The following is a 57,671-nucleotide window of genomic DNA, read 5'->3' on the forward strand; positions in this document are numbered from 1 at the left end:
TGCTCGCGCACGTTGATCACAACGTAGAGGTCACCCGTAGGCCCACCCTGAACACCCGCCTCGCCTTCGCCCGACAGACGAATACGGTCGCCAGTATCGACGCCTGCTGGCACCTTGACCGACAGCGTCTTGTACTCTTCGACACGGCCTTCGCCGTGGCAGGAGTCGCAAGGGTCGGAGATGATCTTGCCGTTGCCGTGGCAACGCGGGCAGGTCTGTTGAACAGAGAAGAAGCCCTGCTGCATACGCACCTGGCCGATGCCGCCGCAAGTTGGACACGTGACAGGCGAGGAGCCTTTCTTCGCACCGCTGCCATCACACGGTTTGCAATTGACCAAAGTCGGCACGCGAATGCTGACGGTGGTGCCACGCACGGCTTCTTCGAGATTCAGTTCGAGGGTGTAACGCAGGTCACTGCCACGCTGGGCACCGCCACGGCCACCGCCCGCACGACCGCCACCGAAGAAGTCGCTGAACACATCGCCGAAAATGTCGGAGAAGTTCGCGCCGCCGCCGCCGAAACCGCCGCCACCCATGCCCTGATCGACACCGGCATGACCGTACTGGTCATAGGCCGCGCGCTTGCTGGCATCGGACAGCACTTCGTAAGCCTCGTTGGCTTCCTTGAAAGAATCTTCCGAGGCCTTGTCGCCCGGATTGCGGTCAGGGTGATATTTCATCGCGAGACGACGGTACGCCTTTTTCAGGTCCGCCTCGCTGGAGCCGCGCTCCACCCCCAATACTTCGTAATAGTCACGCTTTGACATAAGTTTTCTGCACTCTTGAGGACGTCCGACATAACCCTCCTGAGTTTGCCGAACTCGTTGAGCCCCTTTCAGGCCCGGACCCAACTCACGTCAATTCAACGATCCTGGTCTTGGTTCAACGGCCTTCGATCGACCGGGTAAAGCGGCAGAACAAGCCGGTTTGCAGGAGCATCCGGCTTTGCCACGGGGCCCGCGAATCGAAGTGCGCGAGCCCTGAAATTTCGGGTGTTCCAGACACGCCAACGCGGGAGCAAGCTCCCGCGCGGCGACATCCTACCAGCGACCACTCAAGAGCGGTCAACCGATGATCAAGTGAACTGACGTCTTTTTATGACGGCTCACCTCAATCATCACTTCTGGTCTTTGACTTCTTCGAACTCGGCATCGACCACGTCGTCAGCCTTGTGCTCTTCCTGGGCCGCCTGCGCGCCAGCTTCCGGCTTTTCAGCCTGCTCGGCGTACATTTTCTGCGCCACTGGAGCAGAGACTTTCGACAGCTCTTCGACCTTGGCGTCGATGGCAGCCTTGTCGTCGCCTTTCACAGCAGCTTCCAGGGCAACCACAGCAGCTTCGATCGCGGTCTTCTCTTCTTCAGTGACCTTGTCACCTGCGTCAGCGACCATCTTGCGAGTCGAGTGAACCAGTGCATCACCCTGGTTGCGGGCCGCGGCCAGCTCTTCGAACTTCTTGTCCGCTTCCGAGTTCGCCTCAGCGTCGCGGATCATCTGCTGGATTTCTTCATCCGACAGACCCGAGTTGGCCTTGATCACGATCGACTGAGTCTTGCCCGTGGCCTTGTCTTTCGCGCCGACGTGCAGGATGCCGTTGGCGTCGATGTCGAAGGTCACTTCGATCTGAGGCACGCCACGTGGCGCCGGTGGAATCTCGGCCAGGTCGAACTTGCCCAGGGACTTGTTCGATGCAGCCTGCTTGCGCTCACCTTGCAGCACGTGAATGGTCACGGCGCTCTGGTTGTCGTCGGCGGTCGAGAACACTTGCGATTTCTTGGTAGGAATCGTGGTGTTTTTCTCGATCAGCGCAGTCATCACGCCACCCATGGTTTCAATACCCAGGGTCAGCGGGCTGACGTCCAGCAGCAGAACGTCTTTCACGTCGCCGGCCAGTACCGCACCTTGAATCGCAGCACCCATGGCAACGGCTTCGTCAGGGTTGACGTCCTTACGGGCTTCTTTACCGAAGAATTCGGTCACTTTCTGCTGAACCAGCGGCATACGGGTCTGACCGCCGACCAGGATCACGTCGTTGATCGCACCGATGTCGATACCGGAGTCTTTCAACGCGATGCGGCAAGGCTCGATGGTGCGGGCAACCAGGTCTTCAACCAGCGATTCCAGCTTGGCGCGGGAGATCTTCACGTTCAGGTGCTTCGGACCTGTCGCGTCTGCAGTGATATACGGCAGGTTGACGTCGGTGGACTGGCTGGAGGACAGCTCGATCTTGGCCTTCTCGGCAGCTTCTTTCAGACGCTGCATCGCCAGCGGGTCACCTTTGAGGTTCATGCCGCTTTCTTTCTTGAATTCGTCAACGAGGTAGTCGATCAGACGAATGTCGAAGTCCTCACCACCCAGGAAGGTGTCGCCGTTGGTGGCCAACACTTCAAACTGGTGCTCGCCGTCGACTTCAGCGATCTCGATGACCGACACGTCGAAGGTACCGCCACCCAGGTCATAAACGATGACAGTGTGGTCGCCCTTGGCTTTGTCCATACCGTACGCCAGAGCAGCGGCGGTCGGTTCGTTGATGATGCGTTTTACGTCCAGGCCCGCGATGCGGCCGGCGTCTTTGGTGGCCTGGCGCTGGCTATCGTTGAAGTAGGCAGGAACAGTGATGACCGCTTCGGTGACGGACTCGCCGAGGTAGTCTTCAGCGGTCTTTTTCATCTTCTTCAGGATTTCAGCGGAAATCTGAGGAGGCGACATCTTCTTGTCGTTGACCGAAACCCACGCGTCGCCGTTGTCAGCCTTGGCGATCTTGTAGGGAACCATGCCGATGTCTTTCTGAACGACTTCTTCGTCGAACTTGCGACCGATCAGACGCTTTACCGCGTACAGGGTGTTGTGCGGGTTGGTGACCGCCTGACGCTTGGCCGACTGGCCGACCAGCGTTTCGCCGTCGTTGGCGTACGCGATGATCGAAGGGGTGGTACGCGCGCCTTCAGCGTTTTCGATAACCTTGGCGACGCCGTTTTCCAGAACCGAGACGCAGGAGTTGGTGGTCCCCAGGTCGATGCCGATAATCTTGCCCATGTTTGACTCTCCCGAAACTTGAATTTGGTTGCCGCAACTGCGTTTACAAATTGCGGTAATTCTTTAAACCATGGCCCTTAGATGGGGCCCACTCAGCTGATTTCAAGCCTGCTCGTCAATTGACGGTGCAACAGGCGACGGCGCTTTGCTGACCACGACCATGGCCGGACGCAGCAGGCGACCGTTGAGCTGATAACCTTTCTGAAACACTTTGAGCACGCTGTTCGGCTCGACGTCCGCGCTTTCCTGCATCGCCATCGCCTGATGATGCTCGGCGTTGAACGGCTGGCCGTGCGGATCGATGGCTTCCAGCTGGTAGCGCTTGAGGGTGTCGCCGAACATTTTCAGCGTCAACTCGATGCCTTCACGCATTGGACGAATGTTTTCGTCGTCCGGGTTGGACAGATCCAGGCCACGCTCCAGGCTGTCGACGATCGGCAGCAAATCGGTGGCGAATTTCTCCAGCGCGAATTTGTGGGCTTTCTCGACGTCTTGCTCTGCACGACGGCGGACGTTTTGCAGATCCGCAGCGACACGCAGAGACTGGTCCTTCGCCGTGGCCAGTTGCTCTTCCAGCACTTGCACGCGGGTTGCCAAATCTTCGCCGGAGTGCGCTGCGTCGGCAGCTTGATCCTGAGCCTGCATATCCGGGTTCTGTTCGTCAGCCATAGTTCTCTCCTCCAATAACGGCCGTGAGCCTAACTCACGCTTCTGCCCGGCTATATGGGGCCAGAATTTTCGGCTTCAAGGGCTTTGAGCGAAGGAGAAGGTGAATAACCCTACAAATCTTCCGACATGACTCACATCGCGTTTCAACCTGTCAAATCAGAGCATCGGTGCTAAAAATTCGGGAGGACCTGCGAAATCGAGCTAAGACCGGGCATTGTCAGCCCAAAGCAAAACACTGTATAAATAACCAGACAAATCGCTTGGGAGCCGCCCTAATGTTGGTGCACCTGTCCATACATAACTACGCCATCGTGGAACACCTCGACCTCGAACTGGATCGCGGCATGAGTGTGATCACCGGGGAAACCGGTGCCGGCAAGTCGATCATGCTCGACGCACTGGGCCTGACGCTCGGGGATCGTGCCGACAGCGGCGTTGTTAGACCGGGCGCTGATAAGGCCGACATTTTGGCCACGTTCGACGTTTCCGATATTCCGGAAGCTCGCGTCTGGCTGTCCGAGCGCGATCTGGAAACCGACGGGCCGTGTATTTTGCGCCGGGTCATCACCGCTGAAGGCCGCTCACGCTCTTATATAAACGGTACGCCCTGCCCTCAAGGCGACCTCAAGGCGTTGGGCGAATTGCTCATCGATATTCACAGCCAACATGAACATCAATCGCTGCTGAAAACTGATACGCACCGTCGGCTGTTGGACGAATACGCGGGCGCTACCGATCTGGCGCGGCAGGTTCAGCTTGCGGCACAGCGCTGGCGCCAAACGCGTCATGAGCTGGAACGCCTTGCCAATTCCGGCGATGAACAGCGCGCCAAGCACCAGCTACTGAGTTATCAGCTTGAAGAGCTTGAAGGCTTGAGCCTGGGCGAGAACGAGCTGGAACAGCTGGAACAGGAACACACGACCCTGACCAACGCCGAAAGCTTGCTGGGCATTTGTCGTCAGGTGGTCGAGCTGTGCAGCGAAAGCGATTCGGGCAACGCACTGAATGCCCTGACCGCCAGCCTGAATCGTTTGACCAGCGTGAACAACTCCCCTGATGCGCTGAACGAGGCGACCAACCTGCTCTCCAGCGCGCAGATTCAGGTCGAAGAAGCGGTAGGCGAAATCAATCGTTTCCTCGATCGTTTCGAAGCCGATCCGGCACGCCTGCAACAGATTGAAGAACGTCTGGACACGATCTACACGCTGGCCAGGAAACACCGCGTGCAACCCACCGAGGTGCCTGCGCTGCATCAAAAGCTGCTGGATGAGATCGAAACGCTTAACGCCAATGACGAGGCAATTGAGCGACTCGAACATGAACTGGGTTCTTACGCCCGTCATTACCAAGAGAAAGCGCGCGAGCTGAGCGACCTGCGTCATCGCGCAGCGCCTGAACTCGCCCATGCGGTCGAGCATGAGATTCAACGACTGGGCATGCCGGGCGGCCGCTTCAACATCGAGCTCAAGACCAACGCCGACAAAGAGCTGTCACCTAACGGTCTGGAGCAAGTGGAATTGCTGGTCAGCGCAAACCCCGGCCAGCCCCTCAAGGCGTTGGCGAAGGTCGCGTCGGGTGGCGAACTGTCGCGGATCAGCCTGGCGATTCAGGTCATCACGGCTCAAACCTCAAGGGTGCCGACGCTGGTGTTCGACGAAGTCGATGTGGGTATCGGTGGCCCTACGGCTGAGATTGTCGGGCAACTGCTGCGTCGCTTGGGTGAGCGCGGGCAGGTCATGACCGTGACGCACTTGCCGCAAGTGGCGGCGCAGGGGCATCAGCACCTGTTCGTGCACAAGGTTCGCGATGAAGCGGTCACGCGTACGGCGGTTTCCAAGCTCAGCAAGAACGAGCGGGTGGAGGAAGTAGCGAGGATGCTGGGCGGGATCGACCTGACGAAAGAGTCGTTGGCCCATGCGAAGAAAATGGTGGTCGCGTCGAAGTCTTGATATAGACGGCACGATTTCCTGCCGGTGAGGCGCCTCTGTTGGCAATGCAATCCCTGTGGGAGCGAATTCATTCGCTCCCACAGGGGACCAGCACGAAGCCGTGTTTACTATCGGCATCGAACCCGAAAACAACAAAGGCGACCCCAAGGTCGCCTTTGTCTTTGTATCCGAAAAAAACTTACGCTTTTTTCTTGCGTACGTAGAGCACCAGATTGTGATCCACCAGCTCGAAGCCGTGTTTGACCACAATGGCTTTTTGCAGCTTCTCGATTTCTTCGTCGAAGAATTCGATCACCTCGCCGGATTCCACATTGACCATATGGTCGTGGTGGCCTCCGTCGGCCAGTTCGAACACGGCGTGACCGCCGTCGAAGTTGTGGCGAACCACCAATCCGGCTGCTTCGAACTGAGTCAAAACACGGTAAACCGTCGCCAGACCGACGTCTTCGTTGGCCTCCATCAGTGCCTTGTAGACGTCCTCCGCGCTCATGTGGCGCTGCTCTGCAGAATCGAGCATTTGAAGGATCTTGACCCGTGGCAGAGTCACTTTAAGTCCAGCTTTGCGTAGTTCGCTATTTTCAACCATGGTCAGCTTTCTCGCAGACGCTGCTTCGCAGCTTCTCTTAATGCAGGTATGATCGGGGTTTACGTTGTCCCAGCCAAGATAGTGGAAGTCGCCCACCGATGCAAAACACCAAGCTCTTGCTAACCAGTTTCACCTTCGTGGGACTGCTCGCACTCGCCGGTTGTTCATTCCCCGGGGTTTATAAAATCGACATCCAACAGGGCAATGTCGTCACGCAAGACATGATAGACCAGTTGCGCCCCGGAATGACCCGACGGCAAGTACGGTTTATCATGGGCAACCCCTTGTTGACCGACACCTTCCACCCTGATCGCTGGGACTATCTGTACAGCTTGCAGCCCGGTGGCGGTGAACGCCAACAGGAGCGCATCAGCCTGATCTTCAATGGTAGCGATCAACTGGCGAGCCTTTCTGGCGACTTCAAGCCAGGCGTGTCTCGCGACGAAGCGATCCTCGGAAAGCCGAGCGACACCAACGTCACCCCCGAAAACACGGGCGATCAGCCGAAGAAAGAAGAGCCGCCGAAGCCTGGCTCCCTGCTGGAACAGATCCAGAACGACGTCGACAAGGTCGAGACCGTGCCCGTCCCGACTCAGGAACCGCTGGACACCAATCCACGCTGATCCTTACCGCCGGACTCAAAACGGCGGTACAAAAAAGCCCGGCAATGCCGGGCTTTTTTACGTCTGACGAATCGGGGCGATGCAAAACTTAAATCGATTTCTGCTCTTTTTTCGCCTTCGCCGCCTTCTCGGCACGTAAACGACGCACCTCTTTTGGGTCAGCGAGCAAAGGACGGTAGATCTCGACCCGATCACCCTCTTCCAGCTGTCGCGTTTGAGGATCGCTGACCACCTTGCCGAAAAGGCCCATCGGGCAGTGGGTCACGTCCAGCCCGACGAACTGCTCGGCGATCCCCGACGCCTCGACCGCTCCAAACACTGTCGTCCCCGCAGGCACCTCAAGCGCGATCAACGCCTGACGTTCGGCAGTGGCATACACCACTTCGACGCGAATCATTGGCTCAGCCATACAACTCTTTGGCGCGCTGGCAAAACGCATCGACCAGCGTGTTCGCCGCCTGATTGAACAGAGGGCCAAGCGTCGCGCGCACGATGGAACCGGAGTAATCGAAGGACAGGTCGAGGCTGATCTTGCAGGCCTTCTCATTGAGGGCCTTGAAGGTCCAGACGCCATGCAATTGACTGAACGGCCCTTCTTCAAGGTTCATCTCGATGCCCTGCCCCGGCGTCAACGTATTGCGCGTCACGAAATGCTGGCTCAAGCCACCCTTGGCGACTTCAACCCGCGCGCGCATGGCCGTGTCGCTCTGCTCAAGCACCGTGGCGCCGGAACACCATGGCAGGAATTCCGAATAGCGAGCCACATCGTTGACCAGGTCGTACAGCGCCTGTGCGGGATAGGGCAACAGGGCCGAACGTTGAATATGCGTAGTCATGTCAGCGTCATTTCCAAAGCTGAGCGGCAAACACAATCAGAATGCCGATCGGCGCTACATAGCGCATCAAAAAGAACGTCAGAGCGAACAAGACCGGACTGCGCACGGACAATTCATCGCGCACGGCCTCACGGCCCATCACCCAACCTGCGAAGATCACAAAGCACAAACCACCCAGCGGCAGCATGATTCGCGACGTGAAGAAATCGATCACGCCGAAGAAGTCCAGGCCCGCCGTCGCACCCCACTGGTAGAGGTGAAACGCGCCGCCTTCGTTCACGAAAAATTTGGCCTGCTTCCAGATGTTGAACGAGAACACCGTGCCCAGTCCCACGAACCAGCAGATGAATGACAGCCAGAACGTGACCCAGCCACGGCGCACTTTAGTGCGTTCCACGAGGTACGCGACCATCGGTTCCAGCAGCGAAATCGCCGAACTCCAGGCCGCCACCGCGACGAGGATAAAGAACACCACACCCATCACGGTGCCGAACGCTACGTTACCAAACGCGTAAGGCAAGGTGACGAACATCAAGCCTGGGCCCTCGCTCGGGTTCAGGCCCGCCGCGAAAACAATTGGAAACAAAGCAAGACCCGCCAGCAACGAGACGAAGGTGTCCAGCAGAGCCACGCCCACAACGGTTGCACTGATCGAGGCTTCCTTGGTCATGTAGGCGCCGTAAATCATGATCGAACCGACGCCCACGCTCAGCGAGAAAAATGCGTGCCCCATCGCTGGCAGCAAGCCTTCCATGATCTGCTCGGGCTTGAAGTCGAACATGAAATGCACGCCTTCCATGAAATGCCCGGTGGTCAGGCTGTAGCCCAACAGGATCACCATCAGCACGAACAGCAGCGGCATGAGGATGCGCAGACTGCGCTCAAGCCCCGCATTCACGCCCTTCGCGATAGTGATCGCAGACAGGACCATGAACAGCGTGTGCCACGCCACCATGCGCCACGGATCGGCGATCAGCTCACCGAAAAACGCGCCAACGCCATCGGGCGTGACCGACTGAAAATCGCCCTTGCCCACATCGACGATGTACTCCAGCGACCAGCCGCCCACCACACTGTAAAAAGAAAGAATCAGTAGCGCGGTGATCATCCCGGCGAACGCGCCCCAAGACCATTTACCCGAGTGGCCCGACTCCCGCGCCAGCACCTTCAAGGCGTTGGCGGGACTTTGCCGGGCGCGGCGACCGATCAGGGTCTCGGCCATCATCACCGGAATGCCGATCAGCGCGATGCACGCCAGGAACACCAGCACGAACGCACCGCCGCCGTAGACGCCGACCATGTAGGGGAATTTCCATATACTGCCCAAACCCACGGCAGAGCCGGTTGCGGCCAGGATAAAAACCCAGCGACTCGCCCAGCTACCATGGACTGAAACCTTGTCCGTCGACATCGTTGACACGTCCCGCACCCAAAAAAGATCGCGCATTGTCCGGGATTCACTCAACGCGCTCAAGCACACAGCATCCCCATAGCCGAGAGCACCGTTGATCCCTATAATGCGTCGCCTATGGCCAAGCTCAAGAAACACCCCACAGGGACCATCGCGCAGAACAAGAAGGCGCGACACGATTACTTCATCGAACACAAGTTCGAGGCCGGTCTGGTCCTGGCCGGTTGGGAAGTAAAAAGCCTGCGTGCCACCAAGGTGCAGCTGGTAGACAGTTACGTGCTGCTCAAGGACGGTGAGGCATGGCTGATGGGCTGCCATATCACACCGCTGACGACTGCAAGCACCCACGTCATCGCTGACCCGACACGCACCCGTAAACTGCTGCTCAACAAGCGCGAGCTGGAACGGCTCAATGCCTCCGTCGCGCAAAAAGGCTACACCGCTGTCGCCCTCTCGATTTACTGGAAGGCGCACTTGATCAAGTGCGAAATCGCCTTGGGTAAAGGTAAGAAGGAATACGACAAGCGCGACACCGAGCGTGAACGCGACTCCAATCGCGAGCTGCAACGCGCGGTGCGGAACAAGGGCAAGGAAGAGTGAGTCTTTCCGGGTGACCCACACAGCCCGGCTGACGTACACGCACCACCTGTAGGAGCGAATTCATTCGCGATTCGTCGGTACAGCCGATACACATCTGTCGCCTGTGCGGCGGTCTCGCGAATAAATTCGCTCCTACAGTGTTATCCGGCGCCTCAAATCCCGTTCCGCCGCTCAGCCCGTGCCGTGCGCTGCACCTGCTGACGCACCTCTTCCAGCACTTCCTGCACGTACAGCAAATGACGGCTCGACACCTCGCGGGCATCGTCCGCTCGACCTTCGATGATCGCCAGGTACAACTCGCGGTGCTGGGTGATCAGCATGTCGCGGGTTTCGGTGCGTTGCTTGTACATCCCGCCGATGTTGGTCACGACGTTACGCTTGAGCAGGTCGAACAACCCGCGAATGGTGTGCAGCAAAACAGCATTGTGGCTGGCCTCGGCGATAGCCAAATGAAAATTCGCATCCGCCGCGCCTTCTTCCGCACGGCTGACTTCATCGACCCGGCTGTAGCAATCCTGCAGCGCATCAAATGCCTCGCGCAGACGCGTGCGATCAACGTCCGTCGCCCGAACGGCCGCGTAATAAGCGCAAGACGCCTCCAGCGTGTGCCGAAACTCTAGCAAATCACGCTGCGCATCGGTGCTGCTTTCCAGCAGATGGAGCAGAGGGTCGCTGAACGTTGAACCCAAACTCTCGACGACGTAATTGCCCCCGCCCTGCCGGCTGACCAGCAACCCTTTGGCGGTGAGCTTCTGAATGGCCTCGCGCAGCGACGGGCGAGACACGCCGAATTGCTCGGCCAACGCGCGTTCGGCAGGCAAACGCCCACCCGCCTTGAGCGTGCCTTCGAGAATCATTCGTTCGAGTTGCTCGACAATATCGTCAGACAATCGGCGCTGACGCACCTGATCAAAGCCCATACCGCTCACTCCACCTCTCCAGCTGCCCCCGTCCGACATGCCAGCGGGGGCGCACATTCTCGCCGATTGCAGTCAGACATTCACCCGGCAGATGTCGGAGAAATCACCGTTTCAGGAAAAAACCGGGATAGCTGCTACAAAAGTTCTACGGTCACAAATTGACACATCAATGCCAAGGCTTTTAACCTAGCGCCAAGACATTGTAAATTGGTATTACCAATTTACAATGCCGACGCATCGGACTGACCTTCGATACGTTGCAAGCCGTTCTGGCGGAGAAGGGCTTGAGCTGGTGAGCTGTGCGATTCGTTCGTCAGCACCGGCAGGACGACAGTCGTCGCTTGCAGGAGCCGCGCACGTGAGACATGGACACCGGGCCTAATCAAAAAACAACTAGGGGCCTCACACATGCAAACCTGGCAACAGCTCTACACACCACTCGGCAGCCTGGGCTTGTCGGCGCTGGTCGCAGTCATTCCGATTGCATTCTTCTTTCTGGCACTGGCCGTCTTCCGGCTCAAAGGGCACATCGCGGGCACCATTACCCTGTTGCTGGCTGTGCTGATTGCGATTTTCGGCTTCCAGATGCCCGCAGACATGGCCATCGCTTCGGCGGTCTACGGCTTTCTGTACGGCCTGTGGCCCATCGCCTGGATCATCATCGCGGCGGTATTCCTCTACAAACTCACCGTTAAAAGCGGCCAATTCGAGATCATTCGCAGTTCGGTCATGTCGATCACCGACGACCAGCGCTTGCAGGTCTTGCTCATCGGTTTCTGCTTCGGCGCCTTTCTGGAAGGCGCCGCAGGTTTCGGTGCACCTGTAGCGATCACCGCTGCCTTGCTCGTCGGCCTGGGCCTGAACCCGCTGTATGCAGCGGGCCTTTGCCTGATCGCCAACACGGCGCCCGTGGCTTTTGGCGCGTTGGGGATTCCGATCATCGTAGCGGGCCAAGTCTCGGGCATTGACGCGTTCAAGATCGGCGCCATGGCAGGCCGTCAATTGCCGTTGCTGTCGGTGTTCGTACCGTTCTGGTTGATGTTCATGATGGACGGCGTCAAAGGCGTGAAGGAAACCTGGCCAGCAGCACTGGTGGCAGGCGGCAGCTTCGCGGTCACTCAGTACCTGACGTCCAACTTCATCGGCCCTGAACTGCCGGACATCACCTCGGCGCTGGTCAGCCTGGTCGCCCTGACGTTCTTCCTCAAAATCTGGCAACCGGCCCACGCCAGTGATGCGCAAGTCGCCAGCACAGCCGGCGGCGCAGCGGTGATGAGCGGCGGCCCCGGCGGTTTCGGTCAGCCACGCACGACCCGCAAATCCCCTTACTCAGTCGGCACGATTTTCAAGGCGTGGTCTCCGTTCCTGATCCTGACCGTGGTCGTGACGATCTGGACACTCAAACCCTTCAAGGCACTCTTCGCCGCTGGCGGCGCGCTGCAAGCGTTGACCATGAACTTCCCGGTTCCGCACCTGGACCAACTGGTCATGAAGATGGCGCCTATTGTGGCAAACCCGACCGCCATGCCCGCCGTGTACAAGTTCGATTTGCTGGCGGCATCCGGCAGCGCGATTCTGATTTCCGCGATTCTGGCGATGATCGTCCTGCGCATCGGCGTTCAAACTGGTCTGACCACTTTTAAAGAAACGCTGATCGAACTGCGCTGGGCCATCGTCTCCATCGGCATGGTGCTGGCGTTCGCCTTCGTCATGAACTACTCCGGCATGTCGACGACCTTGGCGCTGGTGTTGGCCGCCACAGGCTCCGCGTTCCCGTTCTTCTCGCCGTTCCTCGGCTGGCTTGGCGTGTTCCTGACCGGCTCCGACACCTCGTCCAACGCACTGTTTGGCTCACTGCAAGCCACCACCGCGCACCAAGTTGGCGTGAGTGACGTGCTGATGGTGGCCGCGAACTCCAGCGGTGGCGTGACCGGGAAGATGATCTCCCCGCAATCCATCGCCGTGGCGTGTGCGGCAACCGGGCTGGTGGGCAAGGAATCGGATCTGTTCCGTTTCACCCTCAAGCACAGCCTGTTCTTCGCTGCCATCGTCGGCTGCATCACGTACGCTCAGGCTTACTGGTTCACAGGCATGCTCGTTCATTAACGAAGAAAGCGCCGGGCGTGGAGGCTCACGCCCGGTTGCAGTTCCGCTCACTCAACGTTGCGAGACACCATGATCATTTCTGCCGCTACTGATTATCGCGCCGCTGCCCAGCGCAAGCTGCCGCCCTTCCTGTTTCACTACGCCGACGGTGGGGCCTACGCCGAACACACCCTGCGGCACAACGTTTCGGACCTCGCGAGCATCGCACTGCGTCAGCGCGTGCTGAAAAACATGTCCGAACTGAGCCTGCAAACCACTCTGTTCAACGAAACCCTGAGCATGCCAGTGGTGCTGGCACCGATCGGCCTCTGTGGCATGTATGCCCGTCGCGGCGAGGTCCAGGCCGCACGTGCCGCTGCCGCCAAAGGCATCCCGTTTACGATGTCCACCGTGTCACTGTGCCCGATCGAAGAGGTCGCCCCGGCCATCGACCGCCCCATGTGGTTTCAGCTTTATGTATTGAAAGACCGGGGCTTCATGCGCAATGCCCTTGAGCGCGCCAAGGCCGCCGGGGTCAAGACGCTGGTGTTCACAGTGGACATGCCCGTCCCCGGCGCCCGCTACCGCGACCTGCATTCCGGCATGAGCGGCAAGAGCGGCCCGATCCGCCGCGTGCTGCAAGCCATGACTCACCCGCAATGGGCGTGGGACGTTGGCGTCAACGGCCGCCCTCACGACTTGGGCAACGTTTCAGCCTATCGCGGCAACCCCACCGGCCTCACCGACTACATCGCCTGGCTGGGCAATAACTTCGACCCGTCCATTTCGTGGAAAGACCTGGAATGGATTCGCGAATTCTGGGACGGCCCGATGATCATCAAAGGCATTCTCGACCCCGAAGACGCCCGCGACGCCGTGAAATTCGGCGCCGACGGCATCGTCGTCTCGAACCACGGAGGCCGCCAGCTCGACGGCGTGCTTTCCAGCGCCCGCGCCTTGCCTGCCATTGCCGACGCGGTGAAAGGCGAGATCAAGATCCTCGCCGACTCCGGCATCCGCAGCGGTCTCGACGTGGTGCGCATGATCGCCCTTGGCGCCGACACTGTGCTGATCGGTCGCGCCTTCCTCTATGCCCTCGCCACTCACGGTGAGGCGGGCGTGAAGCACCTGCTCGACCTGTTCGAAAAAGAGATGCGTGTCGCGATGGTGCTGACCGGCGCCAAATCCATCAGTGAAATCACCCGCGAGTCCCTCGTGCGTGAATCGCTGATTTCGTAAGTTTCGACCCATACAGCCCACGCACGCGGCGCGTCAGACGTCGCGGCAGATGAGGAAGACCGCATGAGCCTCCCCGCCTCCTTCCTGGCCGATGTGAAGCGCCTGATCCCTGCCGGACGCCGGTTCGACGACCCGCTGTCGACGCTGGCCTTCGGCACCGACGCCAGCTTTTATCGGCTGATTCCCAAGCTGGTCATCCGCGTCGAGTCCGAAGACGAAGTCGTGACACTGCTCAAGCTCGCGCAGGTCGACCGAGTTCCTGTCACCTTTCGCGCAGCAGGCACGAGCCTGTCGGGTCAGGCCATCAGCGACTCCGTCTTACTGGTGCTCGGCGATAACTGGAACGGCCGGGAAATCCGCGGTCGAGGGGAGCAGATTCGCCTGCAACCGGGCGTAATCGGCGCGCAAGCCAACGCCTGGCTGACGCCGTTCGGGCGCAAGATCGGTCCGGACCCAGCCTCGATCAACGCCGCCAAAATCGGCGGCATCGTCGCGAACAATTCCAGCGGCATGTGCTGCGGCACCGCGCAAAACACCTATCACACGCTGGCCGGGATTCGTCTGGTGCTGGCGGATGGCACGCGTATCGACACCGAAGACCCGCAGAGCATCGCGGCCTTCCGCGCCAGCCACGGCGACCTGCTGGAACGCCTCGCAGAACTGGGCCGCGAGACCCGCGCCAACACTGAATTGGCCGCCAGGATTCGCCACAAATACCGCCTGAAAAACACCACCGGCTTATCGCTTAACGCTCTGGTCGATTTCGAGGAGCCACTGGATATTCTGAGCCACCTGCTGGTCGGTTCCGAAGGCACGCTGGGGTTCATCAGCGCGGTCACCTACGACACCGTGCCCGATCACCCGAACAAAGCCTCGGCGCTGATTGTGTTTCCGGATGTGGAAACCTGCTGCAACGCCGTGACGGTCCTGAAAACCCAGCCAGTGTCCGCCGTCGAATTGCTCGACCGACGCAGCATGCGCTCAGTGCAAAACAAACCGGGGATGCCGCCGTTCGTGCGCGAGCTGTCGGAAAACGCCTGCGCCTTGCTCATCGAAGCCCGGACCGCGACACAGCCTCTGCTGCACGAACAACTGGCGCAGATCATGGCGTCCATCGCTCATTTCCCGGTCGAGAAGCAGGTCGATTTCACCGAAGACCCTGTCGAAAACGCCCGGCTGTGGGCGATCCGCAAAGACACGTTTCCTGCCGTCGGCGCCGTGCGTGAAACCGGCACCACCGTGATCATCGAGGACGTGACCTTCCCCGTCGAGCAACTGGCCATTGGCGTGCGTCGGCTGATCGAGTTGTTCGACAAACACCATTACGACGAGGCGATCCTCTTCGGCCATGCGCTGGAGGGCAACCTGCATTTTGTCTTCACCCAAGGTTTCAACGACCCTCAGGAAGTGGCCCGTTATTCGGCGTTCATGGACGACGTCACGCAACTCGTTGCCGTCGAATTCAACGGCTCGCTCAAGGCCGAACACGGCACTGGGCGCAACATGGCGCCCTTCGTCGAGCTGGAGTGGGGCAGCGACGCCTACCAATTGATGTGGCAACTCAAACGGCTGCTCGACCCTAACGGCATTCTCAACCCGGACGTCGTGCTCAGCGAAGACCCGCAGATTCACCTCAAGCACCTCAAGCCCATGCCCGCTGCCGATGAAATCGTCGACAAATGCATCGAGTGCGGCTTCTGCGAACCGGTCTGTCCGTCCAAAGGACTGACCCTCAGCCCGCGCCAGCGCATCGTCATGTGGCGCGACATTCAGGCAAAAAAACGCGCAGGCACCGACACCACCGAATTGGAGCGCGATTACCACTACCAAGGCATCGACACCTGCGCCGCGACCGGCTTGTGCGCGCAACGTTGCCCGGTGGGCATTAACACTGGCGAGCTGGTGAAAAAGTTGCGAGCCCAAGAAGCGACTCACGGCAAAACCGCTGGCTGGCTGGCCGAGCACTTCACCACCGCACTGAAGGGCGCACGCTTCACGCTGCATGCTGCCAACGGGGCGCGCATGCTGCTGGGGGCGCCACGGCTGGCGAAAGTTTCTGCCGCGCTGACCAAGGCGTCGTCGGGTCGCGTCCCGCAATGGACCCCCGCCATGCCGCAGCCGGAAAACGCCATTCGCTTCACCCCGCCCGTGGAAGATCAGCGCCCTCGCGTGGTGTACCTCGCCGCCTGTGTCTCCCGCGTCATGGGCCCTGCCGCAACCGACCACGAGCAAATGTCGCTGATGGACAAAACACGCGGTCTGCTGGAGAAAGCGGGCTACCAAGTGATCTTCCCGGACGATCAGGACAGCCTCTGCTGTGGGCAGCCGTTCGCGTCGAAAGGTTATCCCGACCAAGCCGAAGAGAAGCGCCAACAACTGCTCGCCGCGCTGACCAAAGCCAGCCGTGGCGGCCTCGACCCCATCTATTGCGACACCAGCCCATGCACACTAAGGCTGGTCCAAGATCTGAAAGACACCCGGCTCGACCTCTACGACCCCGTGCGCTTCATCCGCACGCACCTGCTCGACAAACTGGAATTCACGCCGCAACAGGAAGCCATCGCCGTCCACGTCACCTGCAGCACTCAACACCTGGGAGAGAGCCACGCGCTGATCGAACTCGCCCGCCTTTGCAGCGTCAACGTGGTCATCCCTGAAGGCATCCACTGCTGCGGGTTTGCGGGTGACAAAGGCTTCACCACACCTGAGCTCAACGCCCACTCGCTACGCACCCTGAAAGACGCGGTTCAGTACTGCACCGAAGGCATCTCAACCAGCCGCACCTGCGAGATCGGCCTCTCGCAGCATGGCGGGATCGACTACCACGGTCTGGTCTACCTCGTGGATCGCGTCACCCGACCAAGAACCGCTTGATGCACACAAATGGGGCGACGTTCGCCCCATTTCGCTGAAACATGTTGCAACATGGCTTTTTCCCAGCATTCGCAAAATAAATAGAACCCCTGCGTTGACCGACAGTCCATCTCTTTAAGCGCCACACACGACAGGCGCTTATTCCTCCATCTCGGAGATCGGCCCCGATTGAGCGGCCACACCGAGTCAACAGGCTCAAGGAGATACACATGAAGCGCACAGCACTGACTGGTCTGTTTCTTACCGCTGCACTGTTGGGTTCCCCGGTATTCGCTGCCGACGACCTGTGTGGCGCCAACCTGCAAACGCTGAAGGATGCTCATACATCCACGAGCACCAACATGAGCGCAGACACCAAAGACGAACTGGAAAAAACCTTGACCGCTGCCACCGCTGCGCAAAAAGCCGGTGATGACAAGAAGTGCATCGAGCTCACCACAAAAGAAATCACCACCCTCAAAACCGGCGGCGACGGCTCCGACGGCGGCAACGCCAAGTAAGGCGCTACGAGCACTGCAGCCAGCCTTTGGGCTGGCGTGGTGACGCGGCTTGAGGCCCGGAGTCGACGTATCCCATTGATTCGGGTACACTCCGCAGCCTGACTGCTAGAGCAGCAGAATTGGGGCCGATTAGGATTCGACGCCGGTGATGAAACTCTAGGGGCATGCCGACTTGGTAACAGAAGTCGTAAATCCACTGTTGCAACTTTCTATAGTTGCCAATGACGAAACCTACGGGGAACAAGCTCTCGCTGCGTAAGCGGCGCTAGCCTTCCTTCTGGTAGCTTCGGCTCCAGCAATCATCAGGGGATGCCTGTAAACCCAAAATGATTGTCATACAGAACAGGATCGCCGTGCAGTACGCTGTGGACGAATCGGCTAAAACTTACACAGCTCGCCCAAAGCACCCTGCCCGTCGGGTCGCTGAGGGTTAACTTAATAGACACGGCTAAGCATGTAGGCCCGAAAGCGGAGTACTGGCGGACGGGGGTTCAAATCCCCCCGGCTCCACCAAATCTGACAGAGAAGACGTCTTAGGACGTCTTTTTTTGTGTCTGCGATCCAGTAAATACGCGGCCTCCAGCGCTTTTGCGGTCTTTTGAGAGTTTTTGAGTTCCAGCCGTCCGGGTATTCCAGGCGGTATTCCACCTCACCCGGTGATAATCTTTGGAACACCGAGTCAGTGCTGAGGAGAATCTCATGCCTGCTCAAAACCTCCGCCTCTCCGATCGACAGCTCAAGGGAGTCAAATCCGCGTCCAAGGATTACGTCCTCACTGACGGTGATGGTTTGCAGCTACGAGTACGCAGCAACGGCTCGTTGTTGTGGAACTTCAATTACCGCGAACCAGTGACCAAGAAGCGCATCAACATCGGCTTTGGGACCTACCCCTAACTGTCACTGGCGAACGCACGAAAGAAGGCAGTCGAAGCCCGCGAGTTGCTCGCCCAAGGCATCGATCCGAAGGTGCAACGCAATACGTTGAATGAGGCCAAGCGCGCAGAAACGGAACACACCTTCGAGAACGTGGCCACCGCCTGGTTCCAGCTCAAGAAAGACTCGGTCACCCCGGCCTACGCGGAGGACATTTTTTGGCGTTCGCTCACACTGCATGTGCTCCCCGACTTGAGGACGACACCACTGGCGAAAATCACCGCGCCGATGGTGATTGGGTTGCTTCGTCCTATCGAAGCGAAAGGCAGCCTAGAAACGGTGAAGCGTCTTAGCCAACGGCTTAACGAGATCATGACCTACGGCGTAAATTCCGGCCTGATCTTCGCCAACCCACTCAGCGGCATCAGGGCAGTATTCAAGAAGCCCAAGAAAGAGAACATGGCTGCGCTTCCACCCGAAGAGCTCCCGGAGCTCATGCTGGAGATCGCGAACGCCAGCATCAAACGCACCACCCGCTGCCTGATCGAATGGCAGTTGCACACCATGACTCGCCCCGCCGAGGCGGCGACGACTCGCTGGGCAGACATCGACTTTGAAAGGCGTGTCTGGACGATCCCACCGGAGCGTATGAAGAAGCGCCGCCCACACAGCATCCCGTTGAGTGATCATGCTGTCGCACTATTGGAGTCACTGAAGACTCACAGCGGCCATCGCGAATACGTCTTCCCGGCAGACAGAAATCCACGCACCCACGCCAATAGCCAAACGGCCAACATGGCGTTGAAACGTATGGGCTTCCAGGATCGGTTGGTCAGCCACGGCATGCGCTCGATGGCGAGCACCATCTTGAATGAACATGGCTGGGACCCGGAGCTCATTGAGGTCGCACTGGCGCATGTCGACAAGGATGAGGTGCGCAGCGCCTACAACCGAGCCGACTACATCGAGCGCCGGCGTCCCATGATGGCTTGGTGGAGTGAGTACATTCAGAAAGCCGCCACCGGCAGTCTCCTTGCCTCAGCATACGGCCAAGTCAGAGACAAGAACGTGGTGCCGATACGCTAGCGCTATGCAGGCGCAATAACCGCAGCAACAACTGAGCGTTCAAGATTCAGGGCGAGCAGCCTCGCTTATCCGCTTCTCAGCGCGGGTCCATCCAAACAGGGCTGCAAAGCCGCCCTGTTTGGATGGACCTCACTTTGAAGAGCTATAAGCCACGACGTTGTCCGGGTTTTACCACGGAATTCCACCGATGGATAACCGCTTTTCACGTCCCCAAGAGCGCTGAATTTCGTCCCTTGACCGGGTTTATCCACAGGCGTAGAACTGGCTGTGCAAACGCTGTCGATGACAGCACCCCAGGTGACCCGAACCTTAAAGGTCACACCGCTCTCGCGGTGGTTCTCCCCAAGGGCGATTAGCATTCGGCAGCTCGCCCGGTCACTGCCCATGTGATGGATGCTCTTACACATACGGCGCTCGTGCGCCAATACACCGTACCCAGCTGCCCTGCAGCAACCTATCCGCTTGGCCGACTATTGCGCCAACCTGTGCCCGTCTCTTTCTATGGAAAGAGACGGGCACTTCTAACACTGCTGCAGCCCTTATCGTACATGGCTTTGCGGCATTCCCCCTCGTGACAATCGGCGTGACAAACGCCGATGTCACCAGCAACAGCCTTGTAGATGATGGTGCCGCAGACCACGGAATGGACTGCACCTGACTGACAGTCAGGCATGCCCCGGTCATCGCATTGCTGCCTGCACATGGCTCAGGATCTTCAGGCGCAGGTCTCGTCAGCCAGCGCTGCCTCCACCCGCCCACCGGTAACGGTGCTCAGGAGGCCAGATCATGAGATGCCCTTGCTCCCGGACGTAAGGAGCCGCCAGTCCCGCGTAGCGGACATTCCCCACAGGTCGCAGGGGCCTTGATCCCTGATAACACTCAACATTCTTGGCGGGATGACGTGGGGCGAGGATCGGAGAACTGGCGATGAGGTGATTCGACATGGCATTGGTGGGTAGACGCGATGGCCGTAATTTCGGCTATGGCAGGCAGTTGAGCTACGCGGGACCGCAAGCGCTGAAAGACATGTCCGGTGGCGGTCATTACGGCACGGTCAAAGCGCACTGTGATCGGTGGCAGGCATTCGTGAAGTGGTGTCGCTCCGAACAAGGGCCCGGTATCAATGATGCGCGGCTGATTGATCGGAAGGTATTGGCGGACTATGCGGCGTATCTGCGCGATGCGGTTGAGTGCGATAGCCTCGCCATCAGCACCGCACAAAACCGCCTATCCAGCGTTAACAGGACAATGGCGGCGCTGCGCGGTGATCAGTGTGTGAAATTACCCAGTCCGAGCAAGGCGTTGGGAATGCAACGCACCGGGATTCGCCACTCAGTACCGCAGGGCCAAGACCGCAGACAGGTTAAGCAGATTGTCGATGCGCTTTGCCGCAATCATCAGCTACGGGCCGCTGCAATCGTTCTGTTGGCCCGAGCCACCGGCATGCGCTTGCGTGAGGCCATCCTAGCCGATTTGCCACGGCTGAGCCGTGAGGCTAACGGCCTAGGCAGGATTAACATTCAGGACGGCACCAAAGGCGGCCGCGCCGGCGCCTCGGCGCCACGTTGGATTGCGGTGAACGACCATGTTCGAGGCGCCCTTGAGTTTGCACGGCAAGTGTCGCCTTTGGGTAGTCGCAACCTGATCGCACCCCATCAAACCTATCTGAATGTCCTGCAAGAGTTCATCCGCCCTGCGCGGGACATCCTGCATGCACACAAGCTGAAAGGCTTCCATGAGTTACGAGCGGCGTACGCATGTGAGCGCTATGAGCAAATCACCCAACACCGCGCGCCTATCAACGGTGGCCAGTGTCGCCAGGTAGATAGGAGCCTTGATCGTGAGGCACGACGGCAAATTAGCTATGAGCTGGGGCATGCTCGGATAGATGTGGTCGCTGCCTATGTAGGAGGTCGCAGATGAATAAGGTATTCGATATGGAGCTGTTCTTGGCTGCGGTGCTGAAGGGCTCACACGCAACTCGGCAACGCCATGTGCGACAGGCGAAGATCATCCAGGCTGAGATTGCAGAGCGCTGGCAGCGAGAAACGCCCTGGGTTTGGCAGAAGAAGCATGTGACTTGGTTCCTTGAGAAGCGCCTAGCGCGACGCAGCAACGCAACGCGGTATTACTACCTCCTAACATTGCGACTGCTCGCTCTTCGTTTAGAAAAGTCATGGGTATGAATATGGTAGGGCATTGAGATCAGCAATTTGGCTAACTACTCCGCCCTGTCGAGCGCCGCCGTATTAAAGCGCTAGCCCAAAAGCGGGGGAACCCTCCGATCGGCGTGATCAAAGATCGCTGGATCGAAGGTTTTGGCGATATAAGCCAAGGTTTGCAGGGAAACGAATCAGGCATCAACCGTTACGGCGGCGAGCGTTTGTATGTAATGTTAGCTGCGCACGGCCACGCTCAAGCATGGCCGGTTATTTAGATATCTGGTAATCCAACGCCGAGTGCAGCTACAACCCAGAGCCCATAGAAGGGCCTCTGACAGGTATATAACTCCGGAGAAGTTCCCCCTTTAACACTACGCCATCATCAGATTCAATCAATCACTTCAGATCGCGGCAAACTCAAAGAAACCTCACGAAACGCGAGTAGAGCCGCTTCGAGATGATCAATGATCTCTTGCTGCAATACATCCGGTGGCGGCAGGTCATCCAAGTTGTCTAGGCTATCGTCTTTCAGCCAGAAAATATCTAGACTGGCCTTGTCGCGGCTGATTAAGTCTTCGTAGCTAAAGTACCTGAAGCGTTCGGTTTCCTGCCGCTCAAAACGGTTTTCTGGGTGGTAGCAGGTGATGAAATCTTGCAGGTCGTCCAGCTTCAGCGTGCGCGTCTTCAGCGTGAAGTGTTTGTTGGTGCGCAGGTCGAAGAACCAGACGCCCTTGGTGTGCACACGCCCGTCTTTGGGCGCGCTGTCGAAGAACACCACGTTCGCTTTCACGCCCTGGGCATAAAAGATGCCCGTGGGCAGGCGTAGCACCGTGTGTACATCGCAGTTCTCCAGCAACTTCTTGCGGATCTTTTCGCCTGCGCCGCCTTCAAACAGCACGTTGTCGGGTAACACCACAGCGGCTTTGCCGTCCACCTTCAGCATGCTAACGATGTGCTGCAAGAAGTTAAGCTGCTTGTTCGACGTGGTTTCCCAGAAATCCTGCCGCTCGTAGGTCAGCGCCTCTTTGTCTTCCTCGCCCTCTTCATTGGTGATGGTCATGCTGCTCTTCTTGCCGAAGGGCGGGTTGGCCAGCACGTAATCCACTTTCAATTTGGGCTCAGTGATCAACGCATCTGAACGCGCCACTAAGGGCTCACCATCCAACTCGCCAACGTTGTGCAAAAAAAGATTCATCAAACACATGCGTCGGGTGTTTGGCACAATCTCGTTGCCGTGGAAGGTCTTGTCGCGCAGGAATTCCTTTTGTGACTTGTTGAGCTTGGCTCCGGGCCGCGTCAACCAGTTGTATGCTCCCAGGAAAAAACCGCCTGTGCCGCAGGCCGGATCCGCAATGGTTTTCATCGGCTCGGGGCGCACGCAGGCCACAATCGCCTCGATGAGCGCGCGTGGTGTGAAGTATTGGCCCGCGCCGCTCTTGGTGTCTTCCGCGTTCTTCTGCAGCAGGCCTTCATACAGATCGCCCTTGGTGTCAGCCCCCAGGCTGATCCAGCTTTCGGCATCAATCAGCTGTACCAGACGCGAAAGCTTGGCCGGGTCTTGAATCTTGTTCTGCGCCTTGAAGAAAATAGCGCCAAGCATGCCGGACCCTTGTCCCAGCTTGTGCAGCGTAGCCAGGTAATGCGCTTCCAGCGGTTCGCCCACTTTGGAGGTCAGACTGGCCCAGTCATAGCCCTTCGGGATGTGAGTATCGCGGTTGTAGGGCTCCTGCGCGTATTCGTGCGCCAGCTTCAGGAAAAGCAAGTAAGTGAGCTGTTCCAGGTAGTCTCCATAGCCCACGCCGTCGTCGCGCAGGGTGTGGCAGAAATTCCAGACTTTCTGGACGAGGGAGTTGGTATTCATAAAAGTGACTCCACCCAAGCCTTATCGCGATGTGTGCCAATGGCAGATCGGAAAAAGCTCGCGTATTCGTGTTCAGAGGAAAGATGTTTTTTCAGTTCAGCAATGACGGCAGGATTGGCTGCATCGCCTACGACAGCAAGCAACGTGGCGAGTGTCTGCCACCGACTGCGTTTGTCCTCAGGGCTGTTCCATTCATTGAACCCAAGACGGTCAATCGTATACCGCGCACGCTGGAATTCCCAAGTTCCAGTTGGAGCCACTGGCTTGACCTCGCCGTCTATACCGTGGGCTAGCAGTTCGCAGTCAGCAAACACGCACGGGTCCAATAGCATAGGCAGCTCCGCATCCAAAGGGGCTGCGGGTAGCGAGCAACGCTTTGCCTCATCCTGAATCGGAAACTCATTGGCTTTACCATGCAGGGTGTCACCCTCGTCTTTCTCTGGACGATTGCACCGTTGGCACGAAAGGCGGAAGTTCCACCATTCATAAGCCAGCCAGAAGTATCCGTTATGATCAGCCAACTTGACCCCATCCACTGTAATGCCCAATTTGGGCCGAAAGTGGTCGACATCAAAAGGCGCGCGCGCGCTTTTCGCTTCGCAGTACCAACACTTTTCTCCGCTGGCATTTGCGAGCCACTTTTTGAGCAAGCCCCAGCTACCGTTCTTCTTGATGTAAGCGGAGCGGAGATCATGCGAGGCCAACGCCCCAACCGTCGTTATTCTTCTGGAGTAGATTTTGGGCCAGCGCGCGGGCAAATGAGGTGGCAATGGAATCAGAATGAACCTCAATTCTGCCCCTCCTGCAAACTGCGCAGCAGGCTTTGCACTAAGGCATCGAGAGCCTTTTGTTTGTTATCTGGCGTGACAACGGCACCCTCGATATCGCCATCTGCAGCCAAATCAAATCTTGCACGAAGATACTCTTGCTCCAACCGGTCACGCGAAGCGAAGTTGAAGTCCAGACCTTCTAGCCGCTGGCGGATGTCTATCAACTTCTTCCGTTCAGCCTCGCTGAGAGGCTGCTGCTGGGTGGCGAGTTGATGCAATGCCAACAGGTCGTCATTAGTGGCTTTGTCCAAGCTGGTGCCCAAGCCGAACATATCGCTGGTTACGATGCCAGCGAAGCCCATGCCTTTAGGGTCGACGGCCGGGTTCTCCGCGCGCACCGTGCGGTTGTCTGTTTCGCGGTACAGTATTTGAACTTGTTCCTTGACCAGTTCTGCAATGGCCAAGGGGTTGTGAGTCGTCAGCACGATATGGCTGTTATCTTGGCCGTCACTGTTCTGCCCGACAAATGATTTCAGGTAGTTGAGGTAGTCCACACACCACCGTGGATTCAAGTGCGTGTCGGGTTCATCCAGCAAGAACAGGCTTTCATCTTCAGCGGTAAAGCGCAGCAAGCCTAACACCGTCAGCAACTGCTGTTCACCCTCGCTGAGCTCACGAAACGTCACGCTGCCGTCGTTTTTCTTCAGACGCACGCGGATGCGCACCTCCTCGATCAATTCGGAGACGTAGGTACTTTCCAAGTCACGAAAGAACTCATTTGCTGGCTGACTACCTACAAGATCTCTCAGCGACTCCACATCCTTTATATACAGGTATTTATATTCACGCTCAGATGTGTTTTTGTTCCATATGGACTTCTTCAACTTCCTTTTGATTGTGATCGGCGCCAGCGCCACCTTCATCAGCCGATCTAAGAACCGCTGAACCAATCCTCTTGCGTACCAGAATCTAGGGTCTCCCTCTTTCGAACTCCAAGGCGGGTCACGCAAGACAAAAAGAACGGACTCGATCCCATTATCTGGATCAATACCAAGTTCCGCCGCCAAAAAATCTTTCACTTTCTGGTCAGGCCGGATCAGGAATGCAAGAAGAACAAACTGGCTGTGGACAGGCAAAGCATAGAAGAGTCGCTTTGGCGCTGGGTCAGTCTCCGAATCTAGAAGATCCTTGTAATAGGTCTCCAGGTAAGGACGAAAAACCTCATACATACGCGGGCTCTCACCCGAGTAGTAGCTGAACACGTAGCGTGGCAAGTACTCGTTATTCGCACTCAAGAAGGCAGTGAGCTTGATAGACTCACCCTGTGGTGACTTGTCAGCATCGCCTTCAAAGTCAAAGACGCTATGGCCCAAGTCGCGCTGCTTGATTTGCCTGGCATCAGCGACGCGAATAAGAAAAGCATCCCTCTTGCGGTCCGGGTCGGCATCAATTTGAATGTGGCGCAGGCTCTCGCCTGAACCCATGCGGTATGCCAACTTAAAGGCAAAGACGGGGCTGCGCTTCTTAGCAATCAAATCTCTGAAGATGAGAGCTAGCGCTTCTAGCACGTTCGATTTACCAGTGCCGTTCCAGCCAATTACTACCGTGACCCAGTGATCCTCCTCGAAATCGATGGTGACGTTTTTCAAGTTCTTAAACTGGTGGGTCGGGCTGTCTTTCGCGCTGCCGATGGTGAGCTTATCGAGGCGCATGGTTAGTTTGCCAATAGCTTCAAACGGTCGTGGAGCTTGCGGCCCTGCTCATCTGTAACCGCTTCAACGGCCAGCCGCCCCGCCTTGTCCAAGGCTCGCAGCTCGGCATAGAGCTCTTCAATCCGAGATGTCAGCGCACCATCGGCTACACCGCAGCGACGGAAAGCTTCTTGCGCAGAAATCCAGTCGCCCGCTTCGGCGAGCACATCAATCAGCTTGCTCACCACGGCGTCGATCTCCTTCTGTTGTTTGGTCTTGCGTACCTTGGGTAGCTTGTCGCGCTCCGCCCGCTCAGCACGAATGCGATGCAGCATCACGCTGGCGGGTTCGTCGTTCTGGTTTTGCGGCACCAATTGACCTGCGAAGGCGGCGCGCAGGATGTTTTGGCGTTGGGCGGCGCATTGTTTGAGAGCTGCAGTGATCGCCGCTTCACTCTCGCCTGCTGCTTGCAGTTGAACGGCTACAGCACTCAACAGCGCACGAATTTCGGATGGGCCTGCGAGCGGTATCGACACGGCGGCAACCTGCTGCAGATTCAAGCCAGGTTTGCCTGCGCCATAGGCCTCCTTGTTCAATTGGCCGCGTCCCCCTGCGTCTGAGATAAGGAACAGATGTAAAAGCTCTGCGAGTTCTGGTTCGACAACTCGGATCAATGCTACATGTTGGCTGACGTAGGCCTCTTTCATCTCCGTTTCCACGAGCGCTGCTTTCCCAACATTGGCGCCCGTAATTGTCAGGAGAACGTCGTCTTGCTGGACTCGGGTTCGTCCGCCTTCCGATCCTTTCGGAGGATTCACGAATGCGATATCTGACAAATCCAACCAGTCCTGGTTGATGTTTTGGGAGCGAATAAACGTTGCACCGGTTTCTGAGTAATACTCGGCCCAGCCCCGCGAACCGCTCGTGACGAACTCAGTCAGCTGATCCACGCTCGCCCACACCCACTCTTCCGGCAACTCCGGTAAACCAGAGGTATCCGCCTGCATCGGGTTGGAATATTTCTTTTGCCAGTCTTTGGGCGGGGTTTTGCCTTGATTCTTGAATTTTTCGAGCTGCTTGGCTTCCCAGCGGGTGCGACGCTCAGTGAGGATGCGCGCCAGCAACTGTGCGCCGGTCTCTCGCAGAGAGTTCTGTGCTCGCTGCTCTTCGCGCCACTCAGCGGTGAGCGTACCCTCCACGGCGGCTTTCAGCAGCGACTGGCGGTATTGCTTGAGCTTCTTCTGCGCGGCCTTGAGTTCGTCCAGACCTTCATCAAGGTCCGAAAGAAGCTCTTCGAGCTTGGCCACAATTCGGGTTTGTTCGGCGCGGGGTGGAAGATCTATCGCAAACTTTCCCAGGGCATCGTATTTCACTCGTGGTCTATCGCCTTCATATTGGCTGCAGGCGAACTCAACAAAATCGGATGTCGACATTCGACTCAATAGGAAATTAGAATCAAACACTTCCGATTCTGGAAAGACGATGAACTCAGCAGAAGCCAGTCCTGCAAACTTTGGCCTAACGACTTTATTCAGGTACGGGCGCATACGACCGTACAAAACGTCGCCAGCCTCGAAGCTCGCTGAGCTACTTGACATGGTTGATGCAGGTACTGTCCCAAGGATCGTATTTGTATGAGCTTGCACATGCTCCAACCCAATATATGGAGCATTTGGGCTATGTGCTGGCGAAACACGCTCGCTCCTCGGGCGGATAAGCTTCTCCAGAGGCTCGCGCGCCCAACCCTTCGGCAATTCACTCAAGCCACCAACTCCTCATTCATTTCGTTCATCAGTCCATCTAGTTCCTTGCCAAACAGCCCCCAGGCCTTTTGCAAACCACCCTTGTCGGCCAGTTCGGCATAGTCAAAATCGTCTCGGCTGATGCTACAGCTGCTAGCAATATGGTCTTTCATTAGGCGTAGCCATTCAGTTTGTTCAGTCGTGAAGGCATTACCGCGCTGAGCGTTGTGACGGAAGATCCATGTTTGAAAACGCTTATCCACCTCGTCAGCAAATGGCTTCAGCTCAGCGTCCAACCCGAGTGCAAAACGCACCAGTGAGACGAGATCAGTGAGCTGGCGCTTGCGGTCCGCACCTTTGACTTGGCCGGCCTGCACGCGGGCATAGGCACTCCACAAACGTTCGGTGGTGAGCATCAGCGGCGGTTTGCTCAAGCGCTCGTGCAGGTCTTCGATCATTTCGAAGGTGAGCGCGCGGCGCTGGAAGGGTTGCCGGTAGAAATAGTCCAGCGCAGCGATTTCATCTTTATGCTGCTTTATGTATCCGGCAAATGTTTGGATTACCGCCTTGGCTTGTTCTTCGGCCTTCTCGCTGAAACCGGAAAATATCACCTGATCCAGATTGATGTGGTCGATAAGCTGCTCGCGCTCGCGGCGGGCGTATTCGATCTCGTCACGTAGCGCCGGTTGATCGAACGGGGCGCATGCGGCGGCCACACGCTCAGCGCGGGCGGCTTCAATCTCTTCGGGCAGCAAGGTGTCCTCAGAGCGGGTGATGCCCTTGGCCTTAGCGGCGTCCAAAGCGGCTTGCACTATGGCGTCAGGGTCCAGCGCGGCAATTAGCCCCTTGCCCAGCTCGGCCACGGGAATGCCGCCGCTGGCTTTCTCGATCCGAGCTCGGGCCTTTTCGTCTAGTTGCTTGGCCAGCCGCACCAAGCGATTGGCGAGCGAAAGTACAGTGTCGTCGTCGCGACTACCCATCGCTACGCCTTGCAGCAGGTCCTTCAGCCCTATGCCCGGCTTTTTCTCCAGCGGGCGGCTTTCTGTTTTGAGGGACTTTTCCACGCCCACCGCGTCGATCAACACAAAGCGGGTTTTGGCACCATCGGCACTGTTGCTGACGCGTTTGAGGCTCTCGCCATCGAGGCTGCGCACACCGCGCCCCTTCATCTGCTCGTAGTAGCCTTTGCTACGCACGTCACGCATAAACAGGAGCACTTCCAGTGGCTTCACGTCGGTGCCGGTGGCGATCATGTCCACGGTGACGGCGATGCGCGGGTTGTAGTCGTTGCGAAAACTGCTGAGGATACTGTCGGCGTCTTCCTCGGCTCGGTAGGTCACCTTTTTGCAGAAAGCATTCCCCTGCCCATAGACCTCACGCAGGATATTGATTATGTCGTCGGCATGGCTATCAGTCTTGGCAAAGATCAATGTCTTGGGTGTCTCTTTGCGCGCAGGGAAAATATGCGTTTCCACCGCGATTTTCATCGCTTGGATCACCTGGCGGATCTGACTTGTGTTGACCACAGATTTATCCAGCTCTTTGGCTGAATAAGCGGTGTCTTCTTCGGTTTCGCTCCAGCGCTTCTTGCGGGTCTGGCGGTCGCGATGGTCGACCCACTCCTTGGCCTTAAGCTCGGCGCCTTTTTGAGTGATTTCGGTTTCGATTTCGTACACATCGTAGCCGACGTTGACACCGTCGGCCACAGATTGCTCGTAGGTGTATTCGGCGACGATGTTCTCGTTGAAAAAGCCGAAGGTACGCTTGTCGGGTGTAGCAGTGAGTCCGATCAGGCTGGCATCAAAGTAGTCGAGCACCTGCTTCCACAGGTTATAGATGCTGCGGTGGCACTCATCAATGATGATGAAGTCGAAGGTTTCCACCGGCACAGCCGGGTTGTAACGCACGAACTTATCCTGCTTGGCGGTTTGCTGTACTTCGTTGAGCGATAGGTCTTCGGCCGATTCATCAATCGGTTCGCCACTCAAGATAGAGTACATGCGCTGGATGGTGCTGATGCACACCTGCGAGTGAGGGTCGATGTTAGGTGAGGCTAGCCGCTGCACATTGTAGAGTTCGGTGAATTTGCGGCCGTCGTCCGGTGGCGTGTAAGCCATGAATTCCTGATGAGCCTGTTTACCGAGATTACGGGTATCGACCAAAAACAAAATGCGCTTGGCGCCACCGAACTTGAGCAGGCGATAAACCGAGGTAATGGCCGTGAACGTCTTGCCGGCTCCGGTGGCCATGTGCACCAGGGCGCGGGGTTTGTTCAGCGCAAGAGACCTCTCCAGCCCGGTTACTGCGCTGATCTGACAATCGCGCAGATCAATTTCGGGCAGGACTGTCATCTGCTCTACCAAGCGGCGGCGCAGGGTATCGGCTTGCGCAAGCCAAGCGGATAACGTTTCTGCCTTGAAGAAATGAAAGATCTCGCGCGAACGCGGTATTGGGTCGGCGCCATCGGTGAAGCGGATAATCTGGCCAGTGGCCTCGAATAAGAATCGTAGTGAAGATTTGTTAGTTTGCCATTTCAAATTGGAACTGGCATATCGCTCAGTCTGTCGTTCAGTGACGTTAAGACTCACACCCGCTGAGTCTTTTTTTGCTTCGATCACACCTACGGGTGCCCGATCGACGAAAAGCATGTAATCCACAGGCCCGGAGCTAGTAGGAAACTCTCGGATAGCCACACCACGCGCCGAGCCCAAATTGAGCTGTTTGAAGTCTTGGACGACCCAGCCAGCTTGGCCAAGCTTCAGATCAATCTGTTGACGAGCTTTAGATTCCGGCGTCATGGCGCTGATCCCTGTGAGTTTACGCTCCGTTGACCTAGAGCTATCGAATGCATGTTGTGATAAGGCATCGGAGTCTGGGCAAGAGAATCTCAATTGGCAACCCGTTGGGAACCAGGAAGGCAAAAATGGTTCGCGATGACTGCGAGCCCCTGATCTAGGCATCATTTCCCGCCCAGGTCATCGACAAGCACTTCCTAGCCGCCGGCCTGTTGGCCCACCTCATGATCGCCACGAGCTCTGACCATCTGCCGTATTACCGTCAGAAATCGATCTTCGTTCGAGCGGGCTTGGCGACTCCACGTTCAACGCTACCTCAAGGGATGGACATAACGGGCGTGCAACTACAGCCACTGGTTGATGCGCTGCGCGATGTGGTGCTTGGGCACCGGCTTAAGAAGGTGAAATACCGTCGTGCCCAACGTCGCAACCCACGTACCGGCCCTTGCAAATACACCCACCTGCGCTCTGTTCAAGCGCTCAATCGGTATTCCGAATAGCATTCCACGAAATAACGCAAAAAATCTTTTTCCTTATAATTTATGAGGATACACAATCAATTCAACTTACCCCGGCCCAAATATAGAGAAAGCCGTCCTTGGACGGCTTTTTTGTGTCTGACGTTTAGTGAATGCGCGGAGTCGGCCTGATTTTCATCACTATCTCTGACGGCATCAACGCAACCTCCTTCACCCCGCAAAATTCGCCTTCATCGCTTCCAACCCACCCGTAAAAATCCCCTCAAACAACTCCACAGCCTCTTCTTCAGAAACCCCATTCGGCGTGAAGTCAGCCGACCAGGTCACCCGAGCCGTACCCGAGCTATCCAAAGCCTCAACCCGCAAAGTCGCCCGATACCCCGTCACAGGAAACGGAGCCTGGGTAATCGAGTAGCTGTACCACCGCCCATCATTATCAAACCCTTCAAGCCGTTCAATGATGGTGTCGCCGTCCGGGGTTTGCAGGGTGCGGACGCGGCCGCCTTCGCTGAGTTCGCTTTTCGGAATGAAGGGCAGCCAGTCGGGCAGCGAGTCGAAGCCGCCGACGAGTTGCCAGACGGTATTGGCCGAAGCCGGGATGTCGAGGGTTGCAGATGCGTGTGCCATGGTGTTTCTCCAGAATTTGGGGTTTGACCGGCGACGGCGTTGTGGGAGCCGTCGCGGGTTTTCGTTCAAGAGCGTGTGGGTCGTTATGCCGGAACAGGGGCGTCGGCTGCGATCAGTCGGGCGTCGCGCAGGTCTTTCCAGAAGGCTGCGGGGATGACGGCGTTGAGCGCTGCGATGTCTTCTACGATCCGTTCAGGGCGGCTGGCTCCAGGTATTACTGCTGCGACGGCCGGGTTGGCAAGCGAGAATTGCAGCGCGGCGGCTTTGATGTCGACGTTGTGGGCCTGGGCGATGCGTTTGATGTACTCGACCTTGGCGATGATTTGCGGGCTGGCCTTCTGGTATTCGAAGTGGGTGCCGCCCGCGAGGATGCCTGAGCTGTAGGGGCCGCCGACGACGATGTCGGTGTTTTGCGCGCGTGCCTCGCCCATCAGGCGTTGCAGGGCACGTTCGTGATCCAGCAGCGTGTAGCGTCCGGCGAGCAGGAAGCCGTCGGGTTTGGCTTCGTCGAGGCCGAGAGTCAGTTCGATGGGTTCGACACGGTTCACGCCCAGGCCCCAGGCCTTGATCACGCCTTCTTCGCGCAGGCGGGTCAGCACTTTGAAAGCGCCGGTGCGGGCCTGTTCGAAGTAGCGCAGCCACTCGTCGCCGTAGAAATCCTGGGCGATGTCGTGAATCCAGACGATGTCGAGGCGGTCGGTTTTCAGGCGTTTGAGGCTGTCTTCAATGGAGCGCAGCGTGGCATCGGCGCTGTAGTCGTTGACGATCTTGTTGCGCAGGCCGTGTTCGAACACGCCGCTTTTTTCGCCCAGGTCGCGGGCGCTGTTGTCGAGCTCGTCGAGGATGACGCGGCCGACCTTGGTGCTGAGCACGTAGTCATCGCGGCTGTATTTTTTCAGCGCATCGCCAAGGCGGATTTCCGACAGGCCCGCGCCGTAGAACGGGGCGGTGTCGAAGTAGCGGACGCCAGCAGCCCAGGCGGCATCGACGGTCGCCGCCGCTTCCGCTTCAGGGATGTTGCGGAACATGTTGCCCAGTGGAGCGGTGCCAAAACCGATGACGCCAGGGAGTTTGTCTTTCAAGCTCATGGTGGTTCTCCGGATCAATTGTGGGCCGCTGTTGCGACCGTTGAGCAGATCCTAGATTGCCAAGGCGAGACCGTCCAAGACACAATAAGCAACACTTGAGACCTGTAGAGCATCATCATGTTGGATTTGCGCCAGCTTCGTTATTTCGTCGTCGTTGCCGAGGAGGAACACGTCGGTCGCGCTGCTGAGCGTTTGCACATCTCGCAATCGCCATTGAGCCGTCAGATTGCGCAACTGGAAGAGCGCTTAGGTCTCATCCTCTTCGAGCGCACTCAGCAGCGGATTCGTCTGACAGTGGATGGCCGCACTTTCCTTACCGAAGCTCGGGCATTGCTGACACACGCCAATCGGCTGGAGTCGCTGGGCAAGCGCCTGGGACGCGGTGAAGAAGGTGGTCTGTGCATCGGCTACATCGAGAACGCCATGCACGCCAACGTGCTGCCAAAAGCGCTGAGCGAAGTGCGCGCCATCCGACCAGGGGTCCACGTTGCGCTGTACAACCTGAGTTCGGCGGATCAACTGGAGGGCCTGCGCCAGCGCAGCCTGGACGTGGCGCTGGTCAGCGAGCCTCCTGTCGATGACGACCCTGACCTGACCTGCCGCCAATTGCTGGAAGATCCGATGCTGCTTGCCCTGCCCGTCCATCACCCGCTGGCCAGTGTCGAGCGGCTGACCCCGGGCGATCTGGAAAACCTCGACTGGATCGGCGTGAAGTCGAGCCAGAGCCAGAATCCTCATGATGACTTTGTCGCCGCGTGCATCCGCGCCGGTTTCACGCCGGAGATTCGTCTGGAGGCCGCCGAGCCTTATACGGCGTTAGGTTTGGTGGCGGCAGGATTGGGCATTGCGATGACTCAAAAAAGCCTCAACCAGTCGGCGCATCCGGGGGTCGTGTTTCGGGAACTGCCATGGCTGACCTTCACCATGCCACTGTGGGCGGCGTGGCATCGGGTGACGCTGAGACCTCTAGTGGGCACTTTTCGGGAAATCTTGACCGGGCCGGAGCCTGAACAGGCTATGTCGCGAAAAGCCGCCAATGAGGCGTGACGAGGTGCCGCGATGAGCCACTTTGACGCACCGGACACACATTGTGACAACGTTAACAAGGGCGTAGACTTCGTCTCATCTGGTCGTACCTCCCCATACCCATAATAGTTTGCTGACTGCCTACACCGCCTCGGTTTTCCACCCTGTGCGGCGTTTCTGTTTGTCGGCGTTTTGCGTGTGAGGTTGGTGACTTTGTTGTCGGATTTTTCCCTTGAGGCTGATGCGTCCTTTCATGAACACGACCGATGCTCAAACGGGTAGCTGGCTCAGCGTCATTGCGCTGGCCCTCGCGGCCTTCATTTTCAACACCACGGAATTCGTGCCGGTCGGGTTGTTGAGCGCCATCGGCCACAGCTTCGACATGACCACTGCGCAGGTCGGTTTGATGCTGACGGTGTACGCGTGGATCGTGTCGTTGACGTCGCTGCCGCTGATGCTGATGACGCGCAACATCGAGCGGCGCAAGTTGCTGATGTTCGTGTTCATCCTGTTCATCGCCAGCCATGTGATGTCGAGTGTGGCGTCGAGCTTCGGGATGTTGTTGGTCAGTCGCGTGGGGATTGCGTTGGCCCATGCGGTGTTCTGGTCGATCACGGCGTCGCTTGCCGTGCGCGTGGCCCCTGCGGGCAAACAGGTGCAGGCGTTGGGCCTGCTCGCGACCGGCACGTCGCTGGCGATGGTGCTGGGCATTCCGCTGGGCCGCGTGCTGGGCGAGGCGCTGGGCTGGCGGGCAACATTCCTGGCCATTGGCGGTGCGGCGACCCTGACCGTGCTGGTGTTGATGAAGTCGCTGCCGTTGTTGCCGAGCCAGAACTCGGGCTCGCTGCGCAGCCTGCCCATCCTCTTCAAACGCCCGGCGCTGGTGTCGCTGTACGTGCTGACGGCGCTGGTGATCACCGCGCAGTTCACGGCCTACAGCTACATCGAACCTTTCGCACAGATCGTCGGGAAGATGAGCGGAGACATGATCACCATCGTCCTCTTGCTGTTCGGCGGTGCAGGCGTTTTGGGCTCGATCGTGTTCAGTCGCTACAACAACCGCTATCCACGCGGGCTGCTGATTGCGGCCATCGGCGCACTGGCGCTGTGTCTGATTTTGCTATTGCCGATGTCAGGCAAGGCCTCGTGGGTTGCGGCGCTGAGCGTGGTCTGGGGCATGGCGATCATGTGTTTCGGTCTGGTCATGCAGGCCAAGGTGCTGGCCATGGCGCCGGACGCCACAGACGTTGCGATGTCGCTGCACTCGGGCATCTACAACATTGGTATCGGTGGCGGCGCGTTGCTGGGCAGCATGGTGATCAGCCAGTTGGGCGTCGCCAATATCGGACTGGTCGGTGGGCTGGTCGCGCTCAGCGGCCTGGCACTGGCTTGCGTGGCGACCTATCGCTATAGCGAGACGATCCGAGCCTGATTGCCCGTCAAGCGCCGGGTATCCGCAGATAAGTGAACGCGGTGCGTCAGACATGACGCATCGCGGCCGTCGTAACCTCCGACTGCTCCCACAGGGTCTGCCTCAGGCCAAGTTCCTTCGCCAACCATCATTCCCATCGATAACCAACATTCCCGCGATTGCCTTCCGCCCAAAACTGAGGGGCGTAACATCGCCCTCACACCCAAACACGACCGAGGGCAGGAAAAATGGTTATTCATCTTCTGACTTGCTTGACGCTGACAGCTTTCACCAGCTACGTCGTCGCCCTCAAACTTTTCGCGCTGGAACCCGTGCAAGCCACGGCGGACGAAAAGATCAATCGTGTTATGGCACCGGCCAACTAAGGCCAAGTAGCTGACACTTATCAGCAGCTTTTACCTTTGTTTTTTCAGCTTGATGCGGAGTTATCGACATGACCCGAGACGTCACCTTGCACGTTAGTTTTCCCAAGTTCGGCAAGAACTACTACTCACAACATGTCATCACCCGCAAAGACCGCCACGGGCTTGTCGAAGACAATCGTTTCGATGCCTTTATGATGCCCGCAGCGGAAAACCACTTCAGTAACGAAGTGGTGGGGTTCAACGATCAGTTCCGGTTTTTGACGAACGTGTTGAACACCCACTTGCTGGAAATCGAAGCCGCGCGCCCGGCCCAACGAACCCGTCAACAGGCTCAGTCGCGCAGTCTGTAACCACAGGCCATTGATGCAGGCAGGTACGAGTTCAAACCTCGATCCCCGCCAGGTCAATGGCCTGTTGCTTTATCCCCCACACCTCCCCTCGTTACTCTGACATTTCTCATTGCACCTATCGCTTCAGCTCAACTTCTTTGAGCCGTGGTCGTCTCCGCGTGTGAAAATCGCCAATAATTCAAAATTGCTGAAGTGAAGCTGCATTATTTCGAATTTGTCTAAGTGCGGTTTTCTGACCACAATCGACCCCGCTTCAAGGCGACCGGGTCATTGCCGCAACAATGACCCACTGTCTGCCGCCCTTTGAAAAATCAATCGCACTTGCCCCTTTCGTGCAGGAGTTCAGCCGCGACCGGCGAACTCCTTTTTCACCCCGGAATCGCTCGTTTTGAAAACGCTTCTGCGCAGCTTCATCCCTCACTCTCTCAACACCCACCCTGCGGAATGGTCCCGTGCAGCGTTGGGTGCGGGTCTTGGCATCCTCGTCACCGTGTTGCTCAGCCGCCAACTGTTCGGCATCGAGGCAACGCTGCATCTGCTGGGGCCACTCGGCGCTTCTGCGGTGTTGCTCTTTGCCGTGTCCACCGGTGCATTGGCGCAGCCTTGGGCGATCATGGGCAGCTACTTGATATCGGCGTTGGTCGGGCTGCTGTGTTTTCACCTGTTTGGCGGCAGCATCACCGCTATCGGCGCGGGGATCTTTCTGGCGATCCTGAGCATGTGCGTCTGCCGCTGCCTGCATCCACCGGCGGCAGGCGTTGCGTTCAGCGTCATCACATCGAGCCAGGCGCTTACCGGTCCGGACTGGCATGTGCTGTTGCCGGTCATGTTCAATGCTGTGTGCCTGTTGGGCACGGCATTGATCTACAACAACCTGACGCGGATGCGTTACCCCCGGGCGCAAGCCAATACAACGCCGCCGCTCTCCAGCGAGTCGCAGGCCAGCCACTTCAACAGTGCGGATCTGGACAAGGCGCTGGATGACGTCGGCACCTTCGTCGACGTGTCGCGGGAGGACCTTGAGGCGATTCTGCACAAGACCGAGGCTCACGCGCAGCACCGCAACCGGACCGACATCGATACGGCGCAGATCATCGAGCGCAGCACGCAAGGCGTGTCGCTTGAGCATTCGGTGGCCGACGTGATGAAGATGCTGGGCGGACAAGGCCGCATGTACCTGCCGGTCCTCGACGCGGATCGCAAAGTGATCGGCATCATCAGCCTGATCGACTGACCCACGGCCTCAAATCAACGGGTCCCAGCGCTGGGACCAATCACCCTTCTCGCGCGCAATCTCTCGCAGCAATTCGACCGCTTTTTGCAGCGTCGATGAAGGGTTTTCCCGCGAATAGACCAGATAGGTCGGATAGCTGAACTCCGGGGCCAATGGCACGCGTTCCATGATTCCGCGATCAATGTAGGACTGCACCACCCGTGTCCGAAAGTAACCGGCGCCGCCATTGTCCAGAATGTACTGCAACGCGAATGGCCCCAGGTTGAAGGCGACAGCGGCTCGGGAATATTCCGGCATCGCGGCATCGTGTTGCTGACGAAACGCCGGGCCCCAGTCGATGTACACGTAGGGCTCGGATTTGCCTACGACGCGCACCAGAATCAGCTTCTCTTCGAGCAATTCTTCGACCTGCAACCCCGGCCAATACGCGGGCTGGTAGACCAGCGCCGCATCGAGTACCCCGCGCTCGACGTCTTTCATCAGCGCATCTCCGTCCTTCACTTCGGAATGCAGCGCGTACTCGGGGATCGAGCTCCTGATCTCGCGCACCCAACTGAGCATCAACGGGTTGCACAGGCTCATTTCGGCGCCCACCCGCAGCACGTGACGGTAGCCATCCGGCAAGGGCAACTCGCGCCGCGCAGCGTCCCAGGTCTGAACCAACTGATTGGCGAACACCACGAACGCTTCGCCGTCGGAGGTCAGTTTGGCGCCGGTACGATTGCGGATGAACAGCGTGCAATTCAGGTGGCTTTCCAGCTTCTGCACCCGCGCCGTGATCGCTGTCTGGGTGACATGCAGCGTTTCCGCGGCGGCCATCAGGCTGCCGTGGCGGACGATTTCGAGGAAGGTACGGGCGAGGTCAATGTCCATCGGAGTGGCTCGGCGGCTGGCTTCGGGGCGTCACGCATTCGGACGCCGCGACATGGTAGCGCAGAGGCATGCCGTCCAGCGGGAAGTCTTGAGGGTTTTGCAGTTAAAGCGATTCGCCATCTGGCAGAAATCCGAAATCCGCTGTCTCATGCAGCAGGTTCGTACAGATCACGAGCCCCTTACCTACCTTTCTGCGGAAAACAACATGAAACACGCCCTGCTCACCGGTCTGCTCCTGACTGCATTCGCCCTGCCCTTCGCGGCGACTGCCAACGATGACAACAGCCAGTGCCAGATGAATCTGAGCAAAGTTCGAGATGCCAAAGTCGCCAAGCCCAACCTCAGCGATGCCGTGAGAAGCGACGTCGACACCACCGTCCACCGCGCCGAATCGGCACTGGCGCGGCACAACGATGATGGGGCCCGGGAGTGTGTTTCATTGACCCAGCAGGCGTTGCAGAAGATTCAAAGCAATTGAGGTAGTCACAGCGCAACAAATCAACTGTGGGAGCGAATTCATTCGCGATGACGATCATTCAGGCGACGGAAATGTGTCGCTCGCACCGCCCCATCGCGAATGAATTCGCTCCCACAGATTCAAGCCTCTATTTCAACACCAACAACCGATAAACCCCCGCCTCGCTCTCGATCCCATGGGTGTCATGGGTGAACCCCGGAAACGACTTGTCGAAACTCTCCAGCGCCCGGAGATACGCCAGCACCGCTCCGTCCGTGGCCCCTACGTGTTCGCCCGGCATCAGCAGCGGAATGCCGGGCGGATAAGGCACGATGCCGGTCGCGGCGATGCGGCCGGCGGCCTCTTCCAGCGTCACTTGCTCGACTTCGTTTCTGACCAGCTTTTCGTACGCCTCCACCGGGCTGAATTCCGCCTTGGGCAACGTGCCGAACGCCTGGGCCATGGTTGCCGTGGTTTTGTTCTTCTTCATGGCCGCGAAGATTTCTTCCGACAAGTCCTTCAAGCCCATCCCGGTGTAGCGTTGCTGATTGGCGGTCAGCAAATCGGGCAAGCACAGCTCCAGTTCAAGGTTGGTGTCGTAGTCGCGTTTGAAGTCCAACAGCGCGTTCACCAGCGTGCCCCACTTGCCTTTGGTGATGCCGATGGAGAACAAAAACAGAATCGTGAAATCAGTGGTTTTTTCGACGACGATCCCCTGCCGCCCGAGGTACGCGCTGAGCACGCACGCCGGGATTCCGAAATCGAGCAGGTTGCCGTCGTCGCCCATGCCGGGGCTGAGAATCGACACTTTGATCGGGTCGAGCATGCAATAGCCGTCTTCGATGTTGCCGAAGCCGTGCCACACCTCGTTCGGGTGCAGCACCCAGCAATTGGGGTCAGTCTTGAGCTTGAGCGGATCGACTTCGTGAAACGGAATCGAGGTCGCGCCGACCGGCACGGACGGCGGCTGCCAGCACGAGAAAAACCAGTCATCGTTGCTGAGCATGTCGCTCTGCATCCGCGAGATCACCTGGCGGAACGCGATGGCTTCTTCGATGGATTCGTTGGTCAGAATCTGCCCGCTGGGCGCTTCCATCATCGCCGAGCTGACGTCGCACGAGGCCATGATCGCGTAATTGGGCGAGGTCGAGGCGTGCATCATGTAGGACTCATTGAAGCGCCCGTGAGGAATCGGATTGCGCCCGTTGCGCACGTGAATCATCGACGCCTGAGACAGCGCCGCCAGCAGTTTGTGGGTTGATTGCGTGGCGAACACAGTGGGCTTGGACGGGTCGTGATCGTCCGGATTGCCGTGCATCGCGAAGCGGTCCTTGTACAGCGGGTTGAACCGCGCATAGCCGTACCACGCTTCGTCAAAATGCAGCCGATCAACGCTCTGCCCCAACAGCTCCTCGACGCGGGTGACGTTGTAGGTCAGGCCGTCGTAGGTGGAGTTGGTGACGATGGCGTGCACCGGCGTTGGGTCGATGTGGCTTTTGACCAGCGGGTTGTTGGCGATGGCGGCCTTCACGCCCTCTGCGCTCAACGTCTGCGGCAGGATCGGGCCGATGATGCCGAAACGGTTGCGGGTCGGCACCAGATAGGTCGGGATCGCGCCCGACAGGGTCATCGCGTGCTCAGCGGACTTGTGGCAATTGCGATCACACAGAGCGATCTGATCACGCGTGACGCTCGCCATGAGGATGACGCGATTGGACATCGACGACCCGTTGGTCACGTAATACGTGCGATGGGCGCCGAAGACCTTGGCCGCGTAGCGTTCGCCTTGGCCGATGGGGCCGCTGTGATCAAGCAACGAACCCAGTTCGCCGACTGAGATCGACAGGTCAGAGCGCAGCAGGTTTTCCCCGAAAAATTCGTAAAACGCGCGGCCTGCGGTGCTTTTCAGAAACGCCGTGCCGCCCGCATGCCCCGGTGTGTGCCAGGAATATTCATAGCTGCGAGCAAATTTGAGCAACGCGCCGAACATCGGTGGCAACACCGCCTGACGATAGCGTTCGATGGCGGCCATGATGCGCCCGCTGAGGAAGCGGCTGGTGTCTTCCGGCAGCCAGATGAAGTCGTCGGCGTGCTGCATGACAATCAACGGCACGCTGGACGCGGTGCTGCGGTCACTGATCAGAAACACCGGCACCCGGGTGTTGCGCTCGCGCAGGGTGGTGAGCAGGTCGATGCATTCCTGATGGTCCGGGCTGTCGTCCATCTCCCAACTGAGCAGAACGCACTGGATCGCCGGGTCGGTGCTGAGAATCGACTTGGCGTCGCTCAGGCTTTCCGAGGTGAGCACGCTGATGGAGCGTTCTTCGACATCGCTGATCAGCTGGATCAAGGCCCGGCCGAACACGCTGCGTTTGTCGGGCTGCTTGGTGACCAGGAGCGCCAGCATGCCGAGCAGGTGTCTGTATTCCGTCATGGTTGAGTCTCCAATGTGGCCTGATTCAGGGCGTTAAGCGGCAAGCTGTTCACGGGAACCGGCTCGCCAACGATGTGCTGCGCCGACACGGTCTGGGTCGGAACGCTGTTGTTGAGGGCCTCCAGTTTGATCAGCCGCGTGTTGACGAAACCGAACAGCGTGTAGCCGACGATAGTCGCCACGCCGCCGAGCATCAGCGCCTGCTCGCCGGAACTGTAGAGCGCGAGGTAACTGTAGGCCGCAGCGATGTAGGCAACGATGTTGGTGATAAGTGCCTTGTTGGCGGGCACGTTCGAGACCTTTTGCAGGGTCATCAGCGTCGCCATGGACAGGATGTACGGCACCAGATTGGTGACCACCGCGAGGTTCACCAGCGTGTCGAATTGTTTGGCGAGGTCGGGGCTGATGGTCAGCAGGGCCATGGCCGTCTGCATCGCCAGCAAGATCAACATGCTGATGATCGGCACCCCGTGTTTGTTCGCCTTGGCGAAGATCGGCAAGAAATAACCGGTGTCCGCCGAGCTCTTGAACACCTGCGCGACGGTGAACTGCCAGCCCAGCAGCGAACCGATGCAGGCCAGGACCATCAACCCCATCACCACGTTGCCGATCAGGGGGTTGAACATCTTGGCGAACACCAGGCCGAAAGGCGCGGTGGAGGACACCAGCTCGGCGTTTTCGACGATGCCTGCAATGACGTTGGTGGACACGATGTAGATCACCGCGGCGCCCAGTGTTCCGCCCAGCACGGCAATGGGTACGTTCTTCTCGGGGTTTTCCACCGCGTCACCGTTGGCGCACGCCGACTCCAGCCCGAGGAACGCCCACAGTGTGATTGCCACCGATGCGCCCGCGGCCTCGTACCAGGTTTTGTCGTGAGGGTTCCAACCCGCCGCGTAGATGCTGCTGTCGAACCAGAACCAGCCGATGGTCGAGACCAGCACCACCGGCGCGATGACGCCCCACACTGTCACAGCGCCAATCTTCCCGGTAATGCTCGCGCCGCCGAAGTTGGCAAAGGTGGTAATCCACAACAACGCAATCGTCGCGAGGCCGACTTGCACAGAGCCCAGCTTTATATCGAACAGCGTCTGGATATACCCCACCGCCGTAATACTGATGGCCACATTGGCAATCAGTAATGAGAGGCCGTAAGTGTAGTTTGTGATGTAGTTCCCGGATTTACCAAACGTGTACTCGGCATACCCGCCCATGCCCCCCGTCTTGCGACTGAGCATGCCGCAACGCGCGAACGCATAGGCCAGCGCCAATGAGCCGGTGGCCGTGATCAGCCAGGAGAGAATTGAAATACCGCCGACTTCGGCGAGTTTGGTGGGCAATAACACAATGCCGGAACCCAACATGTTGACGGCCGTCAACATGGTCAGTTGTCCCACGCTCATTTTCTTTGCGACTGACATTCCGTTGCCTCATTAAGATGAACTGAGAGGCTTTAGCTATAGCAAAGGTTTGTTACTAAGCAAGAAAGTCAGACGTTATCAGCAAGTAGCGAAGAGCCATCTATTACATAACTTCGCAATAAGTAGCGACGTAAATGGCCGTGTTTGAATAGGACAGAAACCGCTCGAATGGATCGATTATCCAGGCGGAGTGAGCGGGCTGTCTGGGTCCGGCTTGCCGACGGCAGCGATTTCAAGATCGCTGCCGCCAGCAAACTGCGCACTATTGAGGAAGGCTGTTTTTCAAGCGTTCCATTACATCGTGATCGGTGCGCTCGAAACGCAACGGCGTGGCGGAGATCCCGCCATGGGTCACGACGAAGGTTTCGCTGTCGTCGAAATCGGGCCGCTCGTGACGGTCGATGTTGAGCCAGTAGTAACCCTGCTCGCGCATGTCGGTGCGCTGGGTGATGTTCAGGCCGTCCATGCGTCCGATGCCTTGGCGGGTGATCTGCAACGGCCCGGCCTCTTGCGGCTCGACGTCCGGGAAATTGACATTGATACAAACGTCGGCGGCCCACTCCATGCTGATCAATCGGCGGATCACGTCAGGCGCCAACGCGCGGGCAGTGCCCCACTTCACCGCATCGCGACGGGTAAAAAACTGGCTCAGGGCAATCGACGGCACGCCCATCAGCAGGCCGGCCATCGCGGCGCCAACGGTGCCGGAGAACATGGTTTCGACGCCGAGGTTCGCGCCTTTGTTGATGCCCGAGAGTAGCAGCTGCGGTGGTTTTTCCATCAACTGACGGATACCAATGGCCACGCAATCCGCCGGTGTGCCCGACACCGAAAAACGTCGCTCGCCACGGGCTTTCACTCGCAAGGGATGATGAAGGCTGAGGGCATGGGAGATCCCGCTCTGATCCTGCTCCGGTGCGACGACCCAGACTTCATCGGCCAACTCCCGCGCCACCGCTTCCAGGACTTCAAGCCCCGGTGCGTCAATGCCGTCGTCGTTGGTGATCAGGATGCTTGCGATACGCGGATGGGACATGCGGGTCTCCTTAGATTGGTCGTATTGCCACACTTAACAGGTCGGTACGGATCTTGGTGGGAGCCAATCTCGAGCGAGACACACAACCCAGACTGCACGCGCACTGACAAGCACTGCCCGCCAAAGCACCTTCCCACAAACGGTTTTCGGTCCTCCACCCAACTCAAACAAACAACGTAAACAACGCAAATCCGGCATACCAGACGATGGCCGCTCGGATGAGCAATTCCCAGAGCACGTCCAGGCTGTTTACTCCCTCTACGCCCACCACCGGCGCGGGCACTTCGCCCGCCACGCAACCGACTTTGGTGATCAAGGCGGATGCGCTGATGTTCCAGTTCAGCAACTCACTAAGCATCACGCGGCTGACCGCGACGAAATTCCCCACCAGCGCAAAGCTCGCGGCCAGTAAACGCACTGGCACCCAATCGAAGGCGTGGCGCAACTGCGTGGCCGTTTCAATCAGCGCAGGCGTCTTGCCGCGCTCGGACGCCAGTGCCAGCAGCCGATACGCCAGCGCGGCCACAGGCCCCAGCACGAAATACCAGAAAATAACGGCGAAAAAGCCCTGATAGACCTGCCACAGCAAATAGGTTTGCACGCCGCCGAGCAGTTCTTCCTCGTTTTCCGCCTGCACGCCCAAGTCACGATCCGCGACCAGCACCGCGGCCTCTTGATCCCCGCGCCGACAGGCATCGCGGAACGATCCGAGGTTGGCTTTGATATCGCCGCGCCCCAGGCTGTAGATCAGCACCCACAGATGAATCGGCAGTGCCAGCCAGCCGTAGGCCACCGAGCTGACAATCACCAACACCAGCGCCAACACGAGGCACGGCAGCAGCACCGTCAAGGTCAGAATCCACCAAGGACGTTTGGCCGTACGGGGATTGGATTCAAGCCGCCCCAACTGATTAAGCCACGACGCATCACGCTGAACACGCTGCCGCAGCGCAGAAAACTTCTCGATCCACACGGCCAACAGCAACACCAGAAAACTCATCACTTGCTCCTTGATTCAGTCCTGCAATGCCGAACGAAAACGCGACCAGTCAAAACAAGGGCCCGGATCGGTTTTGCGACCCGGCGCAATGTCGCTGTGCCCGGTGATCCGTTGTGTCGTGATCGCAGGCCAAACCAGCTGTAACTGCCGGGTCAACGCGCTCAGCGTTTCGTATTGCGCATCGGTGAAAGGCTGATCGTCAGTGCCTTCAAGCTCGATGCCGATGGAGAAATCGTTGCACGTCTCGCGGCCCTCGAACACGGAAACCCCAGCGTGCCAGGCACGATCAAGGCAAGAGACGAACTGGGTCAGCTCGCCATCACGCTCGATCAGAAAATGCGCAGAAACCCGCAGCTCAGCGATGCCCTCAAAGTAAGGGTGCTCTGTGACATCCAGCCGGTTTTGAAAGAATTGCTGAACCTTGCCCGTCTTGAACTGAGCAGGCGGCAGGCTGATGTTGTGGATCACCAGCAGCGAGATTTCCGCTTCGGGGCGAGCATTGAAATTGGGCGAAGGACAAAAGTGCGCGCCGTGGCACCAGCCGGTGGCGGGGTCCAATTGCATGGAGGGTCCTTAAAGCGTGAATCGACAGCGGCCAGTATGCCCGCGATGAGAGGGGATGTGGGAGTCGGGAACAGGCAACGTGCATCCGAATAAAACGCCTGCGCCCTTGTAGGAGTGAGCTTGCTCGCGAAGAGGCACTTACATCCGCAGTAGCTTTAGCGTCAGAAGATCCGTCATCGCGAGCAAGCTCACTCCTACAGGGACAAGTCCGCCTCATCAGCCTTTGAGCTTGCGCAGATTCCCCAGCACGGACTCCAGCGCCCGGTCGAACAGCAACGAGTCATCCAGCACGCGAATCGTCCCGCGACGAAACTCGACCGCCAGCCCCATGCGCGTCTTCTCCAGCACTTTCATGCCGGTCCGGTTGACGAACACGTAACGCCCACTCGGCTCCACGATAGCCGCGAGCTTGCAGCGCAGCTTGTGGTCTTCGTCTTCCTGAATCTCGACCCAACTGCCCAAACGCAGCTTGTCGACCTGCAACAAGCCCTCGTCGTTCTCCGGCAGATGCAGTGAAGGCTCGCTCAGCACTTGCTCGCCTGGCGCGACCAGCACGATTTCTTCGACCACCGCCATCATCGAAGGCCCGTCGGAGGATTCGTCATAGACCGGTTCAAGCTGCTCGGCGGCCGCGATTTCTTCCGGCGTGCGCGCAACGTGATTGAACGCCTGCACATGCAACGCTTCGAGCTGGCTGAAAAACTCACTGGTGGCGAACGGGTCGAACGCCGCGCTACTGAGGCCATCGCGCAACGACTTGAGCAGCCCCGGCACGAGCTCCAACAGCTTCTGACGAGCATCGGCTTCGTCGTGAGGCTCGACACTCCAGATCAGATCGTCCATCGCCTGCAAACCGGCCTTCCACTCGCCGGATTGCTCGCCGTGCTTGAGGCACGTCAGCAGCAGCACTTTGCTCCAGGCCTCCTGCAACAGCCGCACGACCACTTCGGGCAGGGTCTTGCCGAGCAGACGATCATTGAGCGCTTGCTGCACCCGCTGACGCGCCAACTCTGCCAGCGCCCGGCCCTCTTCGGCATCGCGGGTACGCTGTTCGAGCAATTCGCTGCGACGACGCTCGTCGCTGGTGAAGGCGAGAAAATCCACCAACAACTCGGTGAAGATCGCCGGATCGTCAACGAAGTCATGCAACAGGCGCTGCACGATCTGATCGATACGGCTGTAAAGCGAGTCCCGCTGGCTGTCATCACGCCCGCCCCAGCCCAACGCCGCCGAAGCGATTTCGTTGAGCAGACGGCGCGCCGGGTGGCTGCCACGGCTGAAAAAGCTCTTGTCGATGACGGCCACTTTGAGCATCGGAATCTGCAAGCGGCCAATCAATGCGCGCAGCGAACTCGGCAGATTGCGGTCGTCGAGGATGAATTCGAACAGCATCGACACCAGGTTGATCACGTCCTCATCGACCGTGCCCACGGTGCGGAATTTGCCACTGCGCGCACTGACGCGGCTGATCAACTGCTCCAGTTGAGCACGCAGATCAAAATCATCCGGCACCTCGGCACGTGGCACGTGCTGCTGCAAATGGGAGAGCAGACGCAGCAGGTCCGGGCTGGAGATCGGCCGACTGTCGGCAGAGGCATTGTCCGGGCGCGGGGTCAGGTTGCCACGCACATGCACCAGCAATTCTTGCAACGCCGAAAACACTTCCTGCACGCTCTTGTCGAGCTTTTCGGCAGCCTGAACCAGCGCGGCACTGTCAGCCCGTTGCGCCTCGCCCGTTGGTGCAGCGCTGGAAGAACGGTCCGTCGAGCGACGCGACGGCAGCACTTTCAAATCCGGCAACACACCGGCGGCGATCAACAATTGGTTGGCGGCTTCGTACAACTGATCGGCGTCGGCCAGCGCATACTTCTCGAACAGCTTGAGGATGATCAGCTTGACCTTGATTTCAACGCCCAGATTCCGACCCGCCTGCAAGAAGAAATCGCACAGCAGTGTAGGACCCAGCGGATTGGTTTCGTCGGTGACAGGCTGAGGAATCAGCTCGTTGAGGCGCGTGGTCAACTGACTCAGGGCCACGCCATCGCGGTTGACCACCTTGGTCACCATCGCATCGACGGCCACCGTACGCTCAAGGTCGTCGTTGTGGACCAGCGCAAGTTTGTCGAAGGAAACAGGCTCGTTGAGGATCGGCTCAGAGATTTCGTACTGGCCAAGGCGCAGAAACGATTCGAAGAATTTGTCGAGGAAATTGCGCTCGATGCTCTTTCGCTTGAGCCGCAGGTCGCGCATGGCCTCGAAGAAGATGTTCTGCTCGGCATTGTTATGCGCCCGATCAGCCATCTCGAACAGCGTGTCGTCGGCGTTATCGAACAGGGTTTGCAGGCTTTCTTTCAGCTGCTGCGCGGCCTTGTCGCGCACTTGCAGGAGGACGACAGGCAGCCGAGCGACAGGCGAAGACCCCGGCTGGTCCGGACTCGACTTGCTCAAAGGCACTACTTTACCGTCGTTCTGCATCAAGGACCCCTCGTCAAACTCAACCAAATCAGCCGCTGCAACAGCCATAACCTGATCGCCAGCGGAGGCTTGACCTCCACACGGACGGATCGCGCAATGTGTAGTCCCTGGGGTGTACAGGCAGAACGTCAAACCTATGACGTCAAATACAAGGCGAAGTATCTTTCAAAATTTGTCCGCTAGCCAGCGGTGTCTTCGCCCCTCCAGGAATATAGGTGTGGGCAAAGGCTTACGTGAGCCGATAGACCACGGAAATCCCGTTCCATCGCATCAACGGCGAAAAAACCGACAAAGTGCAGGTCATGCATTCATTTGAGGGGTGAGAGACAGGTGGGTTGGTACAGGCGACTGCCTTATACTCCGGGCACTTAGTAAGTGGAGTCCGATATGCCAAATCTACGTCTTGCCTCGCTGACCGCCGAAATCGAAGCCAACGTGCGCCGTGCGTTGCTCGAAGACGTGGGCAGTGGCGACATCACCGCCCAACTGATTCCCGCCGAACGACTGGCCAAGGCCACCATCATCTCCCGCGACGACGCAGTGATCGCGGGCACAGCGTGGGTCGACAGCGTGTTTCGTCAGCTGGACCAGCGCGTCGCGGTGCATTGGCAAGTCGCCGACGGCGATCGGGTCAAACCCAATCAGGCCCTCTTCCACCTCGAAGGCCCTGCCCGTTCGTTGCTGACCGGCGAACGCAGCGCGCTCAACTTCCTGCAAATGCTCTCCGGCGTCGCGACCCGCTCCCAGCACTATGCAGACATGGTGGCCGACACCCAGGTCAAGCTCCTCGACACCCGCAAAACCCTTCCTGGCCTGCGCCTGGCCCAGAAATACGCCGTCACCTGCGGTGGCTGCCACAACCACCGCATCGGCCTGTACGACGCGTTCCTCATCAAGGAAAACCACATCGCAGCCTGCGGCGGCATCGCCCAAGCCATCGCCGCCGCCCATAAAATCGCCCCCGGCAAACCGGTGGAAGTCGAAGTCGAAAGCCTTGATGAGTTGAAGCAGGCGCTGGAGGGCGGCGCCGACATCGTCATGCTCGACGAACTGAGCCTCGAAGACATGCGCGAAGCCGTACGCCTGACAGCGGGTCGCGCAAAGCTTGAAGCCAGCGGCGGGATCACGGACGCGACCTTGCGCACGATTGCGGAAACGGGTGTGGATTACATCTCCATCGGGACGTTGACGAAGGATATAAAGGCGGTGGATCTGTCAATGCGCTTGAGCATTTGACTGAAGCGATAACGTCGCCATCGGGCGTCGCCCCTCCGGCGCCCTGCATGCCCAAAGCATCATGTTCAAGACGAACGGCCCGCTGCACGGCAGAAAATGCGAACTGCCGCACCTTTTCTCAGTTGAAAAACGCACTTCTCTCGCTAGAATCGCGAATTATTCAAATTTGTAACAAATTCTAATAATCGGATTGTCACTCAGGGAAGGAGATTTTCTATGAAAACAAGAATGCTGTGCGCGCTGGCCATCACCCTCATCTCCGGTTGCGCCTCCATGGGCGGCGAAGACAAGTTCAGCGCGAGTTACGTTCAGAGCCACCTCATTCCGCATAAAACCACACAGGCCCAAGTTCAGGCCATCTACGGCGTGCCCGACAGCCAGACCACTTATTCAGATGGCAGCTACCACTGGAGTTACAACAAAACCGGTAATCTGAGCGCCGCTTCGAACCTGGTCGGCTACATTCCTGGCGCAGGTGCCGTCGGCAGCGCACTGGGCATGGCCAACTCCGCCAACCAAGCCTCCAACGCAGCGTCAACCGCCGCTGGCAAGGTAAATGGCAACGTCGAGAACCACGGGGATAGCCTGCGGATCAACTTCGGTAAGGACAAGATTGTGAGCTACTGGGGGCTTTGAGGGCGAAGTTGTGGGTAGTCAGGCCTGCATAACACGCAACGGCTTCACCGTCTTATCAACAGAAAGCCCGGCATAGAAAGCCGGGCTTTTACATTTTGATGAGCTCAAACCTTTTCGATGCTGAGAACCGCCACGCGACCCGGAAAGCCGTTCCGTCACTCGCCAGCTCCGCGTGATGCAAAATGGCAGGCCACCATTTGACGAGGTTCTGCGCTTTGCTCCAGTAGGGCTCCTGCCCCCATTGCTTGGCCAAACAAAAAATCGGGAGACCACACTCACGAAAGGCTCTGCGTTCAGCGTCACCCTTGGTGAACTTGTCCTGCGACACCACCGACCACTTTCCTTCAGAGCTCAAGGTCGAGATCCATGAGACATCGCTTGAGCGCTGGTCAAACTTGTCTCGAAGCGCAATGACACTGTGTCCGTCGGCCTTGCAAAGCTCATGAAGAGCCCTTGCCAATGAGGGAGGCAAGTTATTGTCGATCAGAAAATTCAAGCGGCAATCCTGCTCTCAAAACTGACCGCAGCTCCCACTGCTGCGATAGGAATTTCGAAAATTGACGCGACACGCTTTTCATCTCGACCTTCGGCGAGATACGCGTGATAAATCGTCGAAGTGTCTACACCAGTGGATGCCAGAACAGGTTTGCCAAAATTGCGACTCGGATCAAGCACCACCGCCTTGCTTCGCTTTACTGGATACCAACGCAGGGCCCTTCCCTCTCCCGTGTAGTCGATCCCCTCATAAAGCGAAGGACCAATGACCTGTCGAAACGCGTATTGACGCTTGGCAAGATCCAGAATTGCCTCATCGCCAGTCTGGTCGAAGACCGTGGCAAAAATGCTTCTGCCGTCCGTTTGAAACTGCTTACAGGTGAAGGGATACGCCTGATTGAAGAGCTCCCGCGCCTGAGTCGATGCAGCACGAATGGTCTGGAGGCTGACACCATGCTTGCGGAAAGCATGCACAAACCGGATTTCCAGCAGGTCGTGAAAACCGAGCAGCTTTTCTTCGCTGCGTCCAAGCTCAGGGAGCCAAAGCCCCGGATACTCAACCCCCTCCGATTTGTAGCCGAACATCCAGCGTCGGATGTCTTTTGACGGAATGCCGGTGTAGAGGGCCGCTTCAGCGGGGGTGTAGACCCCGACACCGATCAGAGAGCTGGGTGATGCGTCTGCGTTCATTCACCCTCCTCGATTCGGGCTGGCTGGAAAAAACCATTTTGGATGTGAGGAGCGCATTGTCAACGTATTGGAGGAGAAGCGCTGTAGGACGCGTCTCTTTGCAGCCAGGCAAATCCCGACAATCCAGGTATGACGCTGCTGACAGCGTGGGCGGGGTTGGGTAGGAGGCGGACACCTCGCATGAAAAAGCCCGGTCACAAGGACCGGGCTTTGGGTGTTGCTGGTGCCGAAAATAGGAATCGAACCTACGACCTTCGCGTTACGAGTGCGCTGCTCTACCGACTGAGCTATTTCGGCGGTGACCCTAAAGCTACCAGTAGAAATGAGACTCTTCAATTCAGCTGACATCCACCAAAGAAGTGACAATCCGCGTCACTTTGAACCTATTTGAGCACCTTGTATCGATTGCTGACCGGGCTAATACTCACCGCTAGGCTTCATAACTGATGGCATGCCGCTTGCTTCACTGCCATTGAGAGTCAATTTTATAACTCCAACCAGAAGGAAGCGTCCAATGAAGTCGGTACAGAAGGGTTTTACACTCATTGAATTGATGATCGTCGTGGCGATCATTGGCATCTTGGCGGCGGTGGCCATCCCTGCGTATCAGGACTACATCGCCCGCGCGCAGATGACTGAGGCCATGAACTTGGCAAGCGGTTTGAAAACTAACGTAACCTCAGTATTTGGCCAGAGCGGCACATGCCCAGCCAACGCTACGGCAAGCGACGGTATCTCTGCAGAAGCTGACATCAACGGCAATTATGTTGCCAAGGTCACTACTGGCGGCACCGCTGCAGCGAGTGGTGGTTGCACCATCGTGGCAACGATGAAAACCACTGGAGTATCTACCGGCATTTCTGGCAAGACATTGCAACTCAAGCTTTCGAATGCCGATAAAGGCTCTAACGTTTGGACATGCACATCCAATGCAGACCAGAAGTATCTGCCTAAGGCCTGCACCAGCGGCACTTGAATGGTATAGCTGATCCGTTGAATAAACGTTCCGGAGGTGGCGTGGGCGTCGGTACACGCCACCTCCAGCCTTTAAACCTCAGCTAAATGCACCGTCGCTCTCGTGGTGGAACTCGCCTTCTCATTTTCCAGCGTTGGCATCGTAGCCTGACTGCGCTATAAACCACTCAACCTAGGTGCTTGGTGGTTTTATGACTGATGTTGTCCTCACCGGCTTGGCCAAGCAATTGGTTGTTGCCGAACTCCTTACCGAAAACGCTGCACAGCAGGCCTACCAACAGGCGCGCCGCGATAAAACCTCTCTCGTGAGCTACCTAGTCCAGAACAAGCTAGTTAACAGCCTTGTTTTGGCAGAAATGGCCTCTGAACAGTTCGGCCTTCCTTTCCTTGACCTAAGTACGCTAGACAAAGACACCCAACCGAGAGGGCTGGTGAGCGAAAAACTCATCCGTCAACACAATGCCTTACCTCTCTGGCGTCGAGGCAACAAGCTTTTCGTGGGTGTCTCCGATCCTACAAATCATCAGGCAATCACCGATATCCAGTTCAGCACTGGCCTGAATACCGAAGCGATTTTGGTCGAAGATAACAAGCTGACGAGCGCTATCGAAAAACTTTTCGATACGCACGCCGGGCTTGGCGAAATGGCAGATGTGGATCTAAGCCTTGAAGTAGAGAGTACTGATGATGTCAAAGAAACCACATTAGGTGAGGTTGATGCGGAAGACGCACCCGTTGTTCGTTTCGTTAACAAGATGTTGATGGATGCCATCCGCCTTGGCTCTTCTGACTTACATTTCGAACCTTATGAAAAAATCTTCCGAGTTCGTCTACGTACGGATGGAATTCTTCACGAGGTCGCGAAACCTCCAACACAATTGGCCGGCAGGATCGCTGCGCGGTTAAAAGTAATGGCGGGGCTCGATATCTCTGAGCGCCGAAGACCGCAAGACGGCCGTATCAAGCTGCGAATCTCAAAAAATCGCGCGATAGATTTTCGTATCAACACGCTTCCCACATTGTGGGGGGAAAAAATTGTAATGCGGATACTGGATCCGACCAGTGCCCAGATGGGCATCGATGCATTGGGCTATGAACCGGATCAAAAAACCCTTTATCTTGAGGCACTGAGCAAACCTCAAGGCATGATACTAGTGACCGGCCCTACCGGTTCGGGAAAGACCGTCTCGTTATATACAGGTTTAAATATCCTCAACACCCCAGACATCAACATTTCCACGGCTGAAGACCCAGTCGAGATTAACCTTGAAGGGATTAACCAAGTCAATGTAAATCCCCGACAGGGGATGGATTTCTCGCAGGCTCTTCGCGCATTTCTCCGCCAAGATCCTGACGTAATTATGGTCGGAGAGATTCGTGATTTGGAGACCGCTGAGATTGCGATAAAGGCATCCCAAACGGGCCATATGGTCCTGTCGACTCTTCATACCAACAGCGCGGCAGAAACGCTGACCCGTTTGCATCATATGGGGGTGGCTGCTTTTAATATTGCAACTGCGATAAATTTGATCATTGCACAGCGCTTGGCGCGAAAGCTTTGTCCTCACTGCAAAAAAGAAATCGACATTCCACGAGAAACATTGATTGCAGAAGGTTTCCCTCCAGACAAGATTGGCAGTTTCAAGCTTTACTCTCCTGTAGGGTGCGAGCACTGCAACGCAGGTTATAAAGGAAGAGTAGGGATCTACGAGGTGGTTAAAAGTACCCCGGCGCTGGAACGCATAATTATGGAGGAAGGCAACGCCTTGGACATCTCGGTACAAATGCGCAAGGACGGCTTCAATGATTTACGCACTTCCGGACTATCAAAAGCAATGCAAGGTTTGACTAGCCTTGAAGAAATCAACCGTGTGACTAAGGATTAAGCATGGCGACCAAGGCAGTCAAAGTCAGCGTTTACGCTTGGGAGGGCCTGGACAGGAAGGGCACGAAGGTCACCGGCGAGCTAAACGGACACAATCCAGCCTTGATCAAGGCACAACTACGCAAACAAGGTATCAACCCAACCAAGGTCAGAAAAAAATCCGTCTCCATTTTTGGGGGAGGAAAAAAAATCAAGCCTTTGGATATTGCTTTTTTTAGCAGACAAATGGCGACTATGATGAAGGCAGGAGTACCCTTACTTCAATCCTTCGATATCATCAGTGAAGGGACGGAAAATCCAAAATTTCGAAAGCTTGTCGATGACATCAAACATCATGTGGCTTCTGGACATAGTTTCGCCACAGCCCTACGCCAGCACCCTCAGTATTTCGATGATTTGTTCTGCAATCTCGTTGACGCAGGCGAGCAGGCGGGTGCGCTTGAGTCACTTCTTGACCGCGTCGCCACTTACAAAGAAAAAACCGAATCTCTAAAAGCTAAAATCAAGAAAGCGATGACTTACCCTATTGCAGTTGTAGTCGTAGCATTTGTGGTGACAGGCATTTTGTTAGTCAAAGTAGTGCCGCAGTTTCAAGCTATCTTTCAAGGCTTCGGTGCAGACCTGCCAGCGTTTACGCTCATGGTCATATCTTTGTCCGAGGCGCTTCAAAGTTATTGGTATATGTTTCTCTTAGGACTCGTCCTTGCCATATATATATTTAAGCGCGCATATAGGACATCTGAAAACTTCCGAAACTGGCTTGATCGGCTGGTATTGAAAATCCCAATTATTGGACCGCTGCTGTATAAATCGGCAGTGGCTCGGTTCGCCAGGACGCTTTCTACGACTTTCGCCGCGGGCGTTCCGCTCGTCGATGCTTTGGACTCAGTCGCAGGCGCGACTGGTAACATTGTTTTTAAAAATGCGGTTAACACAGTCAAGCAAGATGTTTCGACAGGCATGCAACTGAACTTTTCAATGCGGAGCACTGGTGTCTTCCCAACCCTAGCTGTCCAAATGACATCCATTGGCGAAGAGTCCGGCGCGCTAGACGCTATGCTCGACAAGGTTGCCACTTACTATGAAGACGAAGTCGATAACATGGTCGACGGACTCACGGCATTGATGGAGCCCATGATCATGGCTGTACTGGGCGTAATCGTCGGTGGTCTCGTAGTCGCCATGTATCTCCCCATCTTCAAACTCGGCAGCGTCGTCTAACCATGTCCTTAGTTGAAATAATGGCCAGCTCTCCGCTGGCCTTCGCCGTTTGCGCTTTGATCCTGGGTCTACTCGTCGGCAGTTTCCTCAACGTCGTCGTTTACCGCCTCCCCAAAATGATGCTTCGCGACTGGAAAACCCAAGCCCGTGAGGTCCTGGAACTCCCTCCAGAACCCACCCCGGAAACCTTCAATCTCCTGCTCCCCCACTCCCGCTGCCCGCATTGTTCCCACAAGATCCGCGCATGGGAAAACCTGCCTGTCGTGAGCTATCTGGCTTTGGGCGGGAAATGTTCGAGCTGCAAGGCGCCGATCAGTAAACGCTATCCGATGGTTGAGCTGGTCTGTGGGTTGATGTCGGCGTTTATCGCCTGGCATTTCGGTTTCGGTTGGCAAGCGGGCGCTGTGTTGGTGTTGAGTTGGGGGTTGTTGTCGATGAGTTTGATCGACGCCGATCACCAATTGTTGCCGGATGCGATTGTGTTGCCGTTGTTGTGGCTGGGCCTGATCGTCAATGCGTTCGGGCTGTTTGCTTCGCTGAGCGATGCGCTGTGGGGTGCGGTCGCGGGGTATTTGGTGTTGTGGACGGTGTTTTGGCTGTTCAAGCTGATCACAGGCAAGGAAGGCATGGGCTATGGCGATTTCAAGTTGCTGTCGATGCTGGGGGCCTGGGGTGGTTGGCAGATTTTGCCGCTGACGATTTTGCTGTCGTCGATTGTCGGCGCGGTGCTGGGCCTGATTTTGTTGCGTGTGCGCAATGTCGAGACGAGCACGCCGATCCCGTTTGGGCCGTATCTGGCCATCGCGGGGTGGATCGCGTTGCTGTGGGGTGATCAAATAACGTCTTCGTATTTGCAGATCGCCGGTTTCAGATGACTTCTCCTCACGCGCAGCAACCTGCAACACCCTGGATTCTTGGCCTGACGGGCGGCATTGGCAGCGGCAAGAGTGCGGCAGCGCAGTGTTTTGCGGATTTGGGCATTCATTTGGTGGATGCCGATAACGCCGCGCGCTGGGTCGTCGAGCCGGGGCGTCCTGCGCTGGCGCAGATTGCCGAGCACTTCGGCGAAGGTGTTTTGCAAGCCGATGGCGCGCTGAATCGCGGCGCGCTGCGGGAGCTGATTTTCAAGGAGCCGCAGCAGCGTGTCTGGCTTGAAGGTCTGTTGCATCCGCTGATCCGCGAGGAAATCCGTCAATACCTGGCCCATGCCGAATCGCCTTACGCGATTCTGGTGTCGCCGTTGTTGCTGGAGACGACCCAGCATCAGATGGTGCAGCGGGTGTTGGTGATAGACGTGCCGGAAGCGGTGCAGATCGAACGCACGGTGTTGCGCGACAAGACCAATGAAGAGCAGGTCCGGGCAATCCTCAAGGCGCAGGCGAGTCGTGAAGAACGGCTGAGTCGCGCGGATGATGTGATCGTCAATGACCGAGACCCGGCCTGGCTGAAAAGCGAGGTCGAGCGACTGCATCACTTTTATCTAACTTTGCGTGGAGGCCAATCATGAGCCAACCAATGACCGTCGATTGTCCAACCTGCGGGGCCCCTGTCGAGTGGAAGCCCGAGAACACGTTTCGGCCGTTCTGTTCGGACCGTTGCAAGCTGATCGACCTGGGCGCATGGGCGTCGGAAGAGCATGCGATTCCGGTGGCGCCGGATGCGGAGGATGAGTTGTTTTCCGGTGAGTTTGATCCGAAGCAGCATTGAGCCCACCCCAACACTGGACCGGTTCTGGTCTCCAACAAGGGTTTCAGATGTTCGGTTGTGCCAGTTCCAATGTGCTCGCAGGATTTGCTGCCGCTTCGCGCCAGATCGCTGCCGTCGTACCTCCGGCGTCTCCCACAGGGCGTGTGTAGCACTGGCTAATGGTCGTTGCCCTTTGACGGCGGGGACAGATACCGCGTGCGGTTGAACGTCTCTAGCCATTCCGGGCAGAACACGACCAGCGCTGTGATGATCACGCCGTTGATGAACGCTTCGGGAAAGACGATCAACCAGATGTAGCCGATGAAATCCTCCAGCCACTCGGGCATGGCGAACAGGCCGTCGTGCCAGAGCAGGCCCATCGCGACCAGCAGGCAAGCGAGTGCGGCCAGTCCGGCGGCGAAGAAGCCAGAGCAGAAGATGTAGGTGAACGGGCTTTTCGGTTGGGCGCGTTCGACGATCAGCGAGCAGCCTTCGGTGATCAGCACCGGCAGCCCGATCAGCACCAGGCCGTTCACCCCCAGCGGCGCCAGTTCCTGTCGTCCCAACACCAGCAAGCCCAGTTGCGCAATGAAGCCGCCGACGATCGCCAGTGGCCAGTCCAGCAGCAACGTCACCGCCGTCATGCCGAGAAAGTGAAAAGAGACGCCGGTGTCGAAATCGCGGCGCACCAGCCACAGCAAAAACAGCGCGAAGACCGTTCCGAACAGCAGGTGCTGACGTCGTGCGTCGGTGAAGAGTTCGACCCACGGGCAGCGCCAGATCGCCCACCCCAGCACCGGCAGATAAAACAGCCAGGCGAGGGTCATGGTCTGCGCAGTCAGCACATGTGCTCCGATCATCTCCGTTGCTCTTGTACGTTCGGATAACGACAGTCTAGCCCGACGCAAAAACACCCGATGGCGCGGGTTGATTCGCGCCATCGGGTGGGAAGACTTACCGAGTTGTGTGAGTTAGTTGGCTTTACGCTGTGGCGCGCCGTGAACCATGGTGTAGGCGTAATCAACACCCATGCCGTAGGCGCCGCTGTGTTCGAGCACCAGTTGCATGACGGCGTCGTAGGTTTCTTTGTGCGCCCAGTCGCGTTGGAATTCGAGCAGGACCTGTTGCCAGGTCACCGGGACCGCGCCTGCCTGAATCATGCGCTGTACGGACATGTCGTGGGCTTCTTTGGTGGTGCCGCCCGAGGCGTCAGTGACGATGTAGACCTCGTAGCCTTCGGCCAGCGCATCAAGGGTCGGGAAGTTGAGGCAGACTTCGGTCCACAGCGCGGCGATGATCAGCTTCTTGCGACCGGTCGCCTTCACAGCTTCGACCAGTTTTTTGTCTTCCCAAGAGTTCATCGACGTGCGCTCGATGGGCTGTTGGTCCGGGTGTACCGCCAGCAGTTCCGGCCAGATGTAGCCGCTGAAGCTCTGGGTTTCGACCGAGGTATAAATGGTCGGCACGTTGAAGATTTTGGCGGCCTTGGCCAGACCCACGGTGTTGTTCTTCAGGGTTTGACGATCGATCGACTGCACGCCGAATGCCATCTGTGGCTGGTGGTCGATCAGGATCAATGCGGAATTGGTTGGGTTCAGCAGTTCGCGGATAGACATGGCGTTTTCCTTTGGATTCGATAATGGTCTGTTGGGTTAGCCGCTGAAGCGCTTGGCGCTGTGT

General features: G+C 57.7%; 48 protein-coding genes, 1 tRNA gene, 1 other RNA gene and 2 pseudogenes (1 of these 52 only partly in view). 25 read left to right on the forward strand and 27 right to left on the reverse strand.

Translation table 11 applies throughout. The features are described from left to right. The 3 genes from dnaJ to grpE form a co-directional block, all read right to left on the reverse strand. A protein-coding gene (gene dnaJ / locus AAEO81_RS26590) for a molecular chaperone DnaJ (protein WP_166597068.1) crosses the window boundary here: on the reverse strand, positions 1–767 show its 5' portion. Its footprint begins 361 nt before the window's first position; the window shows 767 of its 1,128 coding nt (coding positions 1–767); the start codon lies at positions 765–767; its stop codon lies beyond the left edge, outside the window. 350 nt (positions 768–1,117) lie between these two features. Then, the gene (gene dnaK / locus AAEO81_RS26595) at positions 1,118–3,034 is read right to left on the reverse strand and encodes a molecular chaperone DnaK (RefSeq protein ID WP_166597069.1); all 1,917 of its coding nucleotides are present in this window, start codon (positions 3,032–3,034) and stop codon (positions 1,118–1,120) included. A gap of 102 nt (positions 3,035–3,136) precedes the next feature. Then, positions 3,137–3,703, reverse strand: coding sequence for a nucleotide exchange factor GrpE (gene grpE, locus AAEO81_RS26600; RefSeq protein WP_166597070.1), 567 nt, complete (start codon positions 3,701–3,703; stop codon positions 3,137–3,139). 275 nt (positions 3,704–3,978) lie between these two features. Here grpE and recN point away from each other — a divergent pair, with 275 nt between their 5' ends. Continuing rightward, entirely contained in the window at positions 3,979–5,652 is a 1,674-nt protein-coding gene (gene recN / locus AAEO81_RS26605) for a DNA repair protein RecN (protein WP_341959975.1), read from the forward strand. A gap of 178 nt (positions 5,653–5,830) precedes the next feature. On the opposite strand, the gene fur is transcribed toward recN, so the two are convergent. Beyond that, on the reverse strand, positions 5,831–6,238 hold the full coding sequence (gene fur, locus AAEO81_RS26610; RefSeq protein WP_110951407.1) for a ferric iron uptake transcriptional regulator: 408 nt from the start codon (positions 6,236–6,238) through the stop codon (positions 5,831–5,833). Between the two features lie 98 nt (positions 6,239–6,336). Here fur and AAEO81_RS26615 point away from each other — a divergent pair, with 98 nt between their 5' ends. Further along, a complete protein-coding gene (locus AAEO81_RS26615; protein ID WP_341959978.1) occupies positions 6,337–6,861 on the forward strand; it encodes an outer membrane protein assembly factor BamE in 525 nt (174 codons plus the stop codon). A gap of 88 nt (positions 6,862–6,949) precedes the next feature. On the opposite strand, the gene AAEO81_RS26620 is transcribed toward AAEO81_RS26615, so the two are convergent. From AAEO81_RS26620 to AAEO81_RS26630, 3 genes are read right to left on the reverse strand one after another with little or no spacing between them, the layout of a single operon-like run. Next, positions 6,950–7,270: an RnfH family protein gene (locus AAEO81_RS26620; protein WP_341959979.1), complete on the reverse strand. Its 321-nt coding sequence runs from the start codon at positions 7,268–7,270 to the stop codon at positions 6,950–6,952. Next, complete coding sequence (locus tag AAEO81_RS26625; RefSeq protein ID WP_166597074.1) at positions 7,263–7,697, reverse strand: type II toxin-antitoxin system RatA family toxin; 435 nt, start codon at positions 7,695–7,697, stop codon at positions 7,263–7,265. Before AAEO81_RS26625 ends, AAEO81_RS26620 begins: the two co-directional genes overlap by 8 nt. 7 nt (positions 7,698–7,704) lie before the next feature. Continuing rightward, complete coding sequence (locus AAEO81_RS26630; RefSeq protein WP_341959982.1) at positions 7,705–9,108, reverse strand: sodium-dependent transporter; 1,404 nt, start codon at positions 9,106–9,108, stop codon at positions 7,705–7,707. 117 nt (positions 9,109–9,225) lie between these two features. Between AAEO81_RS26630 and smpB the strand changes: the two genes are divergently transcribed. Then, on the forward strand, positions 9,226–9,708 hold the full coding sequence (gene smpB, locus AAEO81_RS26635; protein WP_166597076.1) for an SsrA-binding protein SmpB: 483 nt from the start codon (positions 9,226–9,228) through the stop codon (positions 9,706–9,708). A gap of 152 nt (positions 9,709–9,860) precedes the next feature. Here the strand turns inward: smpB and AAEO81_RS26640 are convergent, their stop codons facing one another. After that, positions 9,861–10,628, reverse strand: a complete 768-nt coding sequence (locus AAEO81_RS26640) for a GntR family transcriptional regulator (RefSeq protein WP_166597077.1) — start codon at positions 10,626–10,628, stop codon at positions 9,861–9,863. Between the two features lie 408 nt (positions 10,629–11,036). On the opposite strand from AAEO81_RS26640, the gene AAEO81_RS26645 reads away from it, so the two are divergent. The 8 genes and pseudogenes from AAEO81_RS26645 to AAEO81_RS26680 all read left to right on the forward strand — a co-directional run bounded on the left by AAEO81_RS26645 (position 11,037) and on the right by AAEO81_RS26680 (position 21,471). After that, positions 11,037–12,734: a lactate permease LctP family transporter gene (locus AAEO81_RS26645; RefSeq protein WP_341959985.1), complete on the forward strand. Its 1,698-nt coding sequence runs from the start codon at positions 11,037–11,039 to the stop codon at positions 12,732–12,734. Between the two features lie 69 nt (positions 12,735–12,803). Beyond that, complete coding sequence (lldD, locus tag AAEO81_RS26650) at positions 12,804–13,952, forward strand: FMN-dependent L-lactate dehydrogenase LldD (protein WP_341959986.1); 1,149 nt, start codon at positions 12,804–12,806, stop codon at positions 13,950–13,952. A 63-nt stretch (positions 13,953–14,015) separates the two neighbouring features. Next, positions 14,016–16,826, forward strand: coding sequence for an FAD-binding and (Fe-S)-binding domain-containing protein (locus AAEO81_RS26655; RefSeq protein WP_341959987.1), 2,811 nt, complete (start codon positions 14,016–14,018; stop codon positions 16,824–16,826). Between the two features lie 209 nt (positions 16,827–17,035). Further along, positions 17,036–17,326: a hypothetical protein gene (locus tag AAEO81_RS26660; RefSeq protein WP_166597081.1), complete on the forward strand. Its 291-nt coding sequence runs from the start codon at positions 17,036–17,038 to the stop codon at positions 17,324–17,326. A gap of 121 nt (positions 17,327–17,447) precedes the next feature. Continuing rightward, positions 17,448–17,839: a transfer-messenger RNA gene (ssrA, locus tag AAEO81_RS26665) on the forward strand. 186 nt (positions 17,840–18,025) lie between these two features. Continuing rightward, a pseudogene (locus AAEO81_RS26670) lies at positions 18,026–19,285 on the forward strand (integrase domain-containing protein). A gap of 942 nt (positions 19,286–20,227) precedes the next feature. Continuing rightward, complete coding sequence (locus tag AAEO81_RS26675) at positions 20,228–21,208, forward strand: integrase domain-containing protein (RefSeq protein ID WP_341959988.1); 981 nt, start codon at positions 20,228–20,230, stop codon at positions 21,206–21,208. Continuing rightward, a complete protein-coding gene (locus AAEO81_RS26680) occupies positions 21,205–21,471 on the forward strand; it encodes a hypothetical protein (protein WP_341959989.1) in 267 nt (88 codons plus the stop codon). The genes AAEO81_RS26675 and AAEO81_RS26680 overlap by 4 nt, the downstream gene beginning before the upstream one ends. A 364-nt stretch (positions 21,472–21,835) precedes the next feature. Here AAEO81_RS26680 and AAEO81_RS26685 read toward each other — a convergent pair whose 3' ends face one another. Genes AAEO81_RS26685 through AAEO81_RS26705 form a run of 5 tightly spaced genes read right to left on the reverse strand, consistent with a single transcriptional unit; the run spans position 21,836 to position 30,309 of the window. Further along, positions 21,836–23,308, reverse strand: a complete 1,473-nt coding sequence (locus tag AAEO81_RS26685; protein WP_341959990.1) for a class I SAM-dependent DNA methyltransferase — start codon at positions 23,306–23,308, stop codon at positions 21,836–21,838. Beyond that, on the reverse strand, positions 23,305–24,099 hold the full coding sequence (locus AAEO81_RS26690) for an HNH endonuclease signature motif containing protein (protein ID WP_341959991.1): 795 nt from the start codon (positions 24,097–24,099) through the stop codon (positions 23,305–23,307). The genes AAEO81_RS26685 and AAEO81_RS26690 overlap by 4 nt, the downstream gene beginning before the upstream one ends. Continuing rightward, entirely contained in the window at positions 24,096–25,790 is a 1,695-nt protein-coding gene (locus AAEO81_RS26695) for an ATP-binding protein (RefSeq protein ID WP_341959992.1), read from the reverse strand. The genes AAEO81_RS26690 and AAEO81_RS26695 overlap by 4 nt, the downstream gene beginning before the upstream one ends. Positions 25,791–25,792: 2 nt before the next feature. Next, the gene (locus tag AAEO81_RS26700) at positions 25,793–27,532 is read right to left on the reverse strand and encodes a hypothetical protein (protein WP_341959993.1); all 1,740 of its coding nucleotides are present in this window, start codon (positions 27,530–27,532) and stop codon (positions 25,793–25,795) included. Continuing rightward, positions 27,529–30,309, reverse strand: coding sequence for a type I restriction-modification enzyme R subunit C-terminal domain-containing protein (locus AAEO81_RS26705; RefSeq protein ID WP_341959995.1), 2,781 nt, complete (start codon positions 30,307–30,309; stop codon positions 27,529–27,531). Before AAEO81_RS26705 ends, AAEO81_RS26700 begins: the two co-directional genes overlap by 4 nt. Positions 30,310–30,449: 140 nt before the next feature. On the opposite strand from AAEO81_RS26705, the pseudogene AAEO81_RS26710 reads away from it, so the two are divergent. Next, a pseudogene (locus tag AAEO81_RS26710) lies at positions 30,450–30,689 on the forward strand (transposase); the annotation flags it as partial. A 306-nt stretch (positions 30,690–30,995) separates the two neighbouring features. Here the strand turns inward: AAEO81_RS26710 and AAEO81_RS26715 are convergent. Next, entirely contained in the window at positions 30,996–31,412 is a 417-nt protein-coding gene (locus AAEO81_RS26715) for an SRPBCC family protein (protein ID WP_341959996.1), read from the reverse strand. 83 nt (positions 31,413–31,495) lie between these two features. After that, on the reverse strand, positions 31,496–32,500 hold the full coding sequence (locus AAEO81_RS26720; protein WP_341959998.1) for an aldo/keto reductase: 1,005 nt from the start codon (positions 32,498–32,500) through the stop codon (positions 31,496–31,498). A gap of 117 nt (positions 32,501–32,617) precedes the next feature. Between AAEO81_RS26720 and AAEO81_RS26725 the strand changes: the two genes are divergently transcribed. The 4 genes from AAEO81_RS26725 (at position 32,618) to AAEO81_RS26740 (ending at position 36,907) form a co-directional block, all read left to right on the forward strand. Then, positions 32,618–33,547, forward strand: coding sequence for a LysR substrate-binding domain-containing protein (locus AAEO81_RS26725; RefSeq protein WP_341959999.1), 930 nt, complete (start codon positions 32,618–32,620; stop codon positions 33,545–33,547). A gap of 232 nt (positions 33,548–33,779) precedes the next feature. Beyond that, positions 33,780–34,958, forward strand: a complete 1,179-nt coding sequence (locus tag AAEO81_RS26730; RefSeq protein WP_341960000.1) for a sugar transporter — start codon at positions 33,780–33,782, stop codon at positions 34,956–34,958. A 433-nt stretch (positions 34,959–35,391) separates the two neighbouring features. Continuing rightward, complete coding sequence (locus AAEO81_RS26735) at positions 35,392–35,673, forward strand: hypothetical protein (RefSeq protein WP_341960002.1); 282 nt, start codon at positions 35,392–35,394, stop codon at positions 35,671–35,673. A 388-nt stretch (positions 35,674–36,061) separates the two neighbouring features. Continuing rightward, positions 36,062–36,907 carry an HPP family protein gene (locus AAEO81_RS26740; RefSeq protein ID WP_341960003.1) on the forward strand — a complete coding sequence of 282 codons (846 nt, stop codon included), beginning with the start codon at positions 36,062–36,064 and terminating at the stop codon, positions 36,905–36,907. A gap of 9 nt (positions 36,908–36,916) precedes the next feature. Here the strand turns inward: AAEO81_RS26740 and AAEO81_RS26745 are convergent, their stop codons facing one another. Then, positions 36,917–37,780: a LysR family transcriptional regulator gene (locus AAEO81_RS26745; RefSeq protein ID WP_341960005.1), complete on the reverse strand. Its 864-nt coding sequence runs from the start codon at positions 37,778–37,780 to the stop codon at positions 36,917–36,919. Positions 37,781–37,985: 205 nt separating this feature from the next. On the opposite strand from AAEO81_RS26745, the gene AAEO81_RS26750 reads away from it, so the two are divergent. Next, on the forward strand, positions 37,986–38,258 hold the full coding sequence (locus AAEO81_RS26750) for a hypothetical protein (protein ID WP_341960006.1): 273 nt from the start codon (positions 37,986–37,988) through the stop codon (positions 38,256–38,258). 127 nt (positions 38,259–38,385) lie between these two features. Here the strand turns inward: AAEO81_RS26750 and AAEO81_RS26755 are convergent, their stop codons facing one another. The 6 genes from AAEO81_RS26755 to AAEO81_RS26780 form a co-directional block, all read right to left on the reverse strand. Continuing rightward, the gene (locus AAEO81_RS26755; RefSeq protein WP_341960008.1) at positions 38,386–40,671 is read right to left on the reverse strand and encodes an Orn/Lys/Arg decarboxylase N-terminal domain-containing protein; all 2,286 of its coding nucleotides are present in this window, start codon (positions 40,669–40,671) and stop codon (positions 38,386–38,388) included. Beyond that, the gene (gene potE, locus AAEO81_RS26760; RefSeq protein ID WP_341960010.1) at positions 40,668–42,092 is read right to left on the reverse strand and encodes a putrescine-ornithine antiporter; all 1,425 of its coding nucleotides are present in this window, start codon (positions 42,090–42,092) and stop codon (positions 40,668–40,670) included. The genes AAEO81_RS26755 and potE overlap by 4 nt, the downstream gene beginning before the upstream one ends. 262 nt (positions 42,093–42,354) lie before the next feature. Next, on the reverse strand, positions 42,355–43,128 hold the full coding sequence (gene surE, locus AAEO81_RS26765) for a 5'/3'-nucleotidase SurE (protein WP_341960011.1): 774 nt from the start codon (positions 43,126–43,128) through the stop codon (positions 42,355–42,357). 163 nt (positions 43,129–43,291) lie between these two features. After that, complete coding sequence (gene ampE / locus AAEO81_RS26770) at positions 43,292–44,128, reverse strand: regulatory signaling modulator protein AmpE (RefSeq protein WP_166597097.1); 837 nt, start codon at positions 44,126–44,128, stop codon at positions 43,292–43,294. A gap of 15 nt (positions 44,129–44,143) precedes the next feature. Then, positions 44,144–44,692, reverse strand: a complete 549-nt coding sequence (gene ampD / locus AAEO81_RS26775; protein ID WP_341960012.1) for a 1,6-anhydro-N-acetylmuramyl-L-alanine amidase AmpD — start codon at positions 44,690–44,692, stop codon at positions 44,144–44,146. Between the two features lie 216 nt (positions 44,693–44,908). Continuing rightward, on the reverse strand, positions 44,909–47,167 hold the full coding sequence (locus tag AAEO81_RS26780) for a DUF1631 domain-containing protein (protein ID WP_341960013.1): 2,259 nt from the start codon (positions 47,165–47,167) through the stop codon (positions 44,909–44,911). Between the two features lie 387 nt (positions 47,168–47,554). Between AAEO81_RS26780 and nadC the strand changes: the two genes are divergently transcribed. Further along, a complete protein-coding gene (gene nadC, locus AAEO81_RS26785) occupies positions 47,555–48,403 on the forward strand; it encodes a carboxylating nicotinate-nucleotide diphosphorylase (RefSeq protein WP_341960015.1) in 849 nt (282 codons plus the stop codon). Positions 48,404–48,619: 216 nt separating this feature from the next. Then, positions 48,620–49,039, forward strand: coding sequence for a hypothetical protein (locus AAEO81_RS26790; protein WP_341960017.1), 420 nt, complete (start codon positions 48,620–48,622; stop codon positions 49,037–49,039). 88 nt (positions 49,040–49,127) lie between these two features. Here AAEO81_RS26790 and AAEO81_RS26795 read toward each other — a convergent pair whose 3' ends face one another. The 3 genes from AAEO81_RS26795 to AAEO81_RS26805 form a co-directional block, all read right to left on the reverse strand. Beyond that, complete coding sequence (locus AAEO81_RS26795; protein ID WP_341960019.1) at positions 49,128–49,535, reverse strand: hypothetical protein; 408 nt, start codon at positions 49,533–49,535, stop codon at positions 49,128–49,130. Beyond that, positions 49,532–50,119, reverse strand: a complete 588-nt coding sequence (locus tag AAEO81_RS26800) for a DUF433 domain-containing protein (RefSeq protein ID WP_341964629.1) — start codon at positions 50,117–50,119, stop codon at positions 49,532–49,534. Before AAEO81_RS26800 ends, AAEO81_RS26795 begins: the two co-directional genes overlap by 4 nt. 326 nt (positions 50,120–50,445) lie before the next feature. Further along, a tRNA-Thr gene (locus AAEO81_RS26805) sits at positions 50,446–50,521 on the reverse strand. A gap of 217 nt (positions 50,522–50,738) precedes the next feature. On the opposite strand from AAEO81_RS26805, the gene AAEO81_RS26810 reads away from it, so the two are divergent. From AAEO81_RS26810 to yacG, 6 genes are all read left to right on the forward strand, one after another. Further along, positions 50,739–51,200 carry a pilin gene (locus tag AAEO81_RS26810; RefSeq protein ID WP_341960021.1) on the forward strand — a complete coding sequence of 154 codons (462 nt, stop codon included), beginning with the start codon at positions 50,739–50,741 and terminating at the stop codon, positions 51,198–51,200. A 190-nt stretch (positions 51,201–51,390) separates the two neighbouring features. Beyond that, a complete protein-coding gene (gene pilB / locus AAEO81_RS26815) occupies positions 51,391–53,085 on the forward strand; it encodes a type IV-A pilus assembly ATPase PilB (RefSeq protein ID WP_341960023.1) in 1,695 nt (564 codons plus the stop codon). 2 nt (positions 53,086–53,087) lie between these two features. Then, on the forward strand, positions 53,088–54,305 hold the full coding sequence (locus AAEO81_RS26820) for a type II secretion system F family protein (RefSeq protein ID WP_341960024.1): 1,218 nt from the start codon (positions 53,088–53,090) through the stop codon (positions 54,303–54,305). 2 nt (positions 54,306–54,307) lie between these two features. After that, positions 54,308–55,180, forward strand: a complete 873-nt coding sequence (locus tag AAEO81_RS26825) for an A24 family peptidase (protein WP_341960025.1) — start codon at positions 54,308–54,310, stop codon at positions 55,178–55,180. Further along, entirely contained in the window at positions 55,177–55,812 is a 636-nt protein-coding gene (coaE, locus tag AAEO81_RS26830; protein ID WP_341960027.1) for a dephospho-CoA kinase, read from the forward strand. The genes AAEO81_RS26825 and coaE overlap by 4 nt, the downstream gene beginning before the upstream one ends. Then, on the forward strand, positions 55,809–56,012 hold the full coding sequence (yacG, locus tag AAEO81_RS26835; protein WP_166597108.1) for a DNA gyrase inhibitor YacG: 204 nt from the start codon (positions 55,809–55,811) through the stop codon (positions 56,010–56,012). The genes coaE and yacG overlap by 4 nt, the downstream gene beginning before the upstream one ends. A 155-nt stretch (positions 56,013–56,167) precedes the next feature. Here the strand turns inward: yacG and AAEO81_RS26840 are convergent, their stop codons facing one another. Further along, the gene (locus tag AAEO81_RS26840) at positions 56,168–56,851 is read right to left on the reverse strand and encodes an energy-coupling factor ABC transporter permease (protein ID WP_341960031.1); all 684 of its coding nucleotides are present in this window, start codon (positions 56,849–56,851) and stop codon (positions 56,168–56,170) included. A gap of 111 nt (positions 56,852–56,962) precedes the next feature. After that, complete coding sequence (locus tag AAEO81_RS26845; RefSeq protein WP_341960034.1) at positions 56,963–57,607, reverse strand: hydrolase; 645 nt, start codon at positions 57,605–57,607, stop codon at positions 56,963–56,965. Positions 57,608–57,671 lie beyond the last annotated feature (64 nt).

Origin of the sequence: Pseudomonas sp. RC10 (genome assembly GCF_038397775.1) — a bacterium.
Taxonomy (GTDB): domain Bacteria; phylum Pseudomonadota; class Gammaproteobacteria; order Pseudomonadales; family Pseudomonadaceae; genus Aquipseudomonas; species Aquipseudomonas bambusae.

Excerpts from the sequence above, each read along its gene's own strand:
- dnaK (WP_166597069.1), bottom strand. The coding sequence starts at position 3,034 with ATGGGCAAGATTATCGGCATCGACCTGGGGACCACCAACTCCTGCGTC.
- grpE (WP_166597070.1), bottom strand. The coding sequence starts at position 3,703 with ATGGCTGACGAACAGAACCCGGATATGCAGGCTCAGGATCAAGCTGCC.
- recN (WP_341959975.1), top strand. The coding sequence starts at position 3,979 with ATGTTGGTGCACCTGTCCATACATAACTACGCCATCGTGGAACACCTC.
- fur (WP_110951407.1), bottom strand. The coding sequence starts at position 6,238 with ATGGTTGAAAATAGCGAACTACGCAAAGCTGGACTTAAAGTGACTCTG.
- AAEO81_RS26615 (WP_341959978.1), top strand. The coding sequence starts at position 6,337 with ATGCAAAACACCAAGCTCTTGCTAACCAGTTTCACCTTCGTGGGACTG.
- AAEO81_RS26620 (WP_341959979.1), bottom strand. The coding sequence starts at position 7,270 with ATGGCTGAGCCAATGATTCGCGTCGAAGTGGTGTATGCCACTGCCGAA.
- AAEO81_RS26625 (WP_166597074.1), bottom strand. The coding sequence starts at position 7,697 with ATGACTACGCATATTCAACGTTCGGCCCTGTTGCCCTATCCCGCACAG.
- AAEO81_RS26630 (WP_341959982.1), bottom strand. The coding sequence starts at position 9,108 with ATGTCGACGGACAAGGTTTCAGTCCATGGTAGCTGGGCGAGTCGCTGG.
- smpB (WP_166597076.1), top strand. The coding sequence starts at position 9,226 with ATGGCCAAGCTCAAGAAACACCCCACAGGGACCATCGCGCAGAACAAG.
- AAEO81_RS26640 (WP_166597077.1), bottom strand. The coding sequence starts at position 10,628 with ATGGGCTTTGATCAGGTGCGTCAGCGCCGATTGTCTGACGATATTGTC.
- AAEO81_RS26645 (WP_341959985.1), top strand. The coding sequence starts at position 11,037 with ATGCAAACCTGGCAACAGCTCTACACACCACTCGGCAGCCTGGGCTTG.
- lldD (WP_341959986.1), top strand. The coding sequence starts at position 12,804 with ATGATCATTTCTGCCGCTACTGATTATCGCGCCGCTGCCCAGCGCAAG.
- AAEO81_RS26655 (WP_341959987.1), top strand. The coding sequence starts at position 14,016 with ATGAGCCTCCCCGCCTCCTTCCTGGCCGATGTGAAGCGCCTGATCCCT.
- AAEO81_RS26660 (WP_166597081.1), top strand. The coding sequence starts at position 17,036 with ATGAAGCGCACAGCACTGACTGGTCTGTTTCTTACCGCTGCACTGTTG.
- AAEO81_RS26675 (WP_341959988.1), top strand. The coding sequence starts at position 20,228 with ATGGCATTGGTGGGTAGACGCGATGGCCGTAATTTCGGCTATGGCAGG.
- AAEO81_RS26680 (WP_341959989.1), top strand. The coding sequence starts at position 21,205 with ATGAATAAGGTATTCGATATGGAGCTGTTCTTGGCTGCGGTGCTGAAG.
- AAEO81_RS26685 (WP_341959990.1), bottom strand. The coding sequence starts at position 23,308 with ATGAATACCAACTCCCTCGTCCAGAAAGTCTGGAATTTCTGCCACACC.
- AAEO81_RS26695 (WP_341959992.1), bottom strand. The coding sequence starts at position 25,790 with ATGCGCCTCGATAAGCTCACCATCGGCAGCGCGAAAGACAGCCCGACC.
- AAEO81_RS26705 (WP_341959995.1), bottom strand. The coding sequence starts at position 30,309 with ATGACGCCGGAATCTAAAGCTCGTCAACAGATTGATCTGAAGCTTGGC.
- AAEO81_RS26715 (WP_341959996.1), bottom strand. The coding sequence starts at position 31,412 with ATGGCACACGCATCTGCAACCCTCGACATCCCGGCTTCGGCCAATACC.
- AAEO81_RS26720 (WP_341959998.1), bottom strand. The coding sequence starts at position 32,500 with ATGAGCTTGAAAGACAAACTCCCTGGCGTCATCGGTTTTGGCACCGCT.
- AAEO81_RS26725 (WP_341959999.1), top strand. The coding sequence starts at position 32,618 with ATGTTGGATTTGCGCCAGCTTCGTTATTTCGTCGTCGTTGCCGAGGAG.
- AAEO81_RS26730 (WP_341960000.1), top strand. The coding sequence starts at position 33,780 with ATGAACACGACCGATGCTCAAACGGGTAGCTGGCTCAGCGTCATTGCG.
- AAEO81_RS26735 (WP_341960002.1), top strand. The coding sequence starts at position 35,392 with ATGACCCGAGACGTCACCTTGCACGTTAGTTTTCCCAAGTTCGGCAAG.
- AAEO81_RS26745 (WP_341960005.1), bottom strand. The coding sequence starts at position 37,780 with ATGGACATTGACCTCGCCCGTACCTTCCTCGAAATCGTCCGCCACGGC.
- AAEO81_RS26750 (WP_341960006.1), top strand. The coding sequence starts at position 37,986 with ATGAAACACGCCCTGCTCACCGGTCTGCTCCTGACTGCATTCGCCCTG.
- AAEO81_RS26755 (WP_341960008.1), bottom strand. The coding sequence starts at position 40,671 with ATGACGGAATACAGACACCTGCTCGGCATGCTGGCGCTCCTGGTCACC.
- potE (WP_341960010.1), bottom strand. The coding sequence starts at position 42,092 with ATGTCAGTCGCAAAGAAAATGAGCGTGGGACAACTGACCATGTTGACG.
- surE (WP_341960011.1), bottom strand. The coding sequence starts at position 43,128 with ATGTCCCATCCGCGTATCGCAAGCATCCTGATCACCAACGACGACGGC.
- ampE (WP_166597097.1), bottom strand. The coding sequence starts at position 44,128 with ATGAGTTTTCTGGTGTTGCTGTTGGCCGTGTGGATCGAGAAGTTTTCT.
- ampD (WP_341960012.1), bottom strand. The coding sequence starts at position 44,692 with ATGCAATTGGACCCCGCCACCGGCTGGTGCCACGGCGCGCACTTTTGT.
- AAEO81_RS26780 (WP_341960013.1), bottom strand. The coding sequence starts at position 47,167 with ATGCAGAACGACGGTAAAGTAGTGCCTTTGAGCAAGTCGAGTCCGGAC.
- nadC (WP_341960015.1), top strand. The coding sequence starts at position 47,555 with ATGCCAAATCTACGTCTTGCCTCGCTGACCGCCGAAATCGAAGCCAAC.
- AAEO81_RS26790 (WP_341960017.1), top strand. The coding sequence starts at position 48,620 with ATGAAAACAAGAATGCTGTGCGCGCTGGCCATCACCCTCATCTCCGGT.
- AAEO81_RS26800 (WP_341964629.1), bottom strand. The coding sequence starts at position 50,119 with ATGTTCGGCTACAAATCGGAGGGGGTTGAGTATCCGGGGCTTTGGCTC.
- AAEO81_RS26810 (WP_341960021.1), top strand. The coding sequence starts at position 50,739 with ATGAAGTCGGTACAGAAGGGTTTTACACTCATTGAATTGATGATCGTC.
- pilB (WP_341960023.1), top strand. The coding sequence starts at position 51,391 with ATGACTGATGTTGTCCTCACCGGCTTGGCCAAGCAATTGGTTGTTGCC.
- AAEO81_RS26820 (WP_341960024.1), top strand. The coding sequence starts at position 53,088 with ATGGCGACCAAGGCAGTCAAAGTCAGCGTTTACGCTTGGGAGGGCCTG.
- AAEO81_RS26825 (WP_341960025.1), top strand. The coding sequence starts at position 54,308 with ATGTCCTTAGTTGAAATAATGGCCAGCTCTCCGCTGGCCTTCGCCGTT.
- coaE (WP_341960027.1), top strand. The coding sequence starts at position 55,177 with ATGACTTCTCCTCACGCGCAGCAACCTGCAACACCCTGGATTCTTGGC.
- yacG (WP_166597108.1), top strand. The coding sequence starts at position 55,809 with ATGAGCCAACCAATGACCGTCGATTGTCCAACCTGCGGGGCCCCTGTC.
- AAEO81_RS26840 (WP_341960031.1), bottom strand. The coding sequence starts at position 56,851 with ATGATCGGAGCACATGTGCTGACTGCGCAGACCATGACCCTCGCCTGG.
- AAEO81_RS26845 (WP_341960034.1), bottom strand. The coding sequence starts at position 57,607 with ATGTCTATCCGCGAACTGCTGAACCCAACCAATTCCGCATTGATCCTG.